This window comes from Roseomonas sp. 18066 (assembly GCF_902706185.1).
Classification (GTDB): Bacteria; Pseudomonadota; Alphaproteobacteria; order Acetobacterales; family Acetobacteraceae; genus Pseudoroseomonas.
In genome coordinates this window covers 1-40,826 of sequence record NZ_CACSJM010000040.1, presented here as the reverse complement: position 1 = coordinate 40,826, position 40,826 = coordinate 1, and the positions used below count along the sequence as shown (strand labels likewise).

Here is a 40,826-nt window from a genome sequence, read left to right as displayed (position 1 = left end):
GCCAAGCCCACCCCCGGCCCCAGGCTGAGCAACCCCGACAAGCTGCTGTGGCCGGCGGACAAGATCACCAAGCAGCAGCTGGCCGACTACTACGCTGCCGTCGCGCCGAAGCTTCTGGCCTATGCCGGCGGCCGCCCGGTCTCGCTGATCCGTGCGCCCGACGGCATCGACGGACCGCGCTTCTTCCAGCGCCATGCCGGCCGCGGGACGTCCTCTCTGCTGCGGGAGGTGACGGTGGCGGGCGAGAAGGACCCCTATCTGGCGCTGGACGATGCCGCGGGCCTCGCCGCCCTGGCCCAGGCGGCGGTGCTGGAAATCCATCCCTGGGGTGCGACGGCCGCGGATGTCGAGCATCCCGACCGGCTGGTCTTCGACCTCGACCCCGGCGAAGGGACTTCTTTCGGTGATGTCATCGCCGCCGCGCGGGACTTCAGGAAACACCTGGAGCAGCTGGGCCTCGGCGCCTTCGTCAAGACCACCGGCGGCAAGGGGCTGCATGTGGTGGTGCCGCTGACCCCCGGCGCCGCCTGGCCCGAGGCCAAGGCCTTCTGCAAGGCGCTCTGCGACGTGATGCGCGAGGCGAAGCCCGACCGCTACACCACGACGCTCGCCAAGAAGGCCCGCCCCCGCAAGATTTTTCTGGATTATCTGCGCAATGACCGCAGCGCCACGGCGGTGGCGGCCTGGTCGCCGCGGGCGCGGCCTGGCGCCACGGTCTCCATGCCGGTCGGCTGGAAGGAGCTCGGCCCGAAGCTGGACCCACAGGCCTTCACCATCGCGACGGCGCTGAACCGGCTGAAGCGCGCCGACCCCTGGGACGGCTATGCCGAAGCCGCCCGCCCGCTGCCGGATCTTGGCAAAGCGTAACGCAGCCTTCCCGCGCGGCATCGCCGCGCCACATGCAAAAGATGCTGACCCGACGCCTGCTGCTTGCCACGCCCGCCCTGCTGCCGCTGGCCGCCCGCGCCGAGGCCGATCCGCGCCTGGGCCCGGCGCTGGCCGCCGCTGAAGGCCTGGCGCCGCTGCACAACCTGATCATCGCCCAGCACGGCCAGGTCATCGCCGAGCGGCATTACCGCGGGCCGCCCCTCGACCGCCCGGCCAATGTCAAGTCGGTGTCGAAATCGGTGATCGCCACGCTGGTCGGCATCGCCATCGCCCGTGGCCATCTCGACGGGCCGGAGCAGCCCATCGCGCCGATCCTGCGCGACCGCCTGCCGACCAATCCCGATCCGCGCCTCGCCCGCGTCACCATCGGCAATCTGCTGTCGATGCAGGCGGGGCTGGAGCGCACCTCGGGCGCCTATTACGGCCAATGGGTCGCCAGCCGCGACTGGGTGCGCGCCGCCCTCGCCCGGCCTTTCGTCGCCGAGCCGGGCGGGCCGATGCTCTATTCCACCGGCAACACGCATCTGCTCTCGGCGATCCTGACCCGGGTGACGGGGCGCTCCACCCATGCCCTGGCGCGCGACTGGCTGGGGGAGCCGCTCGACATCGCCCTGCCGCCCTGGCCGCGCGACCCGCAGGGTATTTTCTTCGGCGGCAACGACATGCTGGTCTCGCCGCGCGGGCTGCTGCGCTATGCCGAGATGCATCGGCTGGACGGCCAGAACGTGCTGCGCCCCGACTGGATCGCCGCCTGCTGGACGCCGCGCACGGCGTCCGCCTTCACCGGCGACGCCTATGGCTATGGCTGGTTCCTGCGCCCGGTCGGCCGCGAGAGGCGTTTCTACGCCTGGGGCTTCGGCGGGCAGATGGCGCATATCCTGCCCGATCTGGGGCTTTCCGTCGTCATGACCTCCGACCCCAACCAGCGCTCGGGCGGCGCCGGCGGCCATGCCCGGGCGCTGCACGAGCTCGTCGAGCAGCAGATCGTTCCGGCGCTGGCCTGACGAGGCTCAGGGCTGCAGGTAGTCGATGCTGGCCAGCACGCGGGAGATGGCGCGGGCGACGGCCATCACCTTCGGCTCCTCCACCCCCATGCGGTAGGTGGTGAACAGGCGGCCATTCTCCACCGGCGGGTTCGCCGCCAGCAGCGTCATGCTGCCCTCGGCGACATAGCGCGTCGCCATCCGCACCGGCAGCAGCCCGGCGCCGATGCCGCCCGCCACCAGCTCGGCGATCACCGCGACCGAGGTGCAGGCGGAGAGGCGCCGCGGCGCGATGCCGGCGGTCGCGAACCAGCCGCTGATCTGCCGGTGCATCGCCGCCGGCGGCGGGTTGGAGATCACCGGCACATCCCACAGGTCGCGCGGGCTGACCGGCCCCGCCAGCCCCCAGCCCGCCGGCGCCACCCAGCTGGTCGGCTGCGAGCCCAGCGGCGTCATCGACAGCCGCTCGTCGCCGATCGGGTTCAGCAGCACGGCGATGTCCAGCGTGTCGCGCAGCAGCGCCGTCTCCAGCACCGTGCTGGTCGAGACCACCCATTCCGGCTGCAGCGCCGGATGGTCCTCTCTCAAGGCGGCCAGCAAGGGTGGCAGGCAGGTGACGGCGAAGCCCTCGGCCAGGCCGACGCGGATCGGCCCCGCGATGTCGCGCGCCGGATCGGCGCCGCCGATGCCGCGCAGCTCCGCCATGATGGCGGCGACCCGCGGCAGCAGCGCGCGCCCCTCCGGCGTCGGGCGCAGGCCGCGGCCGCTGCGCTCCAGGATCTCGACGCCGATCGCCTCCCGCAGGTCCTTCAAACGCAAAGAAAGCGTGGGCTGCGCCAGGTTCAGGTGCTGCGCCGCGCGCTGCGCCGAGCCCAGCTGCACCGTCCAGAAGAAGGCCTCGAGCTGGGCGAGCGTCACCCGCATGGCGATATCAGCTTTTCCAATATGATGAGTTTGAAACATCCCATTTGATTGTCGATGTCAATGATCCGATGACGGAGGGACAATGACCACCAAGCGCGGCGCAGCCCGTGCGTTCCGGAGAGGAAATCCCACCATGGCGGCCCCGACAGCCAGCCCGCACGACCGTCCCGACATCATCGCCAAGGCGGCCTGGCGCATCCTGCCCATCCTGATGGTCTGCTATTTCGCGGCCTTCCTGGACCGCGTGAATATCGGCTTCGCCGCGCTGACCATGAACCAGGACCTGGGCTTCAGCGCCTCGGCCTTCGGCTTCGGCGCCGGCATCTTCTTCCTGGGCTATGTGCTGTGCGAGCTGCCCAGCAACCTGATGCTGGTGCGCTTCGGCGCGCGGATCTGGATCGCCCGCATCCTGATCACCTGGGGCCTGCTCTCGGCGGCCACCGCCTTCGTCTGGAACCCGACCAGCTTCTACGTCGTCCGCGTCCTGCTCGGCGCCGCCGAGGCCGGCTTCTTCCCCGGCATGATCTTCTACATGACGCTGTGGTTCCCGCGTGAATACCGGGCGCGGATGTTTGCCACCTTCAACATCGCGGTGCCGCTCTCCTCGGTGATCGGCGCCCCGGTCTCCGGCCTGATCATCGAGCACATGAACGGGCTGCAGGGCCTGGCCGGCTGGCAGTGGATGTTCATCATCGAGGCCATGCCCGCCGTCATCATGGGCGTCGTCGTCGCCATCGCCCTGCCGGAACGCCCGGAGACGGCGACCTTCCTGACCGCCGACGAGCGCGGCTGGCTGTCGTCGCGCATGGCAACGGAGCGCGCCGCCCAGGAACAGAAAGAAAAATTCAGCATCGGACGGGCGCTGACCGATGGCCGGGTGCTGCTGATGTGCGCCATCGCGGTCGGCCTGGTCATGGGCACCACCGGCATCGCCATCTGGATGCCCCAGTTCATCCGCGCCTTCGGCCTGTCCACCGTGCAGACCGGCTTCGTCGCCGCCATCCCCTCGGCCTTCATGGCGCTGGCCATGATCCTGGTCGGCCGCCATGCCGACAAGACCGGCGAGCGCGTCTGGCACGCCGCCGGGCCCTTCTTCGCCAGCGCCGTCGGCTTCCTGATCGCCGCATTCTCCAGCGACCCGCTGATCGGCCTGCTCGGCCTGACCATCGGGGCGGCCGGCATCGGCGGCGCCTCGCCCAATATCTGGATCTTCCCGACCACCCTGCTGACGGGGGCCGCCGCCGCGGCCGGCATCGCGCTGATCAACTCGGTCGGCAGCACCGGCGGCTTCTTCGGCCCCAGCATCATCGGCTGGGTGCGCGACGCCACGGGCGGCTTCGCCGGCGCCCTGTTCTTCCTCGCCGGCGCCATGGCGGCCACCGCCATCGCCATCCTGATCCTCGGCCGCAGCATGCGCGAGATGATGCAGCAGCGCCCTGCCGCCCCTGGAGCATAAAGCATGACCATCGCCGCCATCCGCCTCTTCCACCTGGTCGCCCCGTTGCCCGAGGTCATCGGCAATGCTCTGGTCTTCTTCGACCGGCGCGAGACCCTGCTGGTGCAGGTCCTCGACACCGAGGGCCGTTCGGGCTGGGGCGAATGCTGGCAGGGGCCGGCGGCGGCCAGGGCCATCATCGAGACCCGCCTGGCCCCGCTGCTGCTGGGCCAGGACGCGCAGCACATCGGGCGCCACTGGCACGCCATGCTGGACGCCGCCGGCACCGACCGCGGCGGCCCGGCGCTGATCGCGGTCTCCGGCCTCGACATCGCGCTGCACGACCTGGCGGCGCGGCAGCAGGGCGTGCCGCTCAGCACCCTGCTGGGCGGGCGGATCCGCGACCGCATCCCGGCCTATGCCTCCGGCCCCTTCTTCAAGCCCGGCGGCCACCCCTATCGCGACTTCGAGCGCGACGCGGAGAAATACCTCCGCGCCGGCTTCCGCGCCATCAAGCTGCGCAGCGGCTTCGACCCGGCCGACGACGCCGCCATGGCCCTGTCGATCCGCCGCCTGATGGGCACCGACGGCACGCTGATGCTGGACTTCAACCAGTCCTACGCCCCCCGCGCCGCGCTGGCCGCCGCCCGCCGGATGGAGGAGGCCAACCTGCTCTGGATCGAGGAGCCCACCATCCCCGACGACTTGGCCGGCTACCGCATGCTGGCGCCGCATCTGACGCCGTCCCTGGCCGGCGGCGAGACCTTCGGCAGCGCCGCGGCCTTCCTGCCCTTCCTGGAGGCCGGCTGCATGGACGTGCTGCAGCCCGACATCGCCATCTGCGGCGGCCTGACGGGCACGAAGCGCGTCGCCATGCTGGGCGAGATCTTCGAGCGCCCCGTCGTCCCCCATGTCTGGGGCGGCATCGTCAACTTCCAGGCGGCGCTGCACCTCACCGCGACGCTGCCGGCCATCCGCAGCGGGGCGAAGCTCGGCAGCTATCCCTTCCTCGAATTCGACGCCGGGCCCAACCCGCTGCTCGACCTCTGCGGACGGCCACAACTGGACGCGGATGGGACCGTCTCGGTGCCGGACGCGCCGGGGTTGGGGATCGACATCGATCCGGCAAAATTCGCCAACCTCGTCGCGAGCCACAGCAACATCGAACAGTAAGAATGGAGGGAGAAAGTATTCTCCCTCCAAACCTCCCTCATCTATTTTTGTTCTTGTAGCCTACCAATCGCCGCACCACCTGCGCCCCATGCTCGATCCACAGCGCTTCCTCGACGCCCAAGACCCCGTGCTCGACGCCGTCCGCCACGAGCTCCGCGCGGGGCGCAAGCGCAGCCATTGGATGTGGTTCGTCTTCCCCCAGCTCCGCAGCCTCGGCCGCAGCCCCACCGCCCTGCACTACGGCCTCGAGAACCTCGACGACGCCCGCGCCTTCCTCGCCCACCCGACCCTCGGCCCGCGCCTGGTCGAATGCGCCGGGCTCGTCGCCACCCACCCCGCCAAAACACCGCAAGAAATCTTCGGCAGCCCGGACGACCTGAAGTTCCGCTCCTGCATCACCCTCTTCGCCGTCGCCGCCGGCCCGGACGACACGATCTTCACGGCGACCCTGCAGCAGAGATTCGCCGGCGCCGGCGATCCGCTGACCCTGGCGGCCCTGGCCTGACCAGGCCACCGGCCACGGATTGCCCCCCGTTATGCTTTCCGCCATCATGACGCTCCCCTGTCCGCCCCCCGCGGCCGGGCCAAGGCCGCGACCGATGACCGAGCTCCCCCGCCCCGCCGCAAGGGCATGACCGAGGCTTCACGCCTGCAATCCGCGCTCGCCGAGAGCGAGGCCCGGCTGCGCCGCGTCCAGCGCATCGGCCAGGTTGGCGGCTTCGAGATCGACCTCTCCAGCGGCGCCAACCTGCGCTCGGCCGAATACATGGCGGTGCAGGGGCTGGACGCCGTCGCCAGCACCGAATCCCACGCCCATTGGCTGTCCCGCCTGCACCCCGAGGACCGCGCCCGCGCCGAGCGGCGCTTCCTGCAGGCCGTCTCGGACGACAGCGGCGCCTGCGACTACGCCCAGGAATACCGCATCGTCACCCCCGACGGCGCCGTGCGCTGGATCTCCGCCCGCGCCGAGATCGAGCGCGACGCCGACGGCCGCGCCCTGCGCATGGTCGGCGCCCATCACGACATCACCGCGCTGCGCGAGAGCCAGGCCGAGCTCGAGCGGCTGAACCAGGCGCTCGAGCAGCGGGTGCGCGACGAGGTCGCCAAGCGTGAGGCCGCCCAGGCCCGCGCCGCCCATGCCGAGCGGATGCGCGCCCTCGGCCAGCTGGCCAGCGGCATCGCCCATGACATGAACAACCTGCTGCAGACGGTGCAGAGCGGCGCCGCCATCATCGCCCGCGCCCCCGACCAGCCGGAGCAGGTCGCCGCCGTCGCCGAGGCCCTGTCCCAGGCCGCCGAGCGCGGCACCGCGGTGACCAGCCGGCTACTGTCCTTCGCCCGCCAGGCCGAGCTCCGCGCCGAGCCGGTGCCGCCGGCGACCCTGCTGGAGCAGACCGCCGAGATCCTGCGCCACAGCCTCGGCCGCCGCTACGCCTGCCAGGTGGTGCCCTGCCCGGGGCTGCCGTCGCTGCTGGCCGATCGCCGCCAGCTGGAGACGGCGCTGCTGAACCTGGCGATCAACGCCCGCGACGCCATGCCCGATGGCGGCGTGATTTTTCTTTCTGCTGCCGCCGAGACGGTGGCCGACGGCGCGCCCCACCCCGCCGGCCTCGCCGCCGGCGACTATCTCCGGCTGGGCGTCCGCGACGACGGCATGGGCATGGATGCCGAGACCCTGGCGCGGGTGACGGAACCCTTCTTCACCACCAAGCCGGCCGAGCAGGGCACCGGCCTCGGCCTGTCCATGGCCAAGGGCTTCGCCGAGCAATCCGGCGGCGGCCTGGCGCTGGACAGCGCGCCGGGCGAGGGCACCCTCGTCAGCCTCTGGCTGCCCGCCGCGCGCTGACGCCACACGCAAACGTGCCGCCTATCCCTGGCCGCCCCGGGCGTTGCCGGGACGGAGGTGCTTGCCCATGCTGCTATCCCTTGCCGGCCAGGTGGCTGTGGTCACCGGCGCCAGCTCCGGCCTCGGCCGCGGCATCGCCGAGGTTTTCTCGGCCGCCGGCGCCGCCGTCGTCGTCAACTATCATGGCGGGGTCGAGGCCGCCGCCGAGGTGGTGCGCGGCATCGAGGCCAAGGGCGGCGAGGCCATCGCCGTCCAGGCCGATGTCGCCGACCCCGAGGCCGTGGCGCGGCTCTTCGACGCGGCGGCGTCGCGCTTCGGCGGCGTCGACATCCTGGTCTCCAATTCCGGCATCCAGCAGGATGCGGGATTCGCCGAGATGACGCTGCAGGACTGGCACAAGGTGATCTCGACCAACCTGACCGGGCAGTTCCTCTGCTGCCAGGCGGCGCTGCGCCGCTTCCGCGAGCAGGGCCGCCGCCCGCATTCCCGGGCGCTGGGAAAGATCCTCTGCATGTCCTCGGTGCATGACCGCATCCCCTGGGCGGGCCATGCCAATTACGCCGCCTCCAAAGGGGGTGTGGCGATGATGATGCAGTCCCTGGCCCAGGAGGTGGCCGCCGAAGGCATCCGCGTCAACGCCATTGCCCCCGGCGCCATCCGCACCCGCATCAATGCCGAGGCCCGGGCCGAGGGCGAGGCGAAGATGCTCGACCTGATCCCCTATGGCCGTGTCGGCGACCCGGAGGACATCGCCCGCGCAGCACTGTTCCTGGTCTCGGACCTGGCCGACTACATCGTCGGCGCCACGCTCTATGTCGATGGCGGCATGACGCTCTATCCAGGCTTCCGCGAGAACGGCTGAGAAAAAATCGCGAGCCCCACACTTTAACCATTCGGAAAGCAAGCTCCCGGCAATGTGAGGTCACGCCGAACGACACGGCGACGCAACACCGAGCAGGAAGCCCGAACCGATGATCACCGCGACCTTCGCCCCGACTGCCGCCACCTTCGCCCCGACCGCCGCCCTGCCCGTGCAGCATGGCCGCGCTGGCGAGGCCGCCGCCTTCCAGAAGGTGGTCGGCGCCCTGGTCGCGGCGCAGGCCGACAAGGGCCTGCGGGCCGAGGCGCTGACGTTGAACCGCCGCCTGTGGCAGGCGGTGATGGTCTCCATCGCCGATCCCGACAGCAGCCTGCCGATGCCGCTGCGCCAGGGCCTGGCCACCCTCGGCGTCGCCGTCCTGCGCGAGCAGGACCGCCACAGCCCTGACCTGTCCTTCCTGATCGCCATCGACCAGCAGATCATGGCCGGCCTGACCGCCTGGCACTGACCGCTCTGCCTTCCCTTTCTGCCCGGTTGCGCTACCGTGCCGGGCAAGCAACGAAAGGGGAGGATGCCATGCTGCGTCGCAATCTTCTGAGTGCCAGCCTGGGCTTGGCCGCATCGCTCGGCCTGCCCGCGGCGGCGAAAGCCCAAGCAACGGCGCCGACGGCGGTCCCGGAATTCCAGGTCGATCCCTCTTGGCCGAAGCCGCTGCCGAACAACTGGATCATCGGCGCCGTCGCCGGCGTCGCGGTCGACAAGCGCGACCATATCTGGATCGTCCACCGCCCTTCGACCATCGCCGCACGCCAGCTGATGGCCGAGCGCACCCCGCCCGAGACCACCTGCTGCGTCCGCGCGCCCTCGGTGCTGGTCTTCGACCGCCAGGGCACTCTGCTGCGGCATTGGGGCGGGCCGGGCCAGGGCTTCGAATGGCCGGAGCTCGAGCATGGCGTCTATGTCGACGCCGATGACTTCGTCTGGCTGGCCGGCAGCGGGCCGAAGGACCACCAGCTGCTGAAATTCACCCTCGACGGCCGCTTCGTGCTGCAGATCGGCCGATCCGGCCAGTCCAAGGGCAATGCCGACACCGCGAACCTGAACCGCCCCGCCGATGTCGAGGTCGACACCGTGGCGCGCGAGGTCTTCGTCGCCGACGGCTATGGCAACCGCCGCGTCATCGTCTTCGACAGCGAGACGGGGGCCTACAAGCGCCACTGGGGCGCCTATGGCCAGCCGCCGGTGGATGGCGGGCCGGAAGCCTATGGCGGCACCGCGGCCTATACGCCGGGCCAGCCGCCCTCGCGGCAATTCGCCAGCCCCGTGCATTGCGTCCGCCTGACCCGCGACCGGCTGGTCTATGTCTGCGACCGCACCAACGACCGCTACCAGGTTTTTCAACGAGACGGCACCTTCGTCGAGGAACGCTTCATCGCGCCGCAGACAAGGCTGAACGGGTCGGTCGCCGACCTGATCCCCTCGCTCGACCCGTCGCAGGAATTTCTTTTCAGTGTCGACAACTCCAACGGCGTCGCGCGGGTGATCCGGCGCCGCGATGGCGAGGTTCTTTCGACGTTTGGCCGGCCCGGGCGGCAGGCGGGGCAGTTCCACGTGCCCCACAACATCGCCCAGGACAGCGAGGGCAGCCTCTATATCTCCGAGGTCGATAACGGCCAGCGGGTGCAGCGCTTCGTCCGGCGTTAGCCCCGGGCCTGCGCCAGCATCGCCCGCAGCAGCCGCGGCTTCAGCGCCGGCGTGATCGGCGCCGTGGCGAAGAGCAGGTGGAACCAGATGGCGCCGATCGCGCCTTCCAGGATCATCTCGACGTCGAGGTCAGGGGGCACCTCCCCCGCCGCCTCGGCACGAAGAAAAATCTCGCGGCCCAGCGCCAGGCGCGGATGGGTGATGCGCGCCAGCATGACCTGCTTCAGCGCCGCATCCTCCTGCGCGGCGACCGCCAGGCTGCGCAGCAGGCTCTGGTGCCAGGGGCGGTAGAGCCGCTGCAGGTTCAATTCAAGAAAACCGTCCAGCGCCTCGGCCAGCGGCCCGTCCAGCGCCGGCGCCGGCATGGCGTCGCGGTAGTAGAGGTCGATCAGCAGCTCCCCCCGCGACGGCCAGCGGCGGTACAGCGTCTGCTTGCCCGTGCCGGCGCGGCTGGCCACGCCCTCCATGGTGAAGCCGCTGCAGCCGGCCTCCTCCAGCAGGGCCTGGGCGGCGTCCAGGATGGCCCCGTCGAGCGCCGGGTCGCGCGGCCGGCCCATCCTGGGACCCGATTGACATACGGAACGCTGCGTCTTCATAGTCCATCCCAATAAGCGAGGCTGCCTTCCACGGGCAAGCTGACAAAGATCACCGCCTGGGGAGTGCCGCCAACGCCACGCTCTGTCCAAGAGGGGGTGCCGATGGAAAGCGAAGAACTGGGATTCATGCCGGCCGCGACGCTGCGCCGGAACTATGCCGCCCGGCGCCTGTCGCCGGTCGAGGTGACCCGCGCCCTGCTGGCCCGCGTCGAGGCGCTGGACCCGCCGCTGAACGCCATGACCATGCTGACGCCGGAGATCGCGCTGGCCCAGGCGCGCGCCGCCGAGGCCGCCTATGCCCCCGGCGGCAGCCCGCGCCCGCTCGAGGGCATTCCCGTCACCATCAAGGACATGCACCACACCAAGGGGCTGGTGACGGCGCTGGGGTCGCATGCCACCAAGGACTGGGTGCCCGACGTCGACGCCCCCTGCATCGCGCGGCTGCATGAGGCCGGCACGGTGATGCTGGGCAAGACCGCGGTGCCCGAATTCGGCTGGAAGGGCGTCAGCCAGAGCACGCTGTCGGGCATCACCCACAACCCCTGGAAGCGCGGCTACAATGCGGGCGCTTCCTCGGCGGGTGCCGCGGCGGCCTCGGCGGCGGGCTTCGGGCCGCTGCATCTGGGCTCCGACGGCGGCGGCTCGGTGCGCATGCCGGCGCATTTCTGCGGCGTCTACGGGCTGAAGCCGACCTATGGCCGCATCCCCTATTGGCCCGTGCCGAACAACGACTATGCCACCCATATGGGGCCGCTGACCCGCACCGTCGAAGACTCGGCGATGATGCTGAAGGCCATGGCCGGGCCGCACCCCTGGGACCATACTTCCTGCGAGACGCCGCCGGCCGACTACCCGTCGCTGCTGAAAGCCGACCTGCGCGGCAAGCGCATCGCCTATAGCCCCGATCTCGGCCATGCCCGGGTCGATGCCGATGTCGCGGCGCTCGTCGAGAAGGCCGTCGGCGCCTTCGAGGAGATGGGCGCCAAGGTCGAGCTTGTGACCCCCGCCTGGGGCCCGCTGGGGCCGGAGCTGGCGCGCTTCTTCTGGCCGGCCGGCTATCTGGCGCGGGCCAATATGTTCCTCGACGAATGGCGCGACCGGATGGATCCCGGCCTGGTCGCCATGATGGATGCCGGCCGCGGCTTCACCGCCGAGCAGTATCATGTGATGCGCGCCCGCAAGCTGGAATACGTGGAAGCCATCCACCGCTCCTTCGCCGATTACGACCTGCTGCTGACGCCGGCGGTCAGCACCCCCGCCTTCCCGGCGCATCTGCTGCAGCCGGAGGACTGGCCGCAGCATCCCTGGGACTGGCTGATGTGGGCCGAGTTCTCCTATCCGTTCAATTTCTCCGGCAATCCGGCGGCCTCGATCCCCTGCGGCTTCAGCGATGGCGGCTTGCCGGTCGGGCTGCAGATCGTCGGGCCCCGCTTCGACGATCTCGGCGTGCTGCAGGCGTCCTATGCGTTTGAGCAGGCGCGTCCCTGGGCGCAGCATCGCCCGCTCCTGGCGGAGGCCATGGCATGATCTCGCGACGACTTTTTGTCGGTGGCGCCGCCGCCGCCGGCCTCGCCCGTCCCTCGCTGGTCGCCGCGCAGAACCAGCGCGTCCTCAAATTCGTCCCCCAGGCGGATCTGGCGCTGCTGGACCCGGTGCAGACCACGGGCCTCGTCACCCGCAACCACGGCATGATGGTCTTCGACACCCTCTATGGCGTCGACGAGCAGCTGCGCTCGCATCCGCAGATGGTCCAGGGCCATGTGGTGGAGGATGACGGCAAGCGCTGGCGCCTGACGCTGCGCCCGGGCCTGACCTTCCATGACGGCACGCCCGTGCTGGCGCGCGACTGCGTGGCCTCGATCCGCCGCTGGGGCAGCCGCGATTCCTACGCGCAGTCGCTGATGGCCGTGGTCGACGAGCTCAGCGCGCCCGACGACCGCACCATCGAGTTCCGGCTGAAGAAGCCGTTCCCGCTGCTGCCGGATGTGCTGGGCAAGCCGGGCGCCAGCATCTGCGCCATCATGCCGGAGCGGCTGGCGAAGACCGAGGGCACCACGCAGATCACCGAGATGGTCGGCAGCGGCCCTTATCGCTTCGTCGCCAATGAGCGCATCCCGGGCTCGCGCGCCGTCTATGCCCGCTTCGATGGCTACAAGCCGCGCGAGGATGGCACGCCGAGCTATATCGCAGGACCCAAGCGGGCGCAGTTCGACCGCGTCGAATGGCTGACCATCCCCGATGCCGCGACCGCCGCCGCCGCCCTGCAGCGCGGCGAGATCGACTGGTGGGACCAGCCGATCTCCGACTACCTGCCGCTGCTGCAGAAGAACAGCGCGCTGAAGGTCGAGGTGCTGGACACCTTCGGCTTCCTGCCGATGATCCGCTTCAACCACGCCATCCCGCCTTTCAACCGGCCGGAGATGCGCCGCGCGCTGATGGGCGCCATCCGGCAATCCGACTACCTGATCGCCATCGCCGGCGAGGATCGCAGCCGCTGGAAGGATGATGTCGGTTTCTTCTCGCCGGGCTCGCCGATGGCGAACGATGCCGGGCTGGAAAATCTGCGCGGGCCCCGCGACCTGGAGGCCGTCAAGCGCGCCCTCGTCGCCGCCGGCTACAAGGGCGAGAGAATCGTCTTCCCGGTGCCGACGGATTTCGCGGCGCTGAACGCCATCAGCGAGGTCGCCGGCGACATGTTCCGCCGCGTCGGCATCAACCTGGACTACCAGGCGCTGGACTGGGGCACGGTGCTGACCCGCGTCGCCTCCCAGGCGCCGGTCGAGCAGGGCGGCTGGCATGTCTGGGCCAACTACACGCTGGGCGTCGGCGCGGTGAACCCGGCGGCCAACACCTATCTGCGCGGCCATGGCAAGTCGGCCACCTTCGGCTGGCCCGACAATCCGCGGATGGAAGCCCTGCGCAACCAGTGGTTCGACACCCCTGACCTGGAGACGCAGAAAAAAATCTGCCGCGACATGCAGGCCCTGGCCTTCCAGGAGGTGCCCTATCTGCCGCTCGGCGCCTTCTACCAGCCCACCGCCTATCGCGCCGATATCAGCGGCATGCTGAAAGGCTTCCCGATCTTCTGGAATATTAAGCGCGGGTAATCCAGGCCGGGCCGAGGTTGCACCGCAGCAAGCGCGGGGCTAGCCTCGGCCCATTCCCCCTGGACCCGGTGCAAACCCGGGTGGCTCTTCCGGCCGCCGATCCGCCGGACAACGCAGGCGGCATGCCGGCCCGACGCGCCCCATGCCCCCTCTGCGGATGCGCCCTCGCATGACCCTGAACTCGCTTGCCCGCTACCGGACCGAATGGTTCGGCGGCCTCCCGGCGCTGCGCCGCGACATCCTGGCCGGCATGGTCGGCACCTTCGCGCTGATCCCCGAGGTCATTGCCTTCTCCTTCGTCGCCGGCGTCGACCCGGAGGTCGGGCTTTTCGCCTCCTTCGTCATCAGCATTGTCCTGGCGTTCTTCGGCGGCAGGCCGGCGATGATTTCCGGGGCGGCGGGGTCGGTGGCCCTGGTGGCGGCGGCGCTGGTCGCCTCGCACGGGCTGCACTACCTGCTGGCGGCGACCATCCTTTGCGGCGTCCTCCAGGTGGTCTTCGGCCTGCTGCGGCTCGACGTGCTGATGCGCTTCGTCTCGCGCTCGGTGCGCACCGGCTTCGTCAATGCGCTGGCCATCCTGATCTTCGCGGCGCAGCTGCCGCAGATGCTCGACGTCACCTGGCATACCTACGCGCTGATCGCCGCGGGGCTGGCCATCATCTACCTGGCGCCGCGCGTCACCACGGTGATCCCCTCGCCGCTGATCTGCATCCTGGCGCTGACCCTGGTCACCGCCGTCTTCCCGATGCCGGTGAAGACGGTGGCCGAGCTCGGCCGCCTGCCCGAGGCCCTGCCGCATTTCTTCCTGCCCGACATCCCGCTCAGCTTCGAGACGCTGGCGATCATCGCCCCCTATGCCCTGGCCATGGCCGTGGTCGGGCTGCTGGAATCGATGATGACGGCGACCGTCGTCGACGAGCAGACCGAGACCACCAGCAGCAAGGCGCAGGAATGCACCGGCCTCGGGCTCGCCAACCTCGCCGCCGGCTGCTTCGGCGGCATCGCCGGCTGCGGCATGATCGGCCAGACCGTGGGCAACCTGCGCTATGGCGGGCGCGGCCGCGTCTCCACCCTGGTCGCCGGGCTGTTCCTGCTGATCCTGATGGTGGCGCTGCGGCCCTGGGTCGCCGCCGTCCCCGTCGCCGCCCTGGTCGCCATCATGATCATGGTCTCGGCCAGCACCTTCGCCTGGGATTCGCTGCGCAACCTGGCGCTGCATCCGCGCGCCTCCAGCCTGGTGATGCTGGCCACCGTGGCGGTCACCGTAGCGACGCACAACCTGGCCGCCGGCGTCACCATCGGCGTGCTGCTCAGCGGCGTTTTCTTTGCGTCGAAAGTCATGCGGATGATGCGCGTGACCGTCGATTACGACGCAGCCACCGACACGAGGCATTACCGCGTCGCGGGCCAGGTCTTCTTCGCCAGCGCCGATGCGTTTGCGGAAAAATTCGACCTGCGCGACACGGCGCGGCGGGTGCGCATCGACCTGACGGCGGCGCATCTGTGGGATGTCACCGCCGTCGGCGCGCTGGAGGGCGTGGTCACCCGGCTGCGCCGCCATGGCATCGCCGTCGAGCTCGTCGGGCTGAACCAGGCCAGCGCCATCCTGGTCGACCGCCACGCCCCCCTGGTCCAGGGGGGCTGAGCGCCCCCCTTACGGCACCGGGTGGACGTCGCCCTGCCGCTGCGGCGGCAGCTTGATCGCCAGCGAGCGGAACCGCCCGGTCGAGGCGCGCGACCCGGCATGCGGCGTGCCCTTGGGGATGACGATCAGGTCGCCGGGCTTCACCTGCACCTCGCGGTCGCCCAGCCAGAACGACCCGCTGCCGTCGAGGATCAGCTGGATCTCGTTGGTCTCGGCGTGGAAATGCTTCAGCACATTGCCGCTCTGCACGGCGATGGTGCCCTCGGGCGTCACCACCAGGGTGCGGGACCGCAGGTCGGCATTCGGCGCCAGCGGCCCGATCTCCTCCTCGGTCAGCGCCGCCAGGTTGATGATCTGCGCCGTCAGCCCGGCCGGCGGCGCGTTCTGCGCATCGGCGCGGCCGATCAGCGGCTGGCAGAAAATCCCGGCCAGGAAGGCGGCGCCGAGGCCGCCAAGGATCAGGGGGGTGCGCATGGAAAATCTCCTCCGATTGTCAGGCTCCAGCCCCGCGATCACCCGCCCGCCGCACCGATTTGTCAATGATCCGGCCATGGACAGCCGGCCGCGCCTCGGCCATTGCCGGTTTACCTGACGCGAAAGGCCCCGATGGACGAGACCGCCCGGGCCGGCCTCGCCGCGGCGCATCAGCGGCTGCTGGCGGATGACCGGCTGCAATTCGCCTTCCCGGACCCGCTGCCCGCGCCGCCGCCGCCGACCGGCAGCCGCAGCAGCTGGAACCTGGACTGGCTCGTCCATCTCGGCCCCGTGGCGCAATGGATCCTCTGGGGGCTGCTGGTGCTGCTGGCCCTGGCCCTGGCCTGGGTGGTCCTCGTCCAGCTCAGGCGCGCCGCCGCCCGCCGCGAGGGGCTCGAGCCCGCGGCGACCACCCCCGCCGAGGCCGAGCGCCAGGCCGCCCGCGCCGGCGCCCTGCTGGCCGAGGCCGATGCCCTGGCTGCGGCCGGCCGCTTCGCCGAGGCCGTCCGCGTCCTGCTGCACCAGAGCCTGGCCGAGATCGGCGCCCAGCGCCCGCGCCTGCTGCGCCCGGCCTATACCAGCCGCGACATCGCGGCCCTGCCCGGCCTGCCCGGCGCGGTGCGCGACGCCTTCGGCGCCATCGCCGCGGTGGTCGAGCGCGCCGTCTTCGGCGGCCGCGCCGTCGGCGACCCGCAGTGGCAGGAATGCCGCGGCTTCTACGCCCGCCTGACCCAGCCCCAGGCCTGGACATGAGCAGGGCCACCCGCCTGGCCGGCGCCGCCTTCTCGCCGGTCGCCGCCCTGTGGCTGATCCTGGTCGGCGTGCTGTCCTTCGGCGCCTTCCTGCTGCTGTCGATCTACGAGCCCGACCTGCGCGCCGGGCAGAATGCCGGCGGCCATGCGCTGTCACGCTCGGCGCTGGGCTATGCCGGGCTGGTGCGGCTGCTGCAGGGGCAGGGCGTCGCCGCCAGCATCTCCCGCGCGCCCCCCGGCGCGGCCGAGCCGGGCCTGCCCGCCGGGCTGCTGGTGCTGACCCCCCGCCCCGGCGCCGCCTGGGGCGAGGTGGAGCCGATCGTCGAGCACCGCGCCGGGCCGGTGCTGCTGGTGCTGCCGAAATGGTCGGCGCGCCCCGACCCCGACCATCCCGGCTGGCTGCGCGACCCGCGGCTGCTCGGCCTGCCCGGCATCGCCCGGCTGCTGGAGGGCGGCAAGGTCTCCCGCTCGGAGGAGACGGCGACGCCGCTGCTGACCGCGGCCAGCCCGCTGCCGGGCAAGCGCCGGCTGAAGCCCGCGCCGATGGAGGGGGTGCAGAGCATCCTGGGCGACGACTACACGCCGGTGCTGACCGATCCGAATGGCCGCATGCTGCTGGCCCGCCATGGCGGCTATGACCAGCTGTATGTGCTGGCCGATCCGGACCTGCTGAACAACCGCGGCCTGCGCACGCTGGAGGGCGCCGAGACCGCGCTCAGCGTGATCGACGGCCTGCGCGCCGGCGGCGCCGTGCGCTTCGACGTCACGCTGAACGGGCTGGCGCGGCAGCGCAACCCGCTGAAGCTGGCGCTGGAGCCGCCTTTCCTGGCGGCCACCCTGTGCCTGCTGGCCGCCGCCCTGCTGACCGCCTGGCATGCCGCGCGCCGCTTCGGCCCGGCCCGTGCCGAGGTGGCGGCGCTGGCCCTCGGCCAGCGGGGGCTGGCCGACAACACCGCGGCCCTGCTGGCGCTGGCGGGGCGCGAGCACCGCATGGGCGGCCGCTACGCCGCGCTGACCGCCCGCCTGACCCGCCTCAGCCCCGAGGCCATCGAGCGCCGCAGCAAGGCGCTAAAACTGACAAAAAGATTCGGCACGCTGCGGCAGGCCGCCGAGGCCGCCACCAACCGGACGGCGCTGGTCCGCGCCGCCCGCAACCTGCATCGCTGGAGACAGGAATTGACCCGTGAACGTCGCTGAGGTCCGCGAGATCGCGCAGCAGATCCAGGCCGAGATCGGCAAGGCGGTGATCGGCCAGGCGGCCACGGTGGAGCTGCTGACCACGGCCCTGCTGGCCGGCGGCCATGTGCTGCTGGAGGGCCCGCCGGGCACCGCCAAGACCTTCCTGGCGCAATGCTTCGCCCGCACGCTGCGGCTGGATTTCGGCCGCATCCAGTTCACGCCCGACCTGATGCCGGGCGACATCCTGGGCACCAATGTCTTCAACTTCCAGACCAGCGCCTTCACCCTGACCCGCGGCCCGATCTTCTGCGAGCTGCTGGTGGCCGACGAGATCAACCGCACGCCGCCCAAGACCCAGGCCGCCCTGCTGGAGGCGATGCAGGAGCGCCACGTGACGCTGGACGGCGTCCGCCATGACCTGGGGTCGCGCTTCATGGTGGTGGCGACGCAGAACCCGCTGGAGCAGCAGGGCACCTATCCGCTGCCCGAGGCGCAGCTCGACCGCTTCCTGTTCAAGCAGTCGATGCCCTATCCGTCGGAGGAGGAGGAACGCGCCATCGTCACGGGCCATGGCCAGCGCGGCGGCTCGCCCGATCCGGCGGCCTTCGGCGTGCAGGCCGTCCTCGACGGCGCCGGGCTCTCTGCCGCCATGGCGGTCGTCGCCGGCATCCGCCTGCACGAGGATGTCGTTTCCTACATCGTCCGCCTGGTGCGGGCGACGCGGGAGGCGCCGGACCTGGAAGGCGGCGCCTCGCCCCGCGCGGCGGTGATGCTGGCCATGGCGGCGCGCGCGCGGGCGGTGATGGAGGGGCGCGACTATGTCATCCCCGACGACGTCAAGGCCCTGGCCCTGCCAGCCCTGCGGCACCGCGTGCTGCTCTCGCCCGCCGCGCAGATCGAGGGCCGCCGCGCCGAGGCCGTGGTCGCCGAGCTGATCGCCCAGGTGGAAGCCCCCAAGTGAAGCCGGCCGGCGGCGCGCTCTATCCGACCCGGCGCGCCATCGCGCTGATGGCGGCCGGCGCGCCGCTGGCCCTGCTGCTGGCGCTGTTCCTGCCGCAGCTCTGGGTGCTGGGCATCGCCTGGATTCTTTTCGTTCTTCTTCTGATTGCCGCGGACCTGGCGCTGGGCGCGCGCCGGCGCGGGCTGGCGCTGGCGCTCGACATGCCCGGCGCCGTCGGCCTGGACGACCGCGCCGAGGCCGTCTTCCGCCCGGCCTTCCCCGGCCGCGCCCCCGCCAGCCTGGAGCTGGCGCTGGAACTCGACCCGCTGGTCACCGCGACCCCGGCCCGCCAGGTCTTCTCCGATGTCGCCCGCGTCACCCTGACCCCGCATCGCCGCGGCGAGGCCGGGCTGGCCATGGCCTGGCTGCGCTGGCGCGGGCCGCTCGGCCTGACCTGGCGGCAACAGAGCTTCGGCCCTGGGCCAGTGATAAAAATATTCCCGGGCACGCGGGCGGTGACCGACTTCGCCATGCGGCTCTTCTCCCGCCACGCGCCGCCCGGCCAGCGCGCGCAGCAGCAGATCGGCGACAGCGCCGAATTCCATGCGCTGAAGGAATTCGGCTCGGGCGGCAGCCTGCGCGCCATCGCCTGGCGGCAATCCGCCCGCCATGTCCGGCTGCTGGCCCGCGAAAGCCATGCCGAGACCAACCACCATGTCGTCCTGGCCCTCGACACCGGCCGGCTGATGTGCGCGCCGATGGAGGGGCTGCCGAAGCTCGACCACGCGCTGCACGCCGCCCTGCTGCTGGCCTATGTCGCGCTGCGCGGCGGCGACCGCGTCGGCCTCTTCGCCTTCGACGCCCAGCCGGTGCTCTCCTCCGGCGCCCTGGTCGGGCCCAGCGCTTTCGCGACGCTGCAGCGCCTGGCGGCGAGCCTCGACTATTCGACCGAGGAGACCAACTTCACCCTCGGCCTGGCGCGCCTCGCCGGCGAATTGAAGCGGCGCTCGCTGGTCGTCGTCTTCACCGACTTCGCCGACACCACCGGCGCCGAGCTGATGCTGGAGAATGTCGGCCGGCTGATGGCGCGCCACCTGGTCCTCTTCGTCGCGCTGCGCGATGCCGAGCTCGAGGCGCTGGCCGGCGCCGCCCCCCGCCGCAGCGACGATGTCTCCCGCGCCGTCGTCGCCGGCGCCATGCTGCAGGAGCGCGAGCTGGTCATGGAAAAGCTGCGCCATCTGGGCGTGCAGATCATCGAGGCCTCGGCCCGCGAGCTCGGCCCGGCGCTGATCGACCGCTACAACGCGCTGAAGCAGCGCGACGCGCTGTGAGGCCGCGCCCATGAGCGACATCGTCAACGACGCGCCGCTGCGTGATATTCCCCTGCGCTCCAACCGCTTCCGCCGCGAGCGCGAGGCCGAGTGGCAGCGGCTGGAATCCCTCCTCAAGCTGGCCGAGGCCGGCCGCTGGCGGCGGCTCTCCGACGACGACCTGCTGGCCATCCCGGTGCTCTACCGCAGCGCCATCTCGGCGCTGTCCATCGCCCGCGCCACCTCGCTCGACCAGGGGCTGGTGCGCTACCTCGAGGCGCTCTGCACCCGCGCCTATTTCTTCGTCTATGGCGGCCGCGCCAGCCTGGGCGAGCGGCTCGGCAGCTTCTTCGCCCGCGGCTGGGCGCGCGCCGTCCAGGGGCTGTGGCGCGAGCTGCTCGCCGCCTTCCTCGTCACCCTGCTCGGCGCGGTCGTGGCCTATGCCATGGTCCAGGCCGATCCCGACTGGTACCGCAGCTTCGTCCCCGCCGGCCTGTCCGGCGGCCGCGACCCGGAGGCCACCGCGCAATACCTGCGCAGCACCCTCTATGACGAAGGGCGCAACGGCGGCGACGCCCTCTCGATCTTCGCCACCTATCTCTTCACCCACAATGCCCGCATCGCCATCATGACCTTCGCCCTGGGCTTCGCCTTCGGCGTGCCGACGCTGCTGCTGCTGGCCTATAACGGCGCCATGCTGGGCGCCATGCTGGCCGTCTTCATCCGCAAGGACCTGGGCTTCGAGCTCGGCGGCTGGCTGATGATCCATGGCGTGACCGAGCTGCTGGCCATCATCCTGGCCGGCGCCGCCGGCCTGCGCATCGGCCTGGCCGTCGCCTTCCCCGGCGCCGACAGCCGGCTGGCCTCGGCCAGCCTCGCCGGGCGCCAGGCGGCCACCGCCATGGGCGGCGTCGTCGTCATGCTGGTCCTGGCCGGGCTGCTGGAAGGCTTCGGCCGCCAGCTGATCCAGGGCGACCTCTGGCGCTACGCCATCGCCGGGTCGACCGCGGTCTTCTGGGCGCTCTATTTCGGCTGGCCGCGGGGCCGCGCGGCATGAGCGCGGCCCTCAACACGCCCCCCCGCCGCGACGCCGGCGAGCCCGGCCGCATCCGCCGCTTCGTCACCCCCGAAGGCGTCGACCTGCGGCTGACCTTGGGCGAGGCCTCGGAACGCGCCGGCGCCTTCCTGATCGACCTGTCCATCATGGTGGCGATCCTCGCCGCCATCACCATCCTCTGCTGGGCCATGCTGGCCGGCAACCGCTTCGCCGACCTGTCGCTGCCCGCCATCATCTGGCTGCTCAGCTTCTTCCTGCTGCGCTGCTTCTACTTCACCGTCTTCGAGCTGCGCCCCAGCAACGCCACCCCGGGCAAGCGGCTGATGGGGCTGCGCGTCGCGGCGCGCGATGGCGGCCGCCTCGGCGCCGACGCCATCTTCGCCCGCAACCTGGTGCGCGAGGTCGAGATCTTCCTGCCCATCACCATGTTCTTCGCCGGCAACGACCCGGTCTCCGGCTGGATCGCCGGGGCGGGGCTGGTCTGGACCGGGATCTTCCTGTTCTTCCCGCTGTTCAACCGGGACCGGCTGCGCATCGGCGACCTGCTGGCCGGCACCTGGGTGGTCAAGCTGCCGCGCCGCGCCCTGCTTGCCGACCTGGCGACGGCGCCAGCCGGGTCCGGGCCGGCCTTCACCACGGAGCAGCTGCGCGCCTATGGCGTCAAGGAGCTGCAGGTGCTGGAAACCGTTCTGCGGCAGAACCGCGAGGCCACCGTCAGGGAAGTCGCCGAACGCATCCGGCGCAAGATCGACTGGCAGGGCGAAAGCCTCGCGGACGGCGAGTTCCTTCGCGCCTATTACCTCGCGCTGCGGCGGGAGCTTGAAGGCAAGCTGCTTTTCGGGAAAAGACGCAAGGACAAGCACGATCAGTAAAACAAGCAAGCAAGGCCAGGGGAAGGAATTCCCCTGGACCCCATCTTTTTTCTTTCAGTCGAAAATGGACGCCAGGCTTTCGGGGCCGGCGCCCTCCTGCAAGCGGCGCAGCTCGGCATAGATCGCGGCGCTGCCGGTCGCGCCGATCGTCGCGCTGACCGACGACAACACCGCCTGCAGCACGCCATCGACCCAGTAGAAGCTGGTGCCGATCAAGGCGAAAGCCAGCACCGCGGGAATCGCGCTCAGCACGACGCTGATGATGCCGTAGAACACCAGCAGCCCGAAGATCCGCCAGCGATGCCCCCGCGTCAGCGCCCGGCTGCGGCGCAGCGCGGCGACGGCGCCGGGACGCTCCACCACCGCGGCCGGCACCGTCACCGCCCAGATGCAGACCAGCATCAGCCCCGGGATCACCAGCAGCAGGAAGCCCAGCCCGATGCCCAGCAGCATCAGGATCGCCGCCCCCAGCGCCGGCAGCATCGCCGCCAGGCCACGGCCGACGCTCTCCAGCGCGCTGGCGCGGCGGCCGTTGAAATCGGCGACGGCGGCATAGGTCAGCACCGCCTGCAGCGCATAATGCAGCAGCAGCCCGAAAAGGCCGAGCCCGAGTCCGGCGGCCATGCCCAGCGCCATCACCCCGGTGCTGAAATCCTGCATCGCCTCGCCCGGCAGCAGGTAGCGGCCGACGCCGACCTGCGCCAGCAGGCTGGGCAGCGCCACCACCAGCAGCGGCAGGCCGAGAAAGGTGGCCGGCTGCCGCCCGATGACGCCAAAGGTCATCCGGGCGACCGGGCCGAGGGCAAGCTTCTCCGTGGTCTGCATCGTCGGGGACATGGGCGCTCCTGCGGCTCGACGTTGCGCCAGCAGGACCATGCGCCGCAGCCCCAGGCAAGGCCGCGCCCCCGCTGCTATCCTGGCTTTGATCGGCCGAATCCGGCATTCTTCGCCGGCGCGCCATGACGATCCCGTGCTCCGCGGCGGGAGCATGGTCGATCTTGCTTGAAACCGGGCCTCCGGAGGCGCATAGTCAGTTCGTCAGTTTTTGTTCGGTTTCGGCCTGCTCTCCTAGCTCATGCCCGTGCTTCGAGCTTGTTGACCGCTACCTCTCGAAGCTTGATCCGTCTGGCGATCTCGCCTGGCGGAATTCTGTCATGAACAGGACATCAAAACATGCCCGTCGGCACCGTCAAGTGGTTCAACGCGACCAAGGGTTTTGGCTTCATCCAGCCGCAGGACGGCTCCAAGGACGTCTTCCTGCACATTTCCGATGTGCAGCGCGCCGGCATGCGTGAGCCGCGCGAGGGCGACAAGCTGGAGTATGAGCTGCAGCACGGCCAGCAGGGCAAGGTCTCTGCCGGCAACCTGAAGCAGGTCTGATCGATCCGCGGCCGGGCGCCCTTCCAGGGTGCCCGGCCGCGACCCTCCGGGACGCGATGCTGCGTCACCGGACCTGGCCAGCGTCTCCGGCCCCCCTTGCTTCCCAGCCTCCTGGCCCTGCGCCGGGCTGCCGGGCCCGAAGGAGACAGCATGCTGCCAATTCACCGCTTCGCCATCGGCCAGAAGATTTCCCTGATGCCCGGCCGCTATGACAGCCCGGCGCCGCAGGGCGACTATACCATCACCCGCCTGCTGCCCAATGACAGCACCGACCGCGAATACCGGGTGAAGAACAGCCGCGACGGCCATGAGCGCGTCGTGCGCGAGAGCCAGCTGCGCAACATGTCGGCCCTCTAGCCGAGCAGAGGGCGGCCGTGCCCGTGGCACGGCGCTTTGACCTGGCGGGGCGACGGGCATAAGGAAGCCCGGCGCCGCGGCGTCGATCCGGTGGCGCCGCCCTATCCGCGAGGCCCCGATGCGCAACGACCCCCTCTCCCTCTCCCAGCTTTCGGACGCCGTCGAGCAGAAAAGCCCGGCCTTCTCCGCCATGGCCGACCGCATCTGGGGCCATGCCGAGCTGCGCTTCGCCGAGCACCGCTCGATCGAGGAGCAGATCGCGCTGCTCGAGGCCGAGGGCTTCCGCATCACCCGCAACCTGGGCGGCATCCCCACCGCCTTCCTCGCCGAGGCCGGCAGCGGCGGCCCGGTGATCGGCTTCCTCGGCGAGTTCGACGCCCTGGCCGGCCTCAGCCAGGCGGCCGGCGTGGCCGTGCCGCAGCCGGTCACCGCCGGGGCCACCGGCCATGGCTGCGGCCACAACCTGCTGGGTGCCGGCGCCATGCTGGCCGCGGTCGCCGCGCGCGACGAGCTCGCCGCCAACGGCCTGCCGGGCACCGTGCGCTACTATGGCTGCCCCGGCGAGGAAGGCGGCTCCGGCAAGACCTTCATGGCGCGCGAGGGGGTGTTCGACGACATCGACGCCGCCGTCTCCTGGCATCCGGGCGTGGTCAGCAGCGTCAACTCGCAGCGCTCCATGGCCAATTTCCAGGTCTATTTCCGCTTCAAGGGCCGCGCCTCGCATGCCGCCGGCTCGCCCTGGCTGGGCCGCTCGGCGCTGGACGCCGTCGAGATCATGAATGTCGGCGTCAACTATCTGCGCGAGCACATGCCGCTCGACTGCCGCGTCCACTACGCCATCACCAATTCCGGCGGCAATTCGCCCAATGTCGTGCAGGCCGATGCCGAGGTGCTGTACCTGATCCGCGGCCCCAAGGTGCGCGACGCCCAGGCGCTGTTCGACCGTGTCCGCGCCTGCGCCGAGGGCGCCGCCATCATGACCGGCACCCGCATGTCGCTCGAGATCGACAAGGCCTGCTCCGACACCATCCCGAACACCGCGCTCGAGATGCGCATGTTCGAGAACCTCTCCCGCCTTGGCGCCCCCGCTTTCGACGACGCTGACCTGGCTTTCGCCGAAGAGATCCGCGCGACGCTGAGCGAGGAGGATATCGCCGACAGCCTGCGCGCCGTCGCCGCGCCCGAGGACGTCGGCGCCGCGCCGCTGCATGCCGGCGTGCTGCATTTCGACGGCACCTCGCTGGCCGGCAACGGCTCCACCGACATCGGCGATGTCAGCCAGATCGTCCCCACCGTGCAGTGCTGGGGCGCCACCTGGGCGGTGGGCACGCCGTTCCACACCTGGCAGGCGGTGGCCCAGGGCAAGAGCCCGCATGCGCATAAGGGCATGGTCCAGGCCGCCAAGGCCATGGCCGCGACCGCGCTCGACGCCTTCCGCGACCCTGAGCTGCTGGCCCGCGCCAAGGCCGAGCTGACCAGCCGCACCGGCGGCCGCGCCTATGCCTGCCCGATCCCCGCCGAGGTGCTGCCGCCGCCGCTGCGCGCCCCGCGCTGAGCAACCAGGGCAGCGCCGCTGTGGTGGCGCTGCCCCGGATCGGCTATCACCCCCGGCCTGTTACTTCCCCCTCCAAGGGTTCCACCATGACCGACACCCCGCCCGACCGCCTTTCTTCCAACCCGAAGAGCCCCTTCTACGACCAGGCCCTGCTGGAGCGCGGCATCGGCGTGCGGTTCAAGGGCGTCGAGAAGAACAATGTCGACGAATACTGCGTCAGCGAGGGCTGGGTCCGCCTGACCGTCGGCACCACCCTCGACCGCAAGGGCAATCCGATGACCATGAAGCTGCAGGGCACGGTCGAGCCCTATTTCCGCGACATCGCCGCTGCCCCCGAGGCCTGATCGCGGCCACCGGGCCCGGCAGGCCGGCCGACCCGGGCTTGTCCCGGGCCGGCCGGCGCCGGGCGAAGGGGCGTCGTTGCTTGACGAGGCGCCCGCGTATCTGCCGCCGCCGGTCCCAGGCGGCAGCGGCGATCTTTGCCGACGAGCGCAGCCCTGCCGTCGCCGCCGCAAGTCTCTTCGCCAATGGTCCGCCTCGCACCCCCAATGACGCGGCGCTGAAGCCCGATCGAATTCTTGGCGGAACTTTCGGTCTTTTTACACTTGTGCTCTAGGGTTCGGCCCCGGGGTCGGTGTATCTTGCCCAGGCGCCGGGGGCGGGTCCTGAGGCGATAGGATTCCCGGGGTGCATGGATTCCGGGCAATGCGCGCCGTTCAGGCCGCTGGGGAAGACCACGACCGTGCACCTGACGCGTGACCAGTTCCGCATCGCCGAGACCCTTGGCTGCAGCTTCCAGCCGGCCGCCGCCGAGCAGATCGCCCGGCTTTCCATGCAGCGCCGCGTCTTCTGGCTCGACAACCAGGCCTATCTCGCCCTGCGCGGCGATGGCTTCTACGAGACCGCCGCGACGCTGAGCCGCCTGCTGCAGGAGGCCGAGGCCGCGCGGCCCGCCCGGCCGGCGTTCGTGGCAGCGCCGCCGGCGCCGCCGGTCGAAGAGCCTGCGCCCAGCGAAGAACCCACGCCGGCCGCCGCCGCCGCGCCGCCCGAGACCCAGCCCGAAGCCGAGCCCGAGGCGCCCGCCGCCCCGGCCGCGAAAGCCCCGCAGCGCCGCCGCAAGGCCGTCGCCGCGCCGCCCGAGCCGGAGCCGGAGCCCGAGCCTGAGGCGGCCCCCGCCGTGCCCGTCGCCGGGGACATCCTCGAGGCCACCTCTGGCGAAGACCTCCCCGCCGAGGCCGCGGCCGAGCCTGCCGGGGCCGACGCGCCGGACCTGCCTGCGGCCGAGGTCCTGGCGCTGCCGCCGGTGGCCGCGGCCGTCATCCTGCCGCTCTCGGCCCGCGCCGCGACCGCCGGCCTGGTCGCCGCCTATGTCGCCAGCACCCCGGTCGCCGCGACCGAGCTGCCGGAGCTGATCCGCGGCATCCACCGCAGCGTGCTGACCCTCTCCCGCCGCTGACCCGCTTGCCTTCCGCGCCCGGAGCCTGAACAAGGGACCGGAACCCCGCGGGAGGCATCGGGCAGGACCATGACGGAAGGGCTGATCCTGGCGCTGGACCAGGGCACCACCTCGACGCGCAGCATCCTGTTCAGCACGCCGGGCCTGGCGCCGCTGGCCATGGCCCAGCAGGAAATCGCGCAGCATTATCCCGGCCCCGGCTGGGTCGAGCACGACCCGGAAGACCTGTTCCGGTCCAGCCTGGCGACCATGCGCCAGGCCATCGACAAGGCTGGCGTCGAGGTCGAGGACATCGCCGGCATCGGCATCGCCAACCAGCGCGAGACCGTGCTGGTCTGGGACCGCGCCACGGGCCGGCCGCTGCACCGCGCCATCGTCTGGCAGGACCGCCGCACCGCCGCCGCCTGCGCCGTGCTGCGCCAGGCCGGCCATGCCGCCGCCGTCGAGGCCACCACCGGCCTGCTGATCGACCCCTATTTCTCGGGGACCAAGATCGCCTGGATCCTGGACAATGTGTCGGGCGCCCGCCGCGCCGCGGAGCAGGGGCGCCTGGCCTTCGGCACCGTCGACACCTGGCTGATCTGGCGCCTGACCGGCGGCCGCGCCCATGTCACCGACGCCACCAATGCCGCGCGCACGCTGCTCTACGACATCCAGGCCGGGGCCTGGGATCCGGCGATGCTGGCGCTGTTCCGCATCCCGGAGCAGATGCTGCCCGAGGTGCTCGACTGCGCGGCCGATTTCGGCACGGCGGAGCCCGCCCTGCTGGGGGCTGCCATCCCGATCCGCGGCGTCGCCGGCGACCAGCAGGCGGCGACCATCGGCCAGGCCTGCTTCCAGCCCGGCATGGTCAAGGCGACCTATGGCACCGGCGCCTTCGCGCTGCTGAACACCGGCGACACCCCGGTGCGCTCGCAGAACCGGCTGCTGACCACCATCGCCTACCAGCTCGACGGCCGCCGCACCCATGCCCTGGAGGGCGCCATCTTCGTCGCGGGCGCCGCGGTGCAATGGCTGCGCGACGGGCTGGGGCTGATCGCCAGCGCCGCCGAGAGCAGCCGCCTGGCCGCTTCCGCCGACCCGGCCAGGCGCATCTACCTGGTGCCGGCCTTTGTCGGCCTGGGCGTGCCGCATTGGGATGCCGAGGCGCGCGGCGCCATCTTCGGCCTGACCCGCGATTCCGGCCCTGCCGATTTCGCCCGCGCCGCGCTGGAGGCCACGGCCTTCCAGACCCGCGACCTGCTGCAGGCCATGCATCGCGACCTGTCCCCCGGCCAGGCGATCGAGGTGCTGCGCGCCGATGGCGGCATGGCGGCCTCGGACTGGACCATGCAATGCCTGGCCGATGTGCTCGACCGCCCGGTCGACCGCCCGGCGGTGCAGGAGACCACGGCGCTGGGCGCGGCCTATCTGGCCGGGCTGCGCTCCGGCCTCTGCCCGCCGCCCGAGGACTTCGCCCGGCAATGGCGGCTGCAGCGCCGCTTCACCCCGGCGCTGGACCCCGCGACGCGGGAGGCTGCCTATGCTGGCTGGTGCGACGCCGTCCGCCGCACCCTCTCGCGCCCCGCCTGAAGCGGATTTCAGGCCCGGCTTTGTCAGGCCCGCGGCTTTGTCAGGCCCGTGGCGTTGTCAGGCTCGGGGGGGACATTTCCCAGGGTTCCAGCCGCGCCTGCAGCCGCGGCATCAGCCGCGCCCCGGTCGCCACGGCGCGGCGACGGATGAAGCGCAGCATCGCCACCTGGTGGTCCGGCGTCTCCCAGCCGCAGCGGCCCTCCGGCGCGCGCATCGCCTGGCGCCGCAGCAGGGCGATCAGCAGCGGCAGGCTCTGCCGCGCCCGCCGCCCGGGCGCCAGCCCATAGACCGCATGCACCCAGACCCGGTCGGGCGCGGTCCAGGCCGCCATGGCCCAGCCCTGCACCTGCCCCTCCACCAGCCAGGCCAGGCTGAGCTCCGGCGCGCAGGCCGGGGCCAGCATGAAGGGGTCGAGGCCGGAGGGGATCGCCCCCTGGTCCAGCGCCGCCCGGTCCAGAGCCTGGCGCAGCGCCGCCCGCGCCGCCGGCTTCAGCGCCGCCCAGTCGCAGAGCTCGCCCTGCGCCGGCGGCAGCCGCGCCTGCAGCGCCGCCAGCTGGTGCGACGCCAGGGTCGGCGACAGGCTGACCACCAGCCCGGCCGGCCGCGCCACGGCGCCGGCCGAGGCCATCAGCGCGCCGAAATGATCCGGCTGCTCCTCGGGCGGGTTCCAGCGCGTCTCCAGCGGCCGCGCCGGCACCGTGGTGCGCACCGCCCGCAGCAGCGAGGCGCCGATGCCGCGCCGCCGCAGGCTGGCCCGCACCCCCAGCCAGATCAGCTCCACCCCGCCGCCGGCCTGCGGCACGGCCACCGCCGCGCCTGCCGTGCCGCCCAGGAAGGCGACGCGCAGCACCATCGGCGGCGCGCCGGACAGCGCCAGCCGGTGCCGCAGGGTCGCGGCCAGCCCGGGCGGCACCAGGCCGGACCAGGCCTGCTCGAGACGGCAGAAGGAGGTGGGCCACATATCCTTGCCCATGCCACGGCCGGACGGCCAGGGTGAAGCCTTGTCTGCCGCGGCCCCTGGCGTTTTGAGATGCATCCGCCGTAAATTTGCAACCGCGGGCAAAAACTATGAGCCGGACGGCCGGGCGGCCGGTTTGCGCCCCGGTTAAGATCGATGCAGGCCGCCCGCGAGTCGCGGGGGCCCCGGGGGAAGGTGCGGGATGCGACCGGATGACGTCATGGCCAGCTTCCGCCAGCTTTTCGCCGAGCAGCCGGAGACGGCGGCGGGCCTGGCCGGGCTGCGCGACCTGGATGCGGCGGCCGAGCTGCTCGACCGGCTGGGCGCGCGGCACGGCATCGCCACCAGCGCCGCCGAGATCCGCAGCCATGTCCGCCGCCTGCGCGAGGAGTTTTCCACCAATGGCGAGCTGTCGGTCGAGGCGCTGGATGGCGTCAGCGGCGGCGCTCAGACAGAAATCTCCGAGCTGGCTTTCATGCTGAGCTGCCTGGGCCAGCCCGCCGGCCCCGGGCCTTGAGCGGCAGCCTGGTCCGGCCGCCCAGCCCGGAGCAGCTGGACCGGGTCCTGCGCGTCACCCCCTCGCTGGCCTGGCCCGCTCTGGCGGTGCTGTTTCTCCTGCTGCTGGCCGGGCTGGTCTGGAGCATCGTCTCCACCGCCGCGGTGAAGACGGTGGCGCAGGGCGTGCTGCTCTCGGCCGGCGGCGTCGGCGATGTCGTGGCGCCGGCGACGGGGCGGCTGCGGCAATTGCTGGCGCTGCCCGGCGAGCGGGTCGCCGCCGGCCAGCCGGTGGCGCTGCTCGACCAGCCGGAGCTGGAGGCCGACCTGTCGCGCCGCCGCACCGAGGCGGCGACGCTGGACGACCAGGAGGCGCGGGTGCGCGCCTTCCTCGACGGCGAGGCGGCGGCGCGCGGGCGGCTGGCCACGGCGCGCGAGCAGAGCCTGCGCGAGCGCCGCGCCGCCCTCGTCGCGCTGGAGGCCACCATGGCCGAGATGGCCAGCATCCAGCAGGGGCTTTTCTCCCGCGGCCTCGGCACGAGGGAGCGCTTTTTGGCCGCCCGGCAGCAGGCGCAGGAGGTGCAGAGCCAGCGCAGCGAGGCCGAGGCCGCCCTCGTCCAGATCGCCGCCGACAGCGAGGGCGAGCGGATCCGCGCCGCGCGCGAGCTGCTCGACCTCGGCGTGCGGCGCGCGGCGGTGGCGCGCGAGATCGCCTGGACCGAGGCCGAGCTCGCCCGCCGCGGCCAGGTGCTGGCGCCGGCCGAGGGGCTGCTGGTCGAGCAGGTCGTCAGCGCCGGCGAACGGGTCGAGGCCGGCGCGCCGCTGCTGCGCTTCCTGGCCGGCAGCGCCCGCGAGGCGGAAAGCCTGGTCGGCCTGCTCTATGTGCCGCCGGCCGATGGCAAGCGGGTGCGGGTGGGGATGCGGGTGCAGGTGATCCCCTCGACCATCCGCGTGCAGCGCGACGGCTTCATCGAGGGCGTCATCCTGTCGGTCTCGCCGATCGCCGCGACCCGCGAAGGCATCCAGCGCACCCTGCGCAACTCCGCCCTGGTCGAGCAGCTGACCCGGCAGGGCGCGCCGGTGCAGGCCACCGTCCGGCTGCTGCCGGATGCCGCCACGCCCTCGGGCTATCGCTGGTCGACCGGCCAGGGGCCGGCGCTGGCCATCGGCAACGGCACCCCGGCCGAGGGCCGCATCGTCGTCGACGACATCCCGCTGATCGCCCTGCTGCTGCCCGAGGCGGAGCGGCTGCTGGCGCGGCTCGGCCTGCGCTGAGCACCATGGCCTCCGCGACCTTGCCCGCCGCCACCCTGCCCGCCTCGGCCGCGCGCCGCCGCAGCCCGACCATCCTGCAGCTGGAGGCGGTGGAATGCGGCGCCGCGTGCCTGGCCATGGTGCTGGCGACGCATGGCCGCTGGGTGCCGCTGGCCGAGCTGCGCCTGGCCTGCGGCGTCTCCCGCGACGGCAGCCGCGCCGGCAACGTGGTGCGCGCCGCGCGCAGCTTCGGGATGGAGGCCAAGGGCTTCCGCTACGAGCTGGAAGCGCTGAGAAGCGTGCCGAAGCCGGCCATCGTCTTCGTCAACCTGAACCACTTCCTGGTGCTGGAGGGCTTTTCCAAGGGCCGCGTCCATCTGAACGATCCCGCCGGCGGGCGGCGGGCGGTGTCGGAGGCGGAGTTCGACGCCGCCTATTCGGGCGTGGTGCTGACCTTCACCCCCGGCCCCGACTTCCGCCGTCAGGGCGCGCCGCCGGGCATCGCCGGCCGGCTCTGGGGCCAGCTGGAGGGCGCGCGCGACGCGCTGGCGGCGATCGGGGTGGCCGCCCTCGGCCTGGTGCTGGCGGCGATCCTGCTGCCGGCCTTCACCCGCATCTTCATCGACCAGTATTTGCTGGAAGGCCAGGTCGACTGGCTGGAATGGCTGGTCGCCGGCTTCGTCGCGCTCGCTTTGCTGCAGGGGGGGCTCGCCTGGCTGAAAGGGGTGCTGCTGCGGCGGCTGGCGACGCGGGTGACGCTGTCGGCCTCGGCCCGCTTCGTCTGGCGCATGCTGCGGCTGCCGATCCCCTTCTTCACCCAGCGCTATGCCGGCAGCATCGGCAGCCGGGCGGAGCTGGCGACCGCGCTCGGCCAGCATGCGGCGCGCGACCTCGGCGTGCTGCTGGCCGAGGGGCTCGGGGTGCTGGTCTTCCTGGCCGCCATGCTGCTCTACAGCCCGGCGCTGACCGCGGTCGCGGCGCTGGCGGCGGGCGGCAACCTGGCGCTGTTCCTGCTGGCCCGCCGCCGCATCGAGGCGCGCGAGCAGAAGGCGGCGCTGGACCAGGTGAAGCTCGGCGCCAAGACCATGCTGGGGCTGCAGCTGATCGAAAGCCTGAAGGCCACCGGCACCGACGGGCCCTTCTTCACCGCCTGGGCCGGGCAGCATGCCCTGGTCGCCAGCCAGCAGCAGGAGACCGGGCGGCTCTCGGCCGGCTTCGTCACCCTGCCCGACTTCCTGGCCCAGCTGGGCGCCGCGCTGGTGCTGCTGCTGGGCGGCTGGCTGGTGATGCAGGGGCGGATCACGCTGGGCACGCTGGTCGCCTTCCAGCTGCTGCAGGCCGGGCTCGCCGTGCCGCTGCGGCTGCTGATGCTGAGCGCGGTGCAGCTGCAATCCGCCCGCGGCGTCGTCGACCAGCTGGAAGACGTCCTGCTGCAGCCCGAGGCGCCGGAATTCGACGGCGTCGCCGCGCCCGACGGGCGCAAGCAGCGGCTGAGCGGCGCGCTGAGCCTGGCCGGCGTCAGCTTCGGCTATTCGCCGCTGGAGCCGCCGCTGATCGAGGATTTCTCCCTGGAGCTGGTGCCGGGCGCGCGGGTGGCGCTGGTCGGCGCCTCGGGCAGCGGCAAGTCGACCGTCGGCCGCCTGGTCACCGGGCTGTTCCCGCCCTGGCAGGGCGAGATCCGCCTCGACGGCACGGCGCTGGGCGCCCTGCCGCGCCGCCTGCTGCGCGACAGCCTGGCGGTGGTCGACCAGGACATCGTGCTGTTCGAAGGAACCTTGCGCGACAACATCGCCCTCTGGGACGACACCATGCCCGAGGCCGCCATCATCGCCGCCGCCCGCGACGCCATGATCCACGACACCATCGTCGCCCGCCCCGGCGGCTATGACGGCGCCGTCGAGGAAGGCGGCCGCAACTTCTCCGGCGGCCAGCGGCAGCGGCTGGAGATCGCCCGCGCCCTGGTCGCCAGCCCCAGCCTGCTGGTGCTGGACGAGGCCACTAGCGCGCTCGACCCGATCGCCGAGAAGCGGATCATGGACAATCTGCGCCGCCGCGGCTGCGCCTGCCTGATCATCGCGCACCGGCTGTCGACCATCCGCGACTGCGACGAGATCATCGTCATGCACCGCGGCAAGGTGCTGGAGCGCGGCACGCATGAGGCGCTGCTGGCCGCCCGCGGCGCCTATGCCCAGCTGATCGAGGCCTGACGCCGATGCCCGCCGCCCTGCGCCAGGCCCTGGCCGCCGCCCTCGGCGACGCTGTCGCGGTCGCCGGCAACCGGCCGCTGCTGCTCGACCGTGCCGACAGCGCCTGGCTGGTGCTGGAGGGCGAGGTCGACCTGTTCCTGGTGCCGCTGGAGGACGGCCGCCCGGCCGGGCTGCGCCAGCACCTGTTCGCCATCCCGGCCGGCGGGCTGCTGTTCGGCCTCGATGGCAGCGACCTGCCGGCGCCGGTCGGGCTGCTGGCGGTGGGCCAGGTCGGCAGCGTCGTGGCTGAGCTGCCGGTCGCGGCGCTCCGCGCCCTGCCCGACCTGCCGCCGCTGGCCGCCCCGGTCGAGGCCTGGGCGCGGGGCCTGTCGTTGGCCATGGCCCGGCCGATCGCGCCGCGGCCGCGGCTGGTCGGGCAGTTCCGCCCCGGCGAGCGGATCGACCCGCTGCCCGGCCAGCGCATCGGCTGCGCCCAGGGGCTGGGCTGGGTCACCCTGCCCGCCCCTGGCTTCTTCCTCGACACCGGCGAGGTCGCGGCGGGCGAGACCCTGCCGCTGGCCGCCGGCGCCTGGCTGGAGCTGACCCAGGCCGCCCCGCTCGCCAGCCGCGACACCGCCGCCGCGCTGGCCACCGGCGCGGCCTGGGACGGCCTCGCCTTGCTGCACCGGCAGCTGTTGGAGATCCTGCCGCTGAACCTGCGGCTGGCGGCGGTGGACGAGGCCAACCGGCTGCGCGCCCGGGCCGAGGCGGACCTGGCCGCCGGCCGCGCCGCGCTGGACCGGCTGGCGGCGCCGCTGGCCGCCCCCCGCGCGCTGCCCGCCGAGGCCGCGACCGACAGCGAGGACCCGTTGTCGCGCGCCGTCGGCGCCGTGGTGGCGGCGCTGGGCGGCGTGCTGGTGCCGCCGCCGCCACGCCGGCTGCATGGCGCGCTGCAGCCGCCGGGCCTGGACGACATCCTGCGCGCCAACGGGCTGCGCAGCCGCCCGGTGCAGCTGGAGGCAGGCTGGTGGCGGCGCGATGCCGGGCCGCTGTTGCTGCTGCGCCCGGCCGAACCGCCGCTGGCCCTGCTGCCGCAGGGCGCCCGCGGCGGCTGGCGCGCCTATGACCCGGTACTGGGCCAGGTTGCTGCGCTGTCGTCCCACCAGGCGGCGGCGCTGCGCGGCGAGGCGCTGAGCCTGACCCTGCCGCTGCCGGCGCGGCCGCTGGGGGGCTTCGCGATCATCGGCCGCGTGCTGCGGGACGGGCGCGGCGAGGCGGCGGCCATGCTGGGCCTCGGGCTGGCAGCGGGCGTGCTCAACCTCGGCCTGCCGCTGGCCACCGGCGTGCTGGTCGACACCGTCATCCCGGCGCATGACCTGCCGAAGCTGGTCGAGCTCGGCCTGGTGCTGGGGCTGCTGGCGGCGGTGATGCTGCTGCTGCGCTACGCCGTGCAGATCGCAGCCCTGCGCCTGGAAGGCCATGCCGGCAGCCGGCTGCAGGCCGCCATCCTGGACCGGCTGCTGCGGCTGCCGATGCGCTTCTTCCGCGACCACAACGCCGGCGTGCTGGCCAAGCGCGCCCTGGCCATCCAGGCGATCCAGCAGGCCGCCGGCGGCGCCATGATCGGCAGCCTGATGACCGGCGGGCTGGCGCTGATCTCGCTGGGCATCATGGCCTGGTACTCGCCCGCCCTGACCCTGGTCGCGCTCGCCTGCCTGCTGGTGCTGCTGGTGCCCGGCATCGTGCTCGGCTGGCTGCGGCTGCGGCAGGAGCGCGACGTGGTCAGGCTGGCCGGCGACAGCGCCGGGCTGCTGCTGCAGCTGGCCACCGGCATCGCCAAGCTACGCCTGGCCGCCGCCGAGCACCGCGCCTTCCTGCGCTGGTCGCGGCTGCAGGCGCGCCTCGCCCGGCAGCGCTTCCTGGCCGAGCAGACGCAAAGCCTGGCCGAGCTGCTGAACGGGCTGGGCCTGCCGCTGGCCACCGCCGCGCTGTTCTGCGCCATCCATGCCCTGGGCCTGGGGCCGGGGGCGGGCGAGCCGGGCAGCGGCCTGGCGCTGGGCGCGCTGCTGGGGTTCCTCAACGCCTTCAGCCAATGCCTGGGCGGGCTGACGGCGCTGATGGCGACGGCGGTGCAGATCGCCGGGCTGCGGCCGGTCTATGCCTATGCCGCGCCGATCCTGCAGGCGGTGCCGGAAACCGGCGGCGGCCGCGCCGATCCGGGGCGGATCTCCGGGGCGGTGGAGCTCAGCCGGCTGACCTTCCGCTACGCCCCCGACGCGCCGGCCCTGTTCGACGATCTTTCCGTGAATATCGCGGCGGGCGAATACGTCGCCGTCGTCGGCCCGTCGGGCAGCGGCAAGTCGACGCTGCTGCGGCTGCTGCTGGGCTTCGAGACGCCGCAATCGGGGGCGGTGCTCTATGACGGGCAGGACCTGCAGGGGCTGGACCCGCAGGCGCTGCGCCGGCAGCTGGGCGTGGTGCTGCAGGGCGGGCGGCTGCTGCCGGGGTCGCTGCTGGACAATATCCTGGGGCCGAACCTGCACCTGACCGAGGCCGAGGCCTGGGCCGCCGCCGATCAGGTCGGCCTGGGCGACGACATCCGCGCCATGCCGATGCGGATGCAGACGGTGATCTCGGATTCCGGCAGCACCCTGTCGGGCGGGCAGGTGCAGCGCGTGCTGCTGGCCCGCGCGGTGGTGGCGCGGCCGCGCATCCTGCTGCTGGACGAGGCGACCAGCGCGCTCGACAACCGGACCCAGGCAGTGGTGACCGAAAGCCTGGACCGGCTGAACGCCACCCGCCTGGTCATCGCCCACCGCCTGTCGACGGTGGTACATGCGGACCGGATCCTGGTGATGAACGAGGGGCGGATCGTGGAGAGCGGTTCTTTCGGGGAACTGATGGAGCGCGGGGGGGTGTTCAGGGAGTTGGCGGAGAGGCAGTTGGTGTGACAGGGCCACGGCGTGCCGCTGACAAGCCTTGCCCTTCGGCGGTGACGCCATGGTAGAGTCTTTTCAAGACAATCATCGAGAGGCCACATGAGTGAAGTTTCTAATAAGATAAAGGAGATCATGGAGAGGAATATATCTTCTCCTTTTCTTTTTGTTGGTTCTGGATTTTCTAGAAGATACTTGGGGTTAGAAGATTGGTCTGGACTTCTAAGAAAATTTTGCGCGCCCATAAAAGATTTGGGTTATTATTTTTCACAATCTAATGGAGATCTCCCGTTAACAGCGTCATTAATGGCTAATGATTATAATGAGTGGTGGTGGTCATCGCCTGATTCGAAGGCGAGCCGCGATGAATTTGGGTCGCTCGCAAAAGTAAAATCTGACGCACTCAAGATTGAAATTTCTAAGTACATCAAAGAATTTTCACTCGAGACCGCCCGAACATCTGCGGCTGGACAGGAAGTTTCTAGTCTCTCTGAAATCCAAGTCGATGGGATTATTACAACAAACTGGGATTCATTGCTGGAGGAATTATTTCCAGAATATAAGGTATTTATTGGCCAGCAAGAGCTGTTATTCTCAAATCCGCAAGCTATCGGTGAAATTTACAAGATACATGGATGTTCGAGTGCTCCTCAGAGCTTAGTGCTGACCTCGGAAGATTATAAAGAATTCTCAGACCGAAACCCTTATTTGGCGGCAAAATTAGTCACTATATTTGTTGAGCATCCAATAATTTTCCTTGGTTATTCGATATCAGATCCGCACATTCGAGCAATCATTACCTCAATCGCAAAATGCTTGCCGCAAGAAAAAATTGGGAGATTCCAAGAAAACCTTATTTTTGTTCAAAGGGCGGACGATGGAGAAACCGCAGCCATAGAGAAGAATACAATTCAATACGACGACTTCAGCGTTACGCTGACCGTTGCCCGCGTAAGTGATTTCAATCAAATTTATGCCGCATTGACGGGTAACAAGAGAAAAATACCCGCAAGAATATTGAGATTCTTCAAAGAGCAGATGTATGAATTAGTTCATACGCCGTCAGGAAGTGAGAATAAGCTAGCAGTTGTTGATTTTGAGGAGATCGATTCTGCGTCTGAAATAGAATTCGTTGTCGGCGTTGGCGTGGCCAAAAAACAAATCGCGACAGAAGAGAAGTTAAATCAAAAAGTAGAAAGTGCTCTTACCAGCAAGGGGTATGCCGGCGTATCGGCGGATGATGTATTCGATGACGCTTTGCTAGAAACATCTAATTTTTTCGCAGAATCTTTGTTAGAATCTGCATTTCCAGGATACGGTCGGTCCAACAGAACGTTTCTTCCACTATTTAGATATTTAAAAGCTGCCGGTATTGAATCTGAAGAATCTTTAAACTCCTCAAAGTACGAAGGCGCCAAAAAAGTCTACAAAAAGATGAAGTCGGCGGAGTATACTCTCCCAAGCTACGCGCGCAGATATAGTCGAGAATTTTCTCGCCTAGATACCGCCTCTATCATAGAAAAATCGTCCTCTGCTCAGGAAGCTCTTCTGATGCTTCCTTTCCAACCAAAAGAAGAAGTAAACCTAGCCGTTCTTCTGAAATTTCTCAGAGAAAACTCCTTCGAAGTCGAACCATACCGGTCCTCGCATCGGAAGTTGATCTGCCGATATGATCGATTGGCATTTGGTTTTTAGTGCGTTTTCTTGACGCTCTCACAACCGCCTAATCCAATCCGTCGTCGCCGGCACCCCCTCCCCCCCGGGCACCCCGGCGGGGCGGGACGCGCGGGCCAGCCGCGCCTCCCGCGGCGACATGCCGAAGGCTTCGCGGAAGGACCGGCTGAAGGCCGCCTCGTTCCGGAATCCCCAGCCATAGGCGATCTCGGCGATGCGGCGGCGCTCGGCGACGGGGGCGGTGATCTCCTGGAAGCAGCGGTCCAGGCGGCGGCGGCGGATATAGCTGGCGACGCCGCCATAGGGCTCGAACAGCCGGTACAGCGTCGGCCGCGACACGCCGAACTGCTTTGTCAAAAGCTCCGGCGACAGCTCCGGCGAGGCCAGGTTGCCCTCGATGAAGCGGCGGATCAGCACCAGCGACGGCGCATGCACCGTCTCCTGCCCCTCGGGCCGGGCGGCGATGGCGGGGCTGGCGCAGGCGGCCACCAGCATGGCGGTGGCCTGGATCAGCGGCTGCGCCTCGGCCTGGCTCAGCTGGGCAGCACTTTCCTGCAGCCCGACCAGATGGTCCGCCAGCAGCCGGCCCAGCGGCGTGTCGCCGCCGAGCACCACGCCATGCAGCGCCTCCGGCCTGCGCACCAGCGGCGCCAGGCTGGCGCGCGGCATGACGAGCGTGATGTTCTCGAAGTCGCTGGCCTCGGTATGCACCGTCTGCGCCATGTCGAGGATGCTGGTGTCGCCCGGCCGCACCAGCAGGCTGCGCTCGCCCGCCAGCCCCGCATAGCCGCCCTGGCGGTACAGCTGCACCAGGTAGTGGTCCATGCCGGTGCGGGCGATGGTGAAGGCGCTGCGGCGGAACACCTGGGCGCTGGCGGCGATGCGGCCGATCACCACGCCGCCCAGGTTGTGGCTTTCCATCTCGGCGGCGAAGCCGGCCATGGCGTCGGGCCGCGGCAGGGCGACATCGAAGAAGATGCCGGCGATGCGGCGCCAGGCCCAGAAGGCCTCTTCCGGCGAGCCCAGGCTGCGGCCGTTGAAATGCATCGCGCCGCCTTCGGCGGCGGGAAAGGCGGCGAGGTCGATCGAGGCGTCGGGCGCGGCGGGCATGGTTTGCGAGAATACACGCAGCGGCCCCCCTGTCAGCCCGCGCGCGCGTCAGCGGAAGGGCGAGCGGTCCGGGTCGGGGTCCGGCATGGCGGCGATCAGGCTGCGGGCATAGTCGCTGGCGGGGTGCTGGAACACCGCCTCGGTGACGCCCTCCTCGACCAGCCGGCCGCGATAGATCAGCGCCACCCGGTCGCAGACATAGCGGATGACGCCCAGGTCGTGGCTGATGAAGAAGTAGGTGAGGCCGAGCTGCGCCTGCAGGTCGTGCAGCAGGTTCAGCACCTGCGCCTGCACCGAGACGTCGAGCGCCGAGGTCGGCTCGTCCAGGATCAGGAAATCCGGCCCCGTCGCCAGCGCCCGCGCGATGCCGATGCGCTGCCGCTGGCCGCCGGAGAATTCATGCGGGAACCGCCCCAGATGCTGCGGGCCGAGGCCCACGCGCTCCAGCAGCTCGGCGGCCCGGTCGCGCCGCCCGCGCCCGTCGAGGCCGAGGCGGGCGCGATGGATTTCCATCGGCTCGCCGACGATCTCGGCGATGCTCATGCGCGGGTTCAGCGAGGCATAGGGGTCCTGGAAGACGATGCCGATGCGCGCCCGCAGGTCGCGCAGGCCGGCCGCCGAGAGTTTTCCCACATCGGCGCCGTCGAAGCGGATCGACCCGGCCGAGATTTCTTCCAGTCGCAACAGGCAGCGGGTCAGCGTCGTCTTGCCGGAACCGCTTTCGCCGACCAACCCGAAGCTCTCGCCGCGGCGGACGGACAGGGAAACCTCGGACAAGGCCTGGACTTCAGGCGCCCGGCCGAAGAAGCCGCGCCGCTCGCCGCCATAGAGTTTCGAGACGCCTTCGACCTCGAGCATCAGGCGGCCTCCCCGCGCAGCACCACCGGGCAGGCGACGCGATGCCCGCCCTCTGGCCCGACCAGCGCCGGGGTGCCGGCGTCGCAGCCCGGCTCGGCGAGGCGGCAGCGGTTGGCGAAGCGGCAGCCCGGCGGCGGCACCAGCAGCGAGGGCACCGTCCCCGCCAGCCCCTGCAGCGCGCCGCGCACCGTCCCCGCGGTGGGGAGTGCGGCCAGCAGCGCGTTGGTATAGGGATGGCGCGGCGATTTCAGCACGTCGCGCACCGGCCCAGCCTCGACCACATTGCCGGCATACATCACCGCGACATGGCTGCAGAGCTGCGCCACCACGCCGAGATTGTGGGTGATGAACATGACCCCCAGCCCGTGCTCGCGCACCAGGTCGTGGATCAGCCGCAGGATCTGCGCCTGCACCGAGACGTCGAGCGCCGTGGTCGGCTCGTCGGCGATCAGCAGGTCAGGCCGGCCGATCAGCGCCATGGCGATCAGCACGCGCTGCTTCATGCCGCCGGAGAACTGGTGCGGATAATCGTCGAGCCGCGCGGCGGGGTTGGGAATGCCGACGCGGTCCAGCATGGCCAGCGACAATTCCCGCGCCGCCCGCCGCAGCGCCCGCCCCGAGGCGCCGGGCGCCAGCCCCAGCAGCGCCGGATCGGAGCGCCCGGCATGGAGGGCCACGTCCAGCAGCTGCTCGCCGACGCGAAAAACCGGGTTCAGGTTGGTGGTCGGGTCCTGGAAGATCATGCCGATGCGCCGGCCGCGCAGCGCGCGCAACCGCTTCTCGTCGGCCTGCAACAGGTCCTCGCCATCGAGGCGGATCGAGCCCCGCGCGTAGCGGGCCGGCGGCGTCGGCACCAGGCGCGAGATCGACAGGCCGGTCAGCGACTTGCCGCAGCCGGTCTCGCCGACGATGCCCCAGATCTCGCCGCGGTCGACGGTCAGGTCGATGCCGTTCAGCACATGCGCCTCGCCATCGAAGGAGCGCATATGCAGGTGCAGGTCGCGGATTTCGAGCAGGGCCATCAGCGGCGCGCCTTGGGGTCAAGCAGGTCGCGCAAGCCGTCGCCCAGCAGGTTGAAGCCGAAGACGGCGAGGAAGATGGCCAGCCCCGGGAAGATCGCCGTCCACCAATAATCCGGCATGTTCGCCCGCGCGACCGAGAGAAGAGAACCCCATTCCGGCGTCGGCGGCTTCACGCCGATGCCGACGAAGCCCAGCGAGGCCACGGTCAGGATGGCGAAGCCCATGTCGAGCGACATCTTGACGATGACCGGCGAGACGATGTTGGGCAGCACATGCCGGCGCAGCAGCCGCCCCGGCCCCGCCCCCAT

Annotated in this window: 38 protein-coding genes and 1 other annotated feature; of the genes, 29 read left to right on the top strand and 9 right to left on the bottom strand. The window is 70.8% G+C overall.

Annotation, left to right across the window (positions count from 1 at the left end; translation table 11 throughout):
• Together ligD and GVN67_RS10630 are read left to right on the top strand one after the other, a co-directional pair.
• Positions 1-867, top strand: an 867-nt coding sequence (gene ligD, locus GVN67_RS10635; protein ID WP_200845218.1) for a non-homologous end-joining DNA ligase, incomplete at its 5' end; no start/stop codon positions are given.
• A gap of 41 nt (positions 868-908) precedes the next feature.
• On the top strand, positions 909-1,892 hold the full coding sequence (locus tag GVN67_RS10630; protein WP_235035226.1) for a serine hydrolase: 984 nt from the start codon (positions 909-911) through the stop codon (positions 1,890-1,892).
• Positions 1,893-1,898: 6 nt separating this feature from the next.
• Here the strand turns inward: GVN67_RS10630 and GVN67_RS10625 are convergent, their stop codons facing one another.
• A complete protein-coding gene (locus GVN67_RS10625) occupies positions 1,899-2,795 on the bottom strand; it encodes a LysR family transcriptional regulator (RefSeq protein ID WP_159995623.1) in 897 nt (298 codons plus the stop codon).
• 133 nt (positions 2,796-2,928) lie between these two features.
• Here GVN67_RS10625 and GVN67_RS10620 point away from each other — a divergent pair, with 133 nt between their 5' ends.
• The 7 genes from GVN67_RS10620 to GVN67_RS10590 all read left to right on the top strand — a co-directional run bounded on the left by GVN67_RS10620 (position 2,929) and on the right by GVN67_RS10590 (position 9,773).
• On the top strand, positions 2,929-4,251 hold the full coding sequence (locus tag GVN67_RS10620) for an MFS transporter (protein ID WP_159995621.1): 1,323 nt from the start codon (positions 2,929-2,931) through the stop codon (positions 4,249-4,251).
• A 3-nt stretch (positions 4,252-4,254) separates the two neighbouring features.
• Positions 4,255-5,403, top strand: coding sequence for a mandelate racemase/muconate lactonizing enzyme family protein (locus tag GVN67_RS10615; RefSeq protein WP_159995619.1), 1,149 nt, complete (start codon positions 4,255-4,257; stop codon positions 5,401-5,403).
• 88 nt (positions 5,404-5,491) lie between these two features.
• A complete protein-coding gene (locus GVN67_RS10610; protein WP_159995617.1) occupies positions 5,492-5,908 on the top strand; it encodes a DUF1810 domain-containing protein in 417 nt (138 codons plus the stop codon).
• A gap of 126 nt (positions 5,909-6,034) precedes the next feature.
• Positions 6,035-7,249, top strand: a complete 1,215-nt coding sequence (locus tag GVN67_RS10605; protein ID WP_159995615.1) for a sensor histidine kinase — start codon at positions 6,035-6,037, stop codon at positions 7,247-7,249.
• A 67-nt stretch (positions 7,250-7,316) separates the two neighbouring features.
• Positions 7,317-8,111 carry a 3-oxoacyl-ACP reductase FabG gene (fabG, locus tag GVN67_RS10600; protein ID WP_159995613.1) on the top strand — a complete coding sequence of 265 codons (795 nt, stop codon included), beginning with the start codon at positions 7,317-7,319 and terminating at the stop codon, positions 8,109-8,111.
• 109 nt (positions 8,112-8,220) lie between these two features.
• On the top strand, positions 8,221-8,577 hold the full coding sequence (locus GVN67_RS10595) for a flagellar biosynthesis regulator FlaF (RefSeq protein WP_159995611.1): 357 nt from the start codon (positions 8,221-8,223) through the stop codon (positions 8,575-8,577).
• A gap of 68 nt (positions 8,578-8,645) precedes the next feature.
• Positions 8,646-9,773 (top strand): hypothetical protein, encoded by a 1,128-nt coding sequence (locus GVN67_RS10590; RefSeq protein WP_159995609.1) that lies wholly within the window; start codon positions 8,646-8,648, stop codon positions 9,771-9,773.
• On the opposite strand, the gene GVN67_RS10585 is transcribed toward GVN67_RS10590, so the two are convergent.
• Entirely contained in the window at positions 9,770-10,330 is a 561-nt protein-coding gene (locus GVN67_RS10585) for a TetR/AcrR family transcriptional regulator (RefSeq protein WP_159995607.1), read from the bottom strand. The two genes, GVN67_RS10590 and GVN67_RS10585, sit on opposite strands and share 4 nt — an antisense overlap.
• Before the next feature lie 141 nt (positions 10,331-10,471).
• On the opposite strand from GVN67_RS10585, the gene GVN67_RS10580 reads away from it, so the two are divergent.
• The 3 genes from GVN67_RS10580 (at position 10,472) to GVN67_RS10570 (ending at position 15,121) form a co-directional block, all read left to right on the top strand.
• Entirely contained in the window at positions 10,472-11,896 is a 1,425-nt protein-coding gene (locus tag GVN67_RS10580) for an amidase (RefSeq protein WP_159995605.1), read from the top strand.
• The gene (locus tag GVN67_RS10575) at positions 11,893-13,476 is read left to right on the top strand and encodes an ABC transporter substrate-binding protein (RefSeq protein WP_159995603.1); all 1,584 of its coding nucleotides are present in this window, start codon (positions 11,893-11,895) and stop codon (positions 13,474-13,476) included. Before GVN67_RS10580 ends, GVN67_RS10575 begins: the two co-directional genes overlap by 4 nt.
• Positions 13,477-13,534: 58 nt before the next feature.
• Positions 13,535-13,590: a sequence feature (sul1 is cis-regulatory element that is thought to sense ions involved in sulfur or methionine metabolism; They are found in Alphaproteobacteria), on the top strand.
• A gap of 55 nt (positions 13,591-13,645) precedes the next feature.
• The gene (locus GVN67_RS10570; protein WP_159995601.1) at positions 13,646-15,121 is read left to right on the top strand and encodes a SulP family inorganic anion transporter; all 1,476 of its coding nucleotides are present in this window, start codon (positions 13,646-13,648) and stop codon (positions 15,119-15,121) included.
• A gap of 9 nt (positions 15,122-15,130) precedes the next feature.
• On the opposite strand, the gene GVN67_RS10565 is transcribed toward GVN67_RS10570, so the two are convergent.
• Entirely contained in the window at positions 15,131-15,595 is a 465-nt protein-coding gene (locus GVN67_RS10565; protein WP_159995599.1) for a cupin domain-containing protein, read from the bottom strand.
• Between the two features lie 132 nt (positions 15,596-15,727).
• On the opposite strand from GVN67_RS10565, the gene GVN67_RS10560 reads away from it, so the two are divergent.
• The 6 genes from GVN67_RS10560 to GVN67_RS10535 are packed head-to-tail and all read left to right on the top strand — an operon-like array spanning position 15,728 to position 21,705.
• Complete coding sequence (locus GVN67_RS10560; RefSeq protein ID WP_159995597.1) at positions 15,728-16,348, top strand: hypothetical protein; 621 nt, start codon at positions 15,728-15,730, stop codon at positions 16,346-16,348.
• On the top strand, positions 16,345-17,544 hold the full coding sequence (locus GVN67_RS10555) for a DUF4350 domain-containing protein (RefSeq protein ID WP_159995595.1): 1,200 nt from the start codon (positions 16,345-16,347) through the stop codon (positions 17,542-17,544). The genes GVN67_RS10560 and GVN67_RS10555 overlap by 4 nt, the downstream gene beginning before the upstream one ends.
• Positions 17,531-18,487, top strand: coding sequence for a MoxR family ATPase (locus tag GVN67_RS30430; RefSeq protein ID WP_159995593.1), 957 nt, complete (start codon positions 17,531-17,533; stop codon positions 18,485-18,487). The genes GVN67_RS10555 and GVN67_RS30430 overlap by 14 nt, the downstream gene beginning before the upstream one ends.
• Entirely contained in the window at positions 18,484-19,797 is a 1,314-nt protein-coding gene (locus tag GVN67_RS10545; RefSeq protein ID WP_159995591.1) for a DUF58 domain-containing protein, read from the top strand. Before GVN67_RS30430 ends, GVN67_RS10545 begins: the two co-directional genes overlap by 4 nt.
• A gap of 10 nt (positions 19,798-19,807) precedes the next feature.
• Positions 19,808-20,833 carry a stage II sporulation protein M gene (locus GVN67_RS10540; RefSeq protein ID WP_159995589.1) on the top strand — a complete coding sequence of 342 codons (1,026 nt, stop codon included), beginning with the start codon at positions 19,808-19,810 and terminating at the stop codon, positions 20,831-20,833.
• A complete protein-coding gene (locus GVN67_RS10535; RefSeq protein WP_159995587.1) occupies positions 20,830-21,705 on the top strand; it encodes an RDD family protein in 876 nt (291 codons plus the stop codon). Before GVN67_RS10540 ends, GVN67_RS10535 begins: the two co-directional genes overlap by 4 nt.
• Positions 21,706-21,759: 54 nt before the next feature.
• On the opposite strand, the gene GVN67_RS10530 is transcribed toward GVN67_RS10535, so the two are convergent.
• On the bottom strand, positions 21,760-22,542 hold the full coding sequence (locus tag GVN67_RS10530) for a hypothetical protein (RefSeq protein ID WP_159995585.1): 783 nt from the start codon (positions 22,540-22,542) through the stop codon (positions 21,760-21,762).
• A 336-nt stretch (positions 22,543-22,878) separates the two neighbouring features.
• Here GVN67_RS10530 and GVN67_RS10525 point away from each other — a divergent pair, with 336 nt between their 5' ends.
• From GVN67_RS10525 to glpK, 6 genes are all read left to right on the top strand, one after another.
• A complete protein-coding gene (locus GVN67_RS10525; RefSeq protein WP_159995583.1) occupies positions 22,879-23,085 on the top strand; it encodes a cold-shock protein in 207 nt (68 codons plus the stop codon).
• A gap of 150 nt (positions 23,086-23,235) precedes the next feature.
• Positions 23,236-23,442 (top strand): hypothetical protein, encoded by a 207-nt coding sequence (locus tag GVN67_RS10520; protein WP_159995581.1) that lies wholly within the window; start codon positions 23,236-23,238, stop codon positions 23,440-23,442.
• Between the two features lie 118 nt (positions 23,443-23,560).
• Entirely contained in the window at positions 23,561-24,997 is a 1,437-nt protein-coding gene (locus GVN67_RS10515) for a M20 family metallopeptidase (protein ID WP_159995579.1), read from the top strand.
• Positions 24,998-25,083: 86 nt separating this feature from the next.
• The gene (locus GVN67_RS10510; RefSeq protein ID WP_159995577.1) at positions 25,084-25,341 is read left to right on the top strand and encodes a DUF3297 family protein; all 258 of its coding nucleotides are present in this window, start codon (positions 25,084-25,086) and stop codon (positions 25,339-25,341) included.
• A 398-nt stretch (positions 25,342-25,739) separates the two neighbouring features.
• Positions 25,740-26,453 carry a hypothetical protein gene (locus tag GVN67_RS10505; protein WP_159995575.1) on the top strand — a complete coding sequence of 238 codons (714 nt, stop codon included), beginning with the start codon at positions 25,740-25,742 and terminating at the stop codon, positions 26,451-26,453.
• A gap of 69 nt (positions 26,454-26,522) precedes the next feature.
• Positions 26,523-28,025 (top strand): glycerol kinase GlpK, encoded by a 1,503-nt coding sequence (gene glpK, locus GVN67_RS10500; protein WP_159995573.1) that lies wholly within the window; start codon positions 26,523-26,525, stop codon positions 28,023-28,025.
• 40 nt (positions 28,026-28,065) lie between these two features.
• Here the strand turns inward: glpK and GVN67_RS10495 are convergent, their stop codons facing one another.
• Complete coding sequence (locus GVN67_RS10495) at positions 28,066-28,998, bottom strand: GNAT family N-acetyltransferase (protein ID WP_159995571.1); 933 nt, start codon at positions 28,996-28,998, stop codon at positions 28,066-28,068.
• 187 nt (positions 28,999-29,185) lie between these two features.
• Here GVN67_RS10495 and GVN67_RS10490 point away from each other — a divergent pair, with 187 nt between their 5' ends.
• The 5 genes from GVN67_RS10490 (at position 29,186) to GVN67_RS10470 (ending at position 37,549) form a co-directional block, all read left to right on the top strand.
• Complete coding sequence (locus GVN67_RS10490; RefSeq protein WP_159995569.1) at positions 29,186-29,500, top strand: hypothetical protein; 315 nt, start codon at positions 29,186-29,188, stop codon at positions 29,498-29,500.
• A complete protein-coding gene (locus tag GVN67_RS10485) occupies positions 29,497-30,753 on the top strand; it encodes an NHLP bacteriocin system secretion protein (protein ID WP_159995567.1) in 1,257 nt (418 codons plus the stop codon). Before GVN67_RS10490 ends, GVN67_RS10485 begins: the two co-directional genes overlap by 4 nt.
• A gap of 5 nt (positions 30,754-30,758) precedes the next feature.
• Positions 30,759-32,939, top strand: coding sequence for an NHLP family bacteriocin export ABC transporter peptidase/permease/ATPase subunit (locus GVN67_RS10480; RefSeq protein ID WP_159995565.1), 2,181 nt, complete (start codon positions 30,759-30,761; stop codon positions 32,937-32,939).
• A gap of 5 nt (positions 32,940-32,944) precedes the next feature.
• The gene (locus GVN67_RS10475; RefSeq protein ID WP_159995563.1) at positions 32,945-35,869 is read left to right on the top strand and encodes an NHLP bacteriocin export ABC transporter permease/ATPase subunit; all 2,925 of its coding nucleotides are present in this window, start codon (positions 32,945-32,947) and stop codon (positions 35,867-35,869) included.
• Between the two features lie 87 nt (positions 35,870-35,956).
• Positions 35,957-37,549, top strand: a complete 1,593-nt coding sequence (locus GVN67_RS10470) for an SIR2 family protein (protein ID WP_159995561.1) — start codon at positions 35,957-35,959, stop codon at positions 37,547-37,549.
• Positions 37,550-37,567: 18 nt separating this feature from the next.
• Here GVN67_RS10470 and GVN67_RS10465 read toward each other — a convergent pair whose 3' ends face one another.
• The 4 genes from GVN67_RS10465 to GVN67_RS10450 all read right to left on the bottom strand — a co-directional run.
• On the bottom strand, positions 37,568-38,638 hold the full coding sequence (locus tag GVN67_RS10465; RefSeq protein ID WP_159995559.1) for a helix-turn-helix domain-containing protein: 1,071 nt from the start codon (positions 38,636-38,638) through the stop codon (positions 37,568-37,570).
• Between the two features lie 48 nt (positions 38,639-38,686).
• On the bottom strand, positions 38,687-39,496 hold the full coding sequence (locus GVN67_RS10460) for an ATP-binding cassette domain-containing protein (RefSeq protein WP_159995557.1): 810 nt from the start codon (positions 39,494-39,496) through the stop codon (positions 38,687-38,689).
• Positions 39,496-40,518, bottom strand: coding sequence for an ABC transporter ATP-binding protein (locus GVN67_RS10455; RefSeq protein ID WP_159995555.1), 1,023 nt, complete (start codon positions 40,516-40,518; stop codon positions 39,496-39,498). Before GVN67_RS10455 ends, GVN67_RS10460 begins: the two co-directional genes overlap by 1 nt.
• Positions 40,518-40,826 (bottom strand): ABC transporter permease (locus GVN67_RS10450; RefSeq protein ID WP_159995553.1); only part of this gene is annotated, 309 nt, incomplete at its 5' end. The genes GVN67_RS10450 and GVN67_RS10455, both read right to left, overlap by 1 nt.

Bases quoted from the DNA above. Each gene is read 5' to 3' on its own strand.
- GVN67_RS10480 (WP_159995565.1), top strand. From the start codon at position 30,759: ATGGCCTCCGCGACCTTGCCCGCCGCCACCCTGCCCGCCTCGGCCGCG.
- GVN67_RS10465 (WP_159995559.1), bottom strand. From the start codon at position 38,638: ATGCCCGCCGCGCCCGACGCCTCGATCGACCTCGCCGCCTTTCCCGCC.
- GVN67_RS10495 (WP_159995571.1), bottom strand. From the start codon at position 28,998: ATGGGCAAGGATATGTGGCCCACCTCCTTCTGCCGTCTCGAGCAGGCC.
- GVN67_RS10460 (WP_159995557.1), bottom strand. From the start codon at position 39,496: ATGCTCGAGGTCGAAGGCGTCTCGAAACTCTATGGCGGCGAGCGGCGC.
- GVN67_RS10455 (WP_159995555.1), bottom strand. From the start codon at position 40,518: ATGGCCCTGCTCGAAATCCGCGACCTGCACCTGCATATGCGCTCCTTC.
- GVN67_RS10525 (WP_159995583.1), top strand. From the start codon at position 22,879: ATGCCCGTCGGCACCGTCAAGTGGTTCAACGCGACCAAGGGTTTTGGC.
- GVN67_RS10575 (WP_159995603.1), top strand. From the start codon at position 11,893: ATGATCTCGCGACGACTTTTTGTCGGTGGCGCCGCCGCCGCCGGCCTC.
- GVN67_RS10630 (WP_235035226.1), top strand. From the start codon at position 909: ATGCTGACCCGACGCCTGCTGCTTGCCACGCCCGCCCTGCTGCCGCTG.
- GVN67_RS10540 (WP_159995589.1), top strand. From the start codon at position 19,808: ATGAGCGACATCGTCAACGACGCGCCGCTGCGTGATATTCCCCTGCGC.
- GVN67_RS10530 (WP_159995585.1), bottom strand. From the start codon at position 22,542: ATGTCCCCGACGATGCAGACCACGGAGAAGCTTGCCCTCGGCCCGGTC.
- GVN67_RS10625 (WP_159995623.1), bottom strand. From the start codon at position 2,795: ATGCGGGTGACGCTCGCCCAGCTCGAGGCCTTCTTCTGGACGGTGCAG.
- GVN67_RS10515 (WP_159995579.1), top strand. From the start codon at position 23,561: ATGCGCAACGACCCCCTCTCCCTCTCCCAGCTTTCGGACGCCGTCGAG.
- GVN67_RS10590 (WP_159995609.1), top strand. From the start codon at position 8,646: ATGCTGCGTCGCAATCTTCTGAGTGCCAGCCTGGGCTTGGCCGCATCG.
- GVN67_RS10565 (WP_159995599.1), bottom strand. From the start codon at position 15,595: ATGCGCACCCCCCTGATCCTTGGCGGCCTCGGCGCCGCCTTCCTGGCC.
- GVN67_RS10555 (WP_159995595.1), top strand. From the start codon at position 16,345: ATGAGCAGGGCCACCCGCCTGGCCGGCGCCGCCTTCTCGCCGGTCGCC.
- fabG (WP_159995613.1), top strand. From the start codon at position 7,317: ATGCTGCTATCCCTTGCCGGCCAGGTGGCTGTGGTCACCGGCGCCAGC.
- GVN67_RS10615 (WP_159995619.1), top strand. From the start codon at position 4,255: ATGACCATCGCCGCCATCCGCCTCTTCCACCTGGTCGCCCCGTTGCCC.
- GVN67_RS10470 (WP_159995561.1), top strand. From the start codon at position 35,957: ATGAGTGAAGTTTCTAATAAGATAAAGGAGATCATGGAGAGGAATATA.
- GVN67_RS10595 (WP_159995611.1), top strand. From the start codon at position 8,221: ATGATCACCGCGACCTTCGCCCCGACTGCCGCCACCTTCGCCCCGACC.
- GVN67_RS10535 (WP_159995587.1), top strand. From the start codon at position 20,830: ATGAGCGCGGCCCTCAACACGCCCCCCCGCCGCGACGCCGGCGAGCCC.
- glpK (WP_159995573.1), top strand. From the start codon at position 26,523: ATGACGGAAGGGCTGATCCTGGCGCTGGACCAGGGCACCACCTCGACG.
- GVN67_RS10580 (WP_159995605.1), top strand. From the start codon at position 10,472: ATGGAAAGCGAAGAACTGGGATTCATGCCGGCCGCGACGCTGCGCCGG.
- GVN67_RS10585 (WP_159995607.1), bottom strand. From the start codon at position 10,330: ATGGGCCGGCCGCGCGACCCGGCGCTCGACGGGGCCATCCTGGACGCC.
- GVN67_RS10570 (WP_159995601.1), top strand. From the start codon at position 13,646: ATGACCCTGAACTCGCTTGCCCGCTACCGGACCGAATGGTTCGGCGGC.
- GVN67_RS10510 (WP_159995577.1), top strand. From the start codon at position 25,084: ATGACCGACACCCCGCCCGACCGCCTTTCTTCCAACCCGAAGAGCCCC.
- GVN67_RS10620 (WP_159995621.1), top strand. From the start codon at position 2,929: ATGGCGGCCCCGACAGCCAGCCCGCACGACCGTCCCGACATCATCGCC.
- GVN67_RS10560 (WP_159995597.1), top strand. From the start codon at position 15,728: ATGGACGAGACCGCCCGGGCCGGCCTCGCCGCGGCGCATCAGCGGCTG.
- GVN67_RS10610 (WP_159995617.1), top strand. From the start codon at position 5,492: ATGCTCGATCCACAGCGCTTCCTCGACGCCCAAGACCCCGTGCTCGAC.
- GVN67_RS10475 (WP_159995563.1), top strand. From the start codon at position 32,945: ATGCCCGCCGCCCTGCGCCAGGCCCTGGCCGCCGCCCTCGGCGACGCT.
- GVN67_RS10605 (WP_159995615.1), top strand. From the start codon at position 6,035: ATGACCGAGGCTTCACGCCTGCAATCCGCGCTCGCCGAGAGCGAGGCC.
- GVN67_RS10520 (WP_159995581.1), top strand. From the start codon at position 23,236: ATGCTGCCAATTCACCGCTTCGCCATCGGCCAGAAGATTTCCCTGATG.
- GVN67_RS10490 (WP_159995569.1), top strand. From the start codon at position 29,186: ATGCGACCGGATGACGTCATGGCCAGCTTCCGCCAGCTTTTCGCCGAG.